Below are 57,671 nucleotides of genomic sequence, written 5' to 3' on the forward strand. Positions count from 1 at the left end.
CCTGCTGGACGATGCCGATCTGGCTCCGGAGCGATGAAAGCGTCATGTCGCGGATGTCGATGCCGTCGATCGAGATCGATCCCGCGGTCGGCTCGTAGAACCGCGGCAACAGCGAGCAGATCGTGGTCTTGCCGGCGCCGGACGGGCCGACGAAAGCGATCGTCTCGCCGGCCTTGATCGACAGCTCGATGTTGTTCAGCACGGTCCGGCCGTCGCCATAGCCGAAGCTGACGCCGGAGAAGCGGATGTCGCCCGTGAGGCCGGAGACGGCGCGGGCATTGGGCCGGTCGGCGATGTCGGGCCTGGTCGCCAACAGGTCGAGATAGGAGCGGAAGCCGGCGACGCCCTTGGGATAGATCTCCAAGACCGCATTGATCTTCTCGATCGGCCGGAAGAACACCGTCACCAGCAACAGGAACGAGATGAAGCCGCCCTGCGTCAGCTCGCCCTGGATGACGAACCAGGTGCCGGCGACCATGACGATGACCTGGACCAGCCGCATGCCGAGATAGCTGAGCGAGGTCGAGGCGGCCATCAGCCGGTAGGCGTTGAGCTTGGTCTCTCGGTAGCGGGCATTGTCCTGCGCGAACAAAGCCCGCTCATGGTCCTCGTTGGCGAAGGCCTGGACGACGCGGATGCCGCCGACATTCTCCTCGATGCGGGCGTTGAAGGCGCCGACGCTCCTGAACAGCGCCCGGAAGTTCTGCGTCATCCGATTGCCGTAGCGGCTGGTCAGCACCGCGGCGATCGGCACGATCAGCCCGGTGATCAGCGCCAGTTCGAGGTTGACGCTCGCCATCAGCACGAAGGCGCCGATGAAGGTCATCACCGCGATGAAGACGTCCTCCGGCCCGTGATGGGCGACCTCGCCGACCTCCTCCAGGTCCTTGGTGACGCGGGCGACCAGATGGCCGGTCTTCTGGTTGTCGAAGAACGAGAACGACAGCTTCTGCAGATGGTCGAAGCTCTTCCTGCGCATCTCGGTCTCGATGTTGATGCCGAGCATGTGACCCCAATAGGTCACCACCACCATCAGCCCGGTATTGATCACATAGATGACCAGAAGGCCGACCGCGGCGATGAGGATCAGCGTCCAGTCGCGGTTCGGCAGCAGCTCGTCGACGAACAGCTTCACCGCCATCGGGAAGCCGAGCTCAAGCAGCCCCGACAGCACCGCGCAGCCGAAATCGAGCACGAACAGGCCCCGGTACGGAGCGTAATACGAAGCGAACTGGCGGATCAGGGTCATGAGAGCTGGGGCTGCGGCGCAAAAAAGGAAGACGCCGTCTCTGCGGCGTCTTCTAAACCCCCGGGGGTCGGTCGGCAACGCGCCGTTAGGCGGCCCTGAGGCGTCCGATGAACGAGCCGACCTGGCTGCGCAGCCCGTCGGCCTGCCTGGCGAGGTCGACCGCCGCATCGACGATCTCCGCCGAGACGCGGCTCGTATCGCCCGCCGCCTGCGTCACACCGACGATGTTCGACGACACTTCCTGGGTGCCGCTCGACGCCTCGGCGATGTTGCGGGCGATCTCGGTGGTGGCGGCGCCCTGCTGCTCGATCGCGGCGGCGATGGCGGTCGAGATGTGGTCGATGTTCTTGATCGTGCCGCTGATCGTCGAGATCGCCGAGACGACCTCGGTGGTCGAGGACTGAACGGCCTGGATCTGTGCGTTGATCTCCTCGGTTGCCTTCGAGGCTTCGGCCGCGAGCTGCTTCACTTCCTGGGCGACGACCGCGAAACCGCGACCCGCCTCGCCGGCGCGGGCGGCCTCGATCGTGGCGTTGAGCGCCAAGAGGTTCGTCTGCTCCGAGACGTCGCGGATCAGGTTCAGCACTTCGCCGATACGCTGAGTGGCGGTGGTCAGCGTCTGGACGATCGCGACCGTCGACGTGGCCTGGTCGGTCGCGCTCGACGTGGCGCGGGCGGCGGAGGTCACCTGCTCGGCGATCTCGCGGATCGAGGTGGTCAGCTCCTCGGCCGCGCTGGCGACGGTCTGCACATTGTTCGTGGCCTGCTCGGCGGCTGCCGCGACGGCGGTCGACTGATGCGTCGTCTCTTCGGCGGCGGAGCTCATCGAGGCCGCGTTCTTCTCAAGGTGCTCGGCGGCGCTGGAGACGGCGTTGACGATGCCCAGCACCTCCGCCTCGAAAGCGTCGGCGATCTGCATCAGCGCGGCGCGCTGTTCGGCGTCGGCGCGTTCCTTCTGCGCCTTCTGTTCCTGTTCGAGCGCACCGACCGCGAGGGCGTTCTGCTTGAACACCTCGACGGCGGCGGCCATGGCGCCGATCTCGTCCTTGCGACCGACGGCCGGCACCTCGACTGAAGTGTCGCCGCCCGCGAGCGCGGACATCGCGTTCGTCATCTTGCCGAGCGGGGCGATGACCGAGCGGCCGGTCAGGAAGTTCATGCCGAGCGAAATGACCACGCCCGCGACGAGCGCCGCGATCATGATGTTGATCGCTTGCGCCGCGAGCGCGGCATCCTTGGCGGTCTGCTCGGCGAGGACCGTTTCCATGGTCTCGGACGCCTTCTCCATCGCGGTTTCGAGCTGACCGAAGATGTTCAGGAATGCGGGGAGCTTGCCTTCGGCTGCGGCCGGGTCGTCCACGCCGAGCTGGGCGACGTAGGTGGCCGTCGAGGCATAGGAATCGAGGGGCGACTTGACCTGGTCGAGTTCAGCCTTGATGGCGGGAGGAAGGTCGAGGGCAAGGTTGGCGGCGACGCTCTCCTTGAAGGTCTGGATATGCTCCGCGACCTCCTTCATGACGTCGGCCTTGTCGGCCTTCGATCCGGATTTGCCGGCACGCAACGCCGAGAGCACGTCGGCGCGAAGCGCGTCGTGCATCATATCGGCGGCCATGTGATTGCGGATCGCCTGCGAGGCGATCTCACCCTTCTTCAAGGCGACCAGGAGCTGGTCGACGGTCCAGATGCCGACGATGGCTACGATAGCGGTCAGTACGGCCGCAGCGACGCCATTGAGAAGGAACTTGCCCTTCAACCCGCGAAATAATGCCAACATGTTAGTTTCCCCGGAAGCTCCATTTTGCGGAGCGTTAGCCCGGCGTTAGGCTTAACGGAGAGTGGTTAAAACATCCGTATTTCCCCCCATATCCTTGAACCATCCTCATCTCTGTGCAGACAAAGCTTTCAAGTCGGATTTTGCTTGCGGGGACTTGGTTTAATGAAATCGGAGAGGGTGCTGATCGTCGCCGGTGCGATTTTTTCTTTTGCCTGCGCCGTAAATTTTTCTTGGGCACAGGAGGCTGAGATTCCGCCGGTCCAGTATCCCGTCCTGCCGGCGCAATCCGCCGACGCGAACGGCTTCGTGCCTGAGGGCTGGCTGATCGACACCAGGTCGGAAGGCGACCTCAACAAGGACGGCCTCGCCGACCTGCTTCTCGTCCTTCGCGACAACGATCCGACGAACGTGCTGAAGAACGACAGCTTCGGGCCGCCTGAGCTGAACACCAATCCGCGCATGATCGCGGTGGCGTTCGCGGGTGGCGAGGGCAAGCCCTACTTGCTTGTCCTGCAGAACCACACGCTCATTCCCCGCCACGAGCAGTCCACGCTCGACGATGCGTTCGACAACACGACGGCGCCGACGATCGCGCGCGGCGCATTCTCGATCTCGCTCGGCCTGTTCGCGAATGCAGGCGGCTGGGACATGAGTAATGCGACGCTCACCTTCCGCTATCAGAACGGCCGGTTCGAGCTGATCGGCTTCGAGGAGAGTACCGTAAGGCGCAACACTGGTGCGATGACCACTACGAGCGCCAATTTCTCGACCGGCAAGGTGCGGCTCGACACCGGCAATATCGAGAACGACAAGACCAGGACCGTCTGGAAAACGCTTCCGAGAAAGGCGCTCCTGTCGATCGACGAAGTCGGCAACGGGCTCGACTATTACCCGCTGCCGCAACGCCCCAAGGGCGTGGACGCCGATCCGGGCTAGTCGATCTGGTCCTGCGTCAGGGTCCTGACCGCGATCGCGGCGGCAGAGGCGCGGTTCTCGACGCCGAGCTTCGAATAGATCTGCTCGAGGTGCTTGTTCACGGTGCGCGGACTGAGGCCGAGGATCTCGGCGACGTCCTTGTTCGACTTGCCGCGGCCGACCCAGACCAGTACTTCAGCCTCGCGGGCGGTGAGGCCCAGCCGCTCCTTCAAAGTCGTCTCCGGCAGAACGAAGCTCTCCTCGGCGACACGCAGCATGAACTGGTCCGGACCGGTCCGGGCGAGGAACGAGATCTGCAGGCGGCGGCCCTCGATATCGGCGCTGATCTGCGCCGGCGCGCTCGCCGAGCGGGTCGCCTGCCCGATCCAGACGCGGACGGCGAGAGGCAGCGCCTGCTGGCTGGACCGCCCCAGCGCGGCTGAGCCGAGCAGACGACGCGCCTGCGGCGTCGCCCACAGCAGCTCGCCGCCCGCGCTGACCGCGAGCAGGAAGCGGCCGGTCACGTCGAGCGCGACGCGGGCGCTCTGCGCGGCGCGGGCATTGGCCAGGTGCACGCGGATGCGGGCGAGAAGCTCGTCCGGAACCACCGGCTTGGTGATGTAGTCGACGCCGCCCGCCTCCAGTCCGCGAACGATGTGCTCGGTTTCGGTCAGGCCGGTCATGAACACGACCGGAACGTGCGACAGCGTCTCGCTCTGCTTCAATAGGCGGGTGGTCTCGAAGCCGTCCTTCCCCGGCATCACCGCGTCCATCAGGATGATGTCGGGCGTCACCTGCTCGACCAGTTTCAGGGCCGAATCGCCGTCGACCGCGACTAGGACGGTCATGCCGGCCTCGTCCAGCACGTTTGTCAGCATGCCGAGATTGTCCGCCGAATCCTCGACGACCAGAACGATGTCGCGGGGATGGCTCGTGTCACTCACCGGGGACGCTTTCGAGGGCTGACATGTAGCGGCGTAGGTCGAAGTTGCGGACGTGGGTGGCGAGATCGTCAACAAACGGCTTGCTCTCCGGATATGTCTCTTCGAGTTCGGCCAGTTTCGCCTCGATGCCGCGAATGTAGCCGATGCTGCCGAGACGCTTGAGTTCGTCGATGTCGCTGCGGCCGAGTGTGACGGTGTGGGCGTCCGCCCGACCCGTCGGCACCATGATCGGCTCGGCGCTCTCATGGATCCATTCGAGCTTCATCAGCGCGGCGATGCGGTCCTGCAGTTTCTGGATATCGACCGGCTTCGGGATGAAATCGTCGTGGTTATCGCCGGGAATCGCCTGGCGCTGCTCGGTGACGTTAGCCGAGACCATGATGATCGGCGCCTGCTTGTGGCCCGCCGCCCGCAGTCTCTCCGCGAGTTGCAGGCCGGTCATTCCGGGCATCGCGATGTCGAGGATGAAGAGGTCCGGATCGCAATCCTCGACCAGTGACAGGCAGGACGGACCGTCCGGTGCGGTCAGCAGCGTGAAGCCGATCGGCACCAGCACTTCGCGCATCAGGTCGCGATGGGCGACATCGTCGTCGGCGACGACGACGGTGCGGCGCGGACCGAGATAGCCGGTGATCTTGCGGCGCGGACGGAGCTGCAGGCTCGGATTGTTCACGGCGGCCAGCAGCAGGCGGACGGTGAAGACCGTGCCCTTGCCGACGATGCTTTTGACCGTGATCTCGCCGCCCATGATCTCCGACAGCAGGCGGGTGATGGTCAGGCCAAGGCCGATGCCGGGCGTGACTTCGGGATCGAGGCCATGGCCGCGTTCGAACGGCGCGAAAACGCGTTCGATATCGGCCTCGGGAATGCCCGGCCCGGTGTCCGAAATCTCGAACTCGGCGACACCGCTGCGCATGCGCAGGGTCAGTGCGATCTCGCCCTGCTGGGTGAACTTGATCGCGTTCGACAGCAGGTTGATCAGGATCTGCCGAAGGCGCTTCTCGTCCGTCGAAATGACCGGCGGAATCTGGTCGGGCCTGGTGAAGCGGAACTCCAGCCGCTTCGTCTGCGCCTGGAGGCGGAACATCTCGACGATCTGGTCGAGGAATTCCGGCAGCCGGACCTCGTCGCGGCTGAGCTGCAGTCGCCCGGATTCGATCCGGGAAATGTCGAGCAGGCCGTCGATCAAGCCAGACAGATGCTCCGCCGAACGCCGGATCACGCGGACCCCACCTCGGCGATGCTGCGGCACCGCCTCGTCACGCTCCATGAGCTGCGCGTAGCCGAGAATCGCGTTCAGCGGCGTCCGGAGTTCGTGGCCGATGCCGATGACGTAGCGGCTCTTCGCCTGGTTCGCGGCTTCGGCGACGTCGCGCGCTTTCTGGAGCTGCGCGTCGGTTTCCTCGTGCGCCTCGATTTCGCGGAAGAGAAGGCGGGTCTGGCTCGCCGATTCCTCTTCGGCGACGCGGCGGCTCTCGTGCGCGAGGACGAACAGCCAGGAGGCAATGCCGCCGATGATCGTCAGCGGGAAGAACACGGCCCAGAGCGTGTTGCCTATGATCAGCTTCTGGTCGGTTGCGTTGATCGTCGCCTGGAAATAGACGAGCGCGAGCACCGAGGCCATCACCCCGGTACTGAAGACGAACAGGCCGATGAAACGGCCGACACCGCTGTCGAGCTTGGCTGCGATCCTCGCCGGCATCAACATGTGGACGAGCGATGATATCTGCTCGTTCAGCCGGCCATGCGGCTTGCAGCCGTCGTGGCACCGCGCGTCGAGCGAACAGCAGAGCGAACAGATCGGTCCGCTATAGACCGGGCATGCGGCCATGTCCTGCTGCTCGAACGAATGTTCGCACACGCAGCACTGGATGGTCCTGCGGCCGCTCCAGTCGGCGCGGGGCTCGCGGGCGAGGTAATAGCGGCCGCGCGTCGCGATCGCGATGACCGGACTCGCGACGAACGCCGTACCGAGCGCGATGAAGGGAGCAAGCGCCTGCGGCACCTCCCCGAACGTGCCGCCGAAAGCCACGAGCGCGACGACGCTCGCGAGCACCATTGAGCCGACGCCGACCGGGTTCACGTCGTAGAGATGCGCCCGCTTGAACTCGATGTGTTTGGGGCTGAGCCCCAGCGGCTTGTTGACGACGAGGTCCGCCACCAGCGCGCCCACCCAAGCGACGGCGACGACCGAATAGAGGCCGAGCGTCTGCTCCAGCGCCCGGTAGATGCCGAGCTCCATCAGGAGCAACGCGATCGCGACGTTGAAGACGAGCCAGACGACGCGGCCGGGATGGCTGTGGGTCAGCCGGGAGAAGAAGTTCGACCACGCGATCGAGCCGGCATAGGCGTTGGTCACGTTGATCTTGAGCTGCGACAGGACGACGAAAACGACCATCAGCAGCAGCGCGAGGTCGGGTGACGACGTCACGTATTTGAACGCGACGAGGTACATCTCCGTCGGCTGCGCGGCCTCCTCGAACTCGAAGCCCTGTGCGACGGCGAGCACCGCGAGGAAGGATCCGATCAGCATCTTGACGATGCCCGGCACCACCCAGCCGGCGCCGCCGGTGAACAGCGCGAGCCACCATTTCACATGCGTGCCTTTGCGGGCGCGCGGCAGGAAGCGCAGCACGTCGACCTGTTCGCCGATCTGCGCGATCAGCGAGAACACGACGCCCGATGCCGCTCCGAAGAGGACGAGATTGAACCCGCCGCCGTCCTCGTCCGGGAACTTCATCCACTCGCGAACGGCCTCCGGGTTTTTCCAGAAGATGAACAGAAACGGCAGGATATGCAGCGCGACCCAGATCGGCTGCGTCCAGACCTGAAACCGCGTGATCCAGGTGATGCCGTGCGTCACGATCGGGATGACCACGAGCGATGAGATGACATAGCCGAGGGGCAGCGGCAGGCCGAAGCACATCTGCAGCGCCGCCGCCATGATCGCGGCCTCGATGGCGAAGAAGATGAATGTGAAGCTCGCGTAGATCAGCGAGGTGATCGTCGAGCCGATATAACCGAAGCCCGCGCCGCGGGTGAGCAGGTCGATGTCGACGCCGTACTTCGCCGCGTAATAGCTGATCGGCGCGCCGGTCAGGAAGATCAGCACGCTGACGACGAGGATCGCGGCCACCGCATTGGTGAAGCCGTAGTTCAGCGTGATCGCGCCGCCGATGGCCTCGAGCGCTAGGAACGATATCGCGGCAAGGGCGGTATGCCCGACGCGCAGCGCAGACCATGTGCGGGCGCGCTCCGCGGTGAAGCGTAGAGCGAAATCCTCAAGCGTCTGGTTGGCGACCCACTGATTGTATTGTCGCCGCACCCTGACGATGCGCTGGCGCCCCGACATCCCGTCCCCGAAGTTCCCTGCCCCCGATCCTTGCGCCGCACTCTGCAAATTCCGTTCCGTACGCAACCCAAGCCCCTCACGGCCACGACAAAATGCGGGGTGGCGCCGCAGGTCCGGCGCCACCCCGCTCCAACGGAGATGCATGTGAACTCTGGGCGTTAACCCCGTGCCGCGACATACGTTAAACGACGTATACCGGTGCTTGCAGAACCCGAACACCATTCCCCGCAATGAGGTCGGAGGCCTCGTTCACAGGGGGTACCTATATGTCAGACGACAACAAGTTCGGTCCGGAGTCGCAACTCCGCCGCAAGCTTCTCATGGGAATGGCCGCCATCCCGGCAGCCGCTCTCATGCCGAAGGTTGCATTCGCCCAGGCGCCGGCCACTTCGGCGATCAACACGACGGGTCTTGCCGTCACGGACACCGAAGTGACCGTCGGCATCCTGCATTCGGTCACCGGCACGATGGCCATCTCCGAAACGGGTTCGGTGCAGGCCGAGAAGCTCGCGATCGAGCAGATCAACGCCGCGGGCGGCGTGCTCGGCCGCAAGATCAAGTTCATCCAGGAAGACGGCGCGTCCGACTGGCCGACCTTCGCCGAGAAGGCCAAGAAGCTCCTCGTCCAGGACAAGGTCGCGGCCATCATGGGCTGCTGGACCTCGGCCTCGCGCAAGGCGGTGCTGCCGGTCATCGAGCAGTACAACGGCATGCTCTACTATCCGACCTTCTATGAAGGCCTCGAGCAGTCGAAGAACGTCATCTACACGGGTCAGGAAGCCACGCAGCAGATCCTCGCCGGCCTCGACTGGGTCAACAAGACCAAGGGCGGCAAGAGCTTCTACCTGATCGGCTCGGACTACATCTGGCCGCGCACGTCGATGAAGATCGCCCGCAAGCACATCGAGGCCCACCTCGGTGGTTCGGTCGCCGGCGAAGAGTACTTCCCGCTCGGCCACACCCAGTTCAACTCGGTCATCAACAAGATCAAGCTGAAGAAGCCCGACGTGATCTACTGCGCGGTCGTCGGCGGCTCCAACGTCGCCTTCTACAAGCAGCTCAAGGCGGCCGGCATCGACCTGTCGAAGCAGACCCTCCTGACCATCTCGGTCACGGAAGACGAGATCGACGGTATCGGCGGCGAGAACATCACGGGCGCCTATGCCTGCATGAAGTACTTCCAGTCGCTCGACAATCCGAACAACAAGGAATTCGTCACCGAATTCAAGAAAATGTGGGGCGAGAAGACGGTCATCGGCGACGTCACGCAGGCGGCCTATCTCGGTCCGTGGCTCTGGAAAATGACCGTCGAGAAGGCGGGCAGCTTCGACGTCGACAAGATCGCCGAGGCCTCGACCGACATCGAGTTCACCAAGGCGCCGGAAGGCTACGTCAAGATCCACAAGAACCACCACCTCTGGTCGAAGGCCCGTGTCGGCCAGGTCCAGCCGGATGGCCAGTTCAAGGTGGTCTACGAGACGGCCGACCTCATCGAGCCGAACCCCTTCCCGGCTGGCTATCAGTGATCTGACGCTCGGGCGGGATGCGATGATCGCACCCCGCCCGGCTTTCTTTTCGGGGGCTGAGGCGTGCTGCGGGGCACGCGGGAGGGCACGATGTTTTCGGATTATTCCTTGGCGGAGCTAGGCTCCATCTTCGTGATGCAGGGCTTTGCGGGCCTCATCCTGTTCTCGGTGTTCGTGCTGATGGCGCTCGGACTGGCGATTATTTTCGGCCAGATGGGCGTGATCAACATGGCGCACGGCGAGTTCATGATTCTCGGCGCCTACGTCACCTACTTCACCTCTCAGTTCTTCCTGAACTACCTGCCCAGCCTCTTCGGGGGCTACTTCTTCGTCGCGATGGGGCTCGCCTTCCTCGCCTCGGGCGCGCTCGGGATGTTCATCGAATGGGCGATGATCCGGCATCTCTACAAAAGGCCGCTCGACACCCTGCTGGCGACCTGGGGCCTCAGCCTCATCCTGCAGCAGCTCTACCGTTCGTTCTTCGGCCCGCGCGAAGTCGGCGTCGAACTGCCTGAATGGATGATGGGTTCGATCGCGCTCACCGATTCCGTCGAGGTGCAGATCAACGGCCTGTTCGTGATGGGCCTCACCACCGTCATCACCATCGTGGTCGCGCTGCTGATGTATCGCTCGCGCTGGGGCAAGCAGGTTCGCGCGGTCGTGCAGAACCGCATCATGGCGGGCGCCGTCGGCATCAACACCGAGAAGGTCGACCGCTACACCTTCGCGCTCGGCTGCGGCATCGCGGGCGTCGCGGGCTCCGCCTTCACCATGATCGGCTCGACCGGTCCGACTTCTGGTCAGCTCTACATCGTCGACACCTTCCTCGTGGTGGTCTTCGGCGGCGCGGCCAGCCTGCTCGGCACGATCGCCTCGGCCTTCACCATCTCGCAGGCCCAGTCGACCATGGAGTTCTTCCTCTCCGGTTCGATGGCCAAGGTTCTCACGCTGCTTGGTGTGGTGGGCATCCTGATGCTGCGGCCTCAGGGTCTGTTCACCCTCAAAGTCCGTCGCTGAGGAGGGCGCCATGAAGTCCACAGCTTTCCTCTCCCGCTCCGAGTGGATCGGAGTCGCGATCGTCGCGGCTCTGATCCTCGTGGTCCTGCCGCTCTCGGTCGATGGCTTCCGCCTCAACCTCGTCGGCAAGTACCTCACCTACGCCTTCGTCGCGCTCGGCCTAGTTATGTGCTGGGGCTATGGCGGCATTCTCAGCCTCGGCCAGGGCATCTTCTTCGGCCTCGGCGGCTACTGCATGGCCATGTTCCTGAAGCTCGAGGCATCGAGCGTCGAGAACACCAAGATCCAGTCCACCCCCGGTATCCCGGACTTCATGGACTGGAACCAGATCACCGCGCTGCCGTGGTTCTGGGAGCCGTTCCGGTCACTGCCGATGACGATCATCCTGGTCATCGCGGTGCCGGTGTTCTTCGCCTTCATCATCGGCTTCGCGATGTTCACCCGTCGTGTCGGTGGCACCTACTTCGCCATCATCACGCAGGCGATCGCCGCGATCCTGACCATCCTGATCGTCGGCCAGCAGGGCTACACCGGCGGCATCAACGGCATCACCGACCTGCGCACGCTCAACGGCTGGGACATCCGCACCGACGACGCGAAGTACATCCTGTACTTTGTCAACGCGGGTCTGCTGCTCGGCTGCGTCCTGATCGCCTACTTCGTCAAGCACTCGAAGCTCGGCCGCATCCTCGTCGCCATGCGCGAGAAGGAAGATCGCGTCCGGTTCTCGGGTTACTCCGTCGCGGGCTTCAAGATCTTCGTGTTCTGTCTGGCGGCCGGTTTCTCCGCCATCGGCGGTGCGATGTTCGCCCTGCAGGTCGGTTTCATGTCGCCGAGCTTCGTCGGCATCGTGCCCTCGATCGAAATGGTCATCTACACCGCCGTCGGCGGCCGCCTCTCGATCCTCGGCGCGATCTACGGAACGCTTCTCGTGAACTGGGCCAAGACCTCGTTCTCCGAGAGCTTCCCGGAACTCTGGCTGCTCGGTCTCGGCGGCCTCTTCATCGCCGTGGTGCTCGCCTTCCCGAACGGCCTCGCCGGTCTCTACCAGAGCTATGTCGAGCCGCGCCTCGGCAAGCTCACCGGCAAGAAGTCTGATGAAACCAATGGTGCACTGCCCCAGGGCAGCCCGGCCGAGTGAGGAGATAACGCCATGAACGCAGCACCCGTGAACGGTGTCATCTCCGACCAGATGGCTCCAGACTTCCTCCTCGCGGTCGAAGGGCTGACCGTCTCCTTCGACGGCTTCAAGGCGGTGAACGACCTGTCGTTCTACGTCGACGAACACGAGATCCGCGTCATCGTCGGCCCCAACGGGGCCGGCAAGACCACGGTGCTCGATCTCATCTGCGGGAAGACCAAGGCGACTTCGGGCTCGATCAAGTTCCGGAACCAGGAACTGACGCGGATGAGCGAGTCGAGCATCGTCAAGGCGGGCGTTGGCCGGAAATTTCAGAACCCGTCGATTTATGACGACCTGACGGTCTTCGAGAACCTCGAAATCTCCTATCCGAAGGGCCGCTCGGTCTTCGGCGCACTGACGTTCCGCCGCGACGCGGCCGTGAAGGAACGCGTGCAGGAGGTCGCCGAGATGATCTTCCTGGAGAACAAGCTGTTCGAGCGCGCCGAATTCCTCAGTCACGGCCAGAAGCAATGGCTAGAGATCGGCATGCTGCTGATCCAGGACCCGGATCTCCTGATGCTCGACGAGCCGGTCGCCGGCATGAGCGTCTCCGAGCGCGTGAAGACTGCCGAACTGCTCAACAAGATCATCGCCAACCGGTCGATCATCGTCATCGAGCACGACATGAAGTTCGTCGAGGACATCGCCCACAAGGTCACCGTGCTCCACCAGGGCAAGGTGCTCTCGGAAGGGACGATGGACCGCGTGAAGAACGACCCGAAGGTCGTCGAAGTCTATCTCGGACACTGAGGGGCGATCGCTATGCTGAATGTATCGGATCTGCACGTCGCCTACGGCCAGAGCGAAGTGCTGCACGGCCTGTCCTTCGACGTGAAGCCCAACGAGATCGTCGCGATCATGGGCCGCAACGGCATGGGCAAGACCACGCTGATGAAGTCGCTGATGGGCGTCGTTCCAACAAAGAGCGGCGCGGTGAAGGTCGGCGAGACCAACGTCACCACGATGAAGAGCTACGAACGCGTCGCCTCGGGCATCGCCTACGTCCCGCAGGGGCGCATGGTGTTCTCGACGATGACCGTGAAGGAGAACGTCGAGACGGGCTTGACCGTCACCGGCGACAAGGAGGTCCCGGGCGACATCTACGAGCTGTTCCCGGTCCTGCTCGAAATGAAAAGCCGGCGCGCCGGCAACCTCTCGGGCGGTCAGCAGCAGCAGCTCGCCATCGCCCGCGCATTGGCGTCCAAGCCCAAGGTCCTGCTCCTCGACGAGCCGACCGAGGGCATCCAGCCGTCGATCATCAAGGAGATCGGCCGCACGCTGAAGAAAATCCGCGACGAGAAAGGGCTGTCGATCGTCGTGTCCGAACAGGTGCTGAGCTTCGCGCTCGACATCGCCGACCGCATCCTCGTCATCGAGAACGGTTCGATCGTCCGCGAGGACGACCGTGCGTCCGTCGATGAGAAGAAGGTCGCGAGCTACCTGTCGGTCTAACGCGCCGGCCGTCCGCACTGGGGAAATGTACAGGGTTCAAGGGGAAGAAGATGGCTGACACTCTGATCAAGGTCGATCTGAACGGTTCCGCATACGACAACGACAAGATCCACAATCGGTGGCATCCCGATATTCCGATCGTGGAATGGGTGAGCCCCGGCGACGATTTCATCATCGAGACGGTCGACTGGACCGGTGGTCAGATCAAGAACGACGACGACGCGTCCGACGTCCGCGACGTCGACCTCTCGCAGGTGCACTTCCTGTCGGGTCCGGTCGGCGTCAAGGGCGCGGAGCCGGGCGACCTGATGGTCGTCGAGTTCCTCGACGTCGGCGCGTTTCAGGACAGCATGTGGGGCTTCAACGGCTTCTTCTCGAAGAAGAACGGCGGCGGCTTCCTCGACAACCATTTCCCGGAAGCCCAGAAGTCGATCTGGGACTTCAAGGGCATGTTCACGCAGTCGCGCCACGTCCCGGGCGTCAGCTGGGCCGGCCTGATCCATCCGGGCCTCATCGGCTGCCTGCCTGACCACAAGATGCTGGCCGAGTGGAACACCCGTGAGAAGGCGCTCTACGACACCGATCCGAACCGCGTTCCCGCGCTCGCCACTCTGCCTTACGCGCCGACCGCGCATATGGGCCGCATGCAGGGCGACGCGAAGGACAAGGCCGCGTCCGAGGGCGCCCGCACGGTTCCGCCGCGCGAGCACGGCGGCAACTGCGACATCAAGGATCTGTCGCGCGGCTCCGTCTGCTACTTCCCGGTCTATGTCCCGGGCGGCGGTCTCTCGATGGGCGACCTGCACTTCAGCCAGGGCGACGGCGAGATCACCTTCTGCGGCGCCATCGAAATGGCGGGCTGGCTCCATCTGCGCGTCAACCTGATCAAGGGCGGCATGGCGAAGTACGGGATCAAGAACCCGATCTTCAAGCCGTCGCCGATCAAGCCGACCTACAACGACTACCTCATCTTCGAGGGCATCTCGGTCGACGAGGGCGGCAAGCAGCACTACCTCGACGTCCACATCGCCTACCGCCAAGCGTGCCTGAACGCGATCGAATACCTGAAGAAGTTCGGTTATTCGGGCGCCCAAGCCTATGCCATCCTCGGTACGGCTCCGGTACAGGGTCACATTTCGGGCGTCGTCGACATCCCGAACGCCTGTGCGACCCTGTGGCTGCCGACGGAAATCTTCGACTTCGACGTCATGCCTGGCGCCGACGGACCGAAGAAGTTCATCGACGGCTCGATCCAGGTTCCGCTGGCTCCGGATCTTTGAGATGCCGGTCTACGAATATGCCTGTCAGGAGTGCGGCCCGTTCGCCGCACTTCGCCCCATGGCCGAGTACGCCGATCCGCACGCCTGTCCGGAATGCGGAACCGACGCTCCTCGCGTCATGCTGACGGCGCCGATGCTCGCGAACATGGATTCGAGCCGCCGCACGGCGTTCGCAACCAACGAGCGGAGCGCCAACGCCCCGAAAAGCTCCAAGTCCCTCGGACACGGAGCGAATTGCGGCTGCTGCACCGGCAAGAAGAGCCGGATGACGCTCTACGGCAAGGACGGCTCGAAGAGCTTCCCGTCCAGCCGCCCGTGGATGATCAGCCACTGACGCTCAAGACGCTGCGCCCGCCTGCTGCGGGCGCAGCCTCGGCCACAGCATGCTGATGGCAAGACCGCTCATCACGAGCGCGCCTGCGGCGAGCTTCCAGGCCGGCAGGCTTTCTCCCAGCCAGATCGTCGACGCGCCCATGCCGAATACCGGCACGAGCAGCGCCATCGGCACGACCGTCGCCGCCGGATGGCGCGACAGGAGCCACGACCAGCAGGCATAGCCGAACAGGGTATTGCCGAAGCTCTGCCAGAGTACGGCGCCCCAGGTCGCCGCATCGGCGGTCACGATGCTGGTCGAGATCAGGTCCCAGCCCTCGAAGACGAAAGCGAGGACGAACAGGATCGGCATCGAGAAGATGCTGGTCCAGACGACATAGGCGATCATGTTAACGCGCCCGCTCGCCTTGCTGGCGATATTGCCGCCGGCCCAGCTCAGCGCCGCGACGAGGACCATCACGAGGCCCGCGATCGTCGTGTCGCCGCCGGTATGCAGTCCGATCACGACCACGCCGATGGTCGCCAGTGCCAGGCCCGCCCATTGATAGGGCTGGACCCGCTCACGGGTGATCAGGATCGCCAGGATGATGGTGAAGAAGACCTGCGTCTGGATGACGAGCGAGGCGAGGCCGGGCGAGATGTAGCCCGAGACCGCGATATAGATCAGGCCGAATTGGCCGACGCCGATCAGCAGGCCATAGGCCGCCATAAGCCGCCACGGCACCTTCGGCCGCTTGAAAACGAAGATCGCCGGGAACAGGACGAACAGGAATCGCAGCGCCGCGATCAGGAGCGGCGGCATCTGCTCCGTCGCGACCTTCATGATCGGAAAGTTCGTGCCCCAGATTGCGACGGTCGCGATCGCAAGCAGAGCGTGGGTCAGCGGCAGGGAGCGGGACGTCATGCTGTTCTCCGGCGCGAATGCGCCTTCGGAGTGGCGCCGGCACCTGGGTCACGGATTCAGTGCGGCTCGTCGTCCGAAACCGGGACGAGCCGCCCTTCTTCCGCCTTGTAGAAGTATTGGCTTGCCACAAGCCAGCCCTTCAGAGGTCGAAGCGGCAGGAGGCAGGTCGCCAGCAGGAAGGGCAGGGTGATCGCCGCGTTCAGCCAATAGGGCGCGCTCCATGACACTTCCAGCCAGCAACCGAGAAAGGCTGCCGGAACGCAGAAGAACATCATCACGAAGAAGGCCGGGCCGTCGGCCGGATCGGCGAAGGAATAATCGAGCCCGCAGATCTCGCAGCGCGGCGCGAGCTTGATGAAGCCGTCGGCAAACAAATGCCCGCGGCCGCATCGCGGGCATCGGCCGGCGATGCCGGTCCGTGCCGGTGGCAGATAGGGCCAGTCGCCCTGCGCCTGGTTCTCTTCTGTGCATGGAAGTGCACTCGAGTGCACAGCTTCGTGCATGGCTCGTTGGTTATTGGCATACATTGTCGTACCCACTGTCGTATGGGTTGTTTGTATGGAGATTGTATGCATCATATAAGCATGCAATGTCAATGATGCATGGATGTGTGGAATGAATGTCTGGGTCCCAGATCTCGAAAGCCTGCCTGGGCCGAAATATCTCGCGATCTCGAGTGCGCTCGCAGGTGACATAAGGACCGGCAAATTGCGGCCGGGCGACCGGCTGCCGCCGCAGCGCGATCTCGCCAAGGCGCTCGGCGTCGACCTGACCACGGTGACGCGCGCTTATGCGGTGGCGCGCCGCGACGGCTTGATCGAGGCGAACTCCCGGCGCGGCAGTTTCGTCAAGGAAGCCGCTCCCATTGCGGCTCCGGGAAAGACGAATTCCCTGCCGGCCCCGGTCATCGATCTCGGCATGAACATGCCGCCCGTTCCACGTGATCTCCCTCTCGGAGAAATGCTCGCGGAGGCGATGGCGCAGGTGCTGCACGGCCCCGACGCGGCGGCGCGTCTTCACTATCAGGCACGTGGCGGAGCAATCGTGGACCGGGCCGCCGGGGCGACCTGGCTATCGGCCCGAATTCCTCATGCGAGCGAGGATCGCGTGCTCGTCGCTGGCGGCGCCCAGCAGGCGCTCTGGAGCGTCTGCCGCCTCCTGCTGAATCCGGGCGACGTGCTCCTGACGGGAGCCGTCATCTATCCCGGCATGAAGTGGATCGCCGAGCAGTTGAAGGTCAAGATCGTTCCGATCGCCGACGAGTTCGGCTATCTCGACCTCGAACGGTTGCGGCAGGTTTGTCTGCAAGACAAACCGAAGGCTCTGTACACAGTCCCGACCATGGACAACCCGACAACCCGGACTTTGTCGGACACTGTACGGAAAAAGCTCGCCGACCTGGCAGTCCGCCACCGATTCTGGATCATCGAGGATGACGCCTACGGGGCTCTCCCCTCGGCTCCGCTCCAGCCGATCGCGGCCCACACTCCCGACCGCACCTGGCATATCGCCAGTCTCTCGAAGGCCGTCTCTCCGGCTCTTCGCGTGGCCTATGTGCTGGCACCAAGCGTCGTCGGTGCTCTGATGCTGGAAGGCGAGCTCCACGGCGGTTCGGTGATGGCGCCACCGATCAACGCGGGCATCGCCTCGACCTGGATTCTCGAAGGAACCCTTGGGAAAATCACAGCCGCGGTGCGCGCTGAAAGCGCCCGCCGTCAGGCGGTTCTGATCGCGGCCCTCGGAGAGAAAAACCTGCAGGCCGACCCCGAAGGACATCACGCCTGGCTCAGTCTGCCGAAGGGCTGGACCGGCCGCGATTTCTCCGACGCCGCCCGCCGCGTCGGCGTGGCCGCGGTTGCAGGCGAGACCTTCGCCGTCGGGTCGGACCCGGTCGAGGCCGTCCGCCTGTCGATCGGCGCATTCGCCAGGGAAGAGGACGTGGCCAAGGGCGCGCGATTGCTCGCGGCGCTGCTGCTTGGCGGTTCGGGCGCGGTCGAGTCGTTCATCTGAGGGGTGCGTCTCGGAAGCGGCAAAGCCGCTGTCCGGGACCCATAACCCCTGTGCTGATGATGGAAGCGAGACGCTGCGGAGTATCGGTTCCGGGGCTCGCCGCTTCGCGTCGCTCCGGAACACGGGCTCATTGCTTCGGCGGCGACAGACCCTGGAATGCCCCGCCGAACGGAGAAGGATTCTGCGCCGGCGGTGGCCCGGGAGGCGCAGCGTCGGGCGATTGCGGCGCGACGTTCCCGAATGCGCCGCCGAACGGCGATGGATTCTTTGTTCCCTGCGGCGCGCCGGGCTGTGCTGGCTGCGGAGCGGGCGCGTTCTGCTTCATCCGCTTCTGCTGCTCTTCCAGGAAGCGCTGCTGGTTGGCGCGCTTCTCGTCGATGACCTCCTGCTTGCAGACCGTCGCGTCGTGCAGGCTGCCGCGCCAGATCGCGACGGCTGCAAGCGCGATCAGGAGAAGGCCGATCGTTGCCGGATGGGCGACGAAGCGGCCGATCGGATTGCCGTAGAGTCGGGAGCGCGAGGCCCGCCCGGTCACGATGGCCTCGCGGCGGCGGGTGTGCGCTTCCTGGATCATCGCCCCGATGAGCGTCACCGCGATGATGATCACCGCCAGCGCCGACAGCGACGGGTCGATGCCGTAGCGGACCTTCGAGGCCAGCGCCGTCGTGAAGGTCGACTGGGCGAGGATCGTGAAGACTGTCGTGTTGTAGTTCTCGAACGAGGCCAGCAGCGTCAGGAACGCGGCGGACAGGATCGCCGGCCGGAGGAACGGCAGCATGATCTTGCGGAAGGCCTGGCCCGGCGTGGCGCCGAGATCGAGCGCGGCTTCGGTCAAAGTCGGGTCGAAGCGCTGCAGCCGTGCGCTGAAGATCAGCATGGCATAGGCGGAGATGAACGTGACCTGACCGGCGATGGTCAGGAACATGCCGTTGAAGAACACCGAGTCGTAGCCGAAGCCGAGCTGGCGGCCGATATGACCCCAGAATACGATGGTCGAGATGCCGAGCACGACGCCTGGAATGAGGATCGGCGTGATCAGCACGGTGTAGAGCGCCGAGCGCAGCTTCGGCCCGATCTCGGCAAGTGCCAGCGCGCCGGCGAGGCCGACCGGAACCGACAGCGCCACGACGCCCGCGCCGATGATGATGCTGTTGACCAGACCGCCCATCAGGCGGCGGTCGTTCACGAGGACGCCGAACCATTCCGTCGTGAAGCATTCCCAGGGCGAGATGCGCGGGAACGACGAGGAGTTGAAGGCCGTGATCGTCATGATGATCAGCGGCCCGAACAGGAAGCCGAAGAACAGCAGCGAATAGCCGACGGAGAAGGTCTGGCCGCGAAGGGTCGAGGCGCTCATCGGCCGATCGCCCCGATATTGACCTTGAACACCTTCATCATCAGCAGGACGAAGCCGAGACAGGTGACGAGGAGGATCGCGGCATAGGCGGAGCCGCGTTGCCAGTTACCGGCGTCGCTGAACCATTGATAGACGAGCTGCGTGAACCAGAGATTGGACGGGCCGCCGAGGATTTGCGGCGCGGCGAGAGCGCCGGCGGTCAGCATGAACACCATGGTCGCGCCCGACGCGATGCCGGGCTTGGCCACCGGAAGCACGATCCGCCAATGGACCCTCCACCAGCTCGCGCCCATGTCCTGCGCGGCCTCGATCTGGTTGCGATCGAGCGCCTCGACCGCGTTGTAGATCGGGAACACCATCAGCAGGATGTAGGTGTAGGTCAGGCCGGAATAGAGCGCGACATTCGCTCGGATGAAATCTATGGGCACGTCCCAGAAACCGAGCGACATGCCGACACCGTTGATCAGGCCGGTCGCGCCGAAGATCACGCGGAAGGCGAAGGCACGCAGGATTTCGTTGACCCAGAACGGCACGATGAGGCCGAGGATCATCAGCCGGGCCGCCACACCGGTCGCGGAATGGGCGAGGATGAAGGCGATCGGGTAGCAGACGATGACGTCAATGATCGTCACGAGGACGGAGGCGAGGATCGTCTTGCCGAGCACGCCCATGTCGAGCGTGTTCGTGCCGCTGCCGTCGCGGAACAGGAAGAAGCCGTAGTTCGATAGCGTGTAGACGTCCTGCGGCCCGCCAATGTCCTGCGGCGATAGATTGTGCCGGAACGAATAATCGAGCATCGCGACCTGCGGCAGCGCGATGAGGACCAGCACCCAGACGAGGACGGTGAGGCTGATAAAGAGCGCGACGCCGATGCCGTGACGGCTGACGAATTCGTCGAAGACCGATTTCAGACGGTCCACGGTCAGGCCTCCGGCGTGGCGGGGAGCGCCCACGCCTTCTCGGGATTGTACGAGGCCTTAACGACTTGGCCGGGAACCAGCGGTGCCCCCTCGCTGCCGCTGTTGACCCGCGACAACCGCAGCGGAATGCCCTTGTCCTCAAGGAAGAGGTTGCGGACGCTGCCCTCGAACTCCTCCTTTACGACGGTGCATGAAATCGACGGAGCATTCGCGGCCTCGCCAACCGCAAGCTGCTCCGGCCGGATGAACAAAGTGACGATATCGCCCGGCGCGTAACTACGCCCACCGCTGGCCCGGCCGGGCAGCATGCCGATCGGGGTGTCGACGACGACATCTCCGCCGCTCTGCGACGCTACCTTGCCCGAGATCGCATTGGTCTCGCCTACAAAAGAGGCAACGAAGGCTGTCCGGGGCCGGTCGTAGATCACTTCGGGCACGTCGATTTGCTGGACCACGCCGGCGCTCATCACCGCGACGCGATCCGACATGGTCAGCGCCTCACCCTGATCGTGGGTGATGTAGATGAAGGTCAGGCCGACGCGCTTCTGGATGGAGCGAAGCTCCGTCCGCATGTGGTGGCGAAGCTTGAGGTCGAGCGCCGACAGCGGCTCATCGAGGAGCAGAATGTCCGGCTCCACCGCAAGAGCGCGGGCGATGGCGACGCGCTGGCGCTGGCCGCCGGAGAGCTCATAGACCTTCTTGTCGCCGACACCCGGCAGCGCGATCAGGTCGAGCAGTTCGTCGGCGCGGCGGCGGCGCTCCTTGCGGCCGACACCACGAACTTCGAGCGGAAAGGCGATGTTCTCGGCGACGGACATCAGCGGAAACAGCGCGAGGTTCTGGAAGATCAGCGCGGTCGGGCGCTTGTTTGGGCCGACGCGGCGCATGTCGTTGCCGCCGATCAGCACGCGGCCCTCGGTCGGTTCAATAAAGCCGGAGATGCAGCGGAGCAGGGTGGTCTTTCCACAGCCGGACGGACCAAGGAAGGAAAAGAATTCGCCGCCCTGAATGGTCAGCAGAGCGTTGTCGACCGCCGTATGCGACCCGAACCGGATCGTGACGTGGTCAAGCGCGACATCCTTGGTCATACCGAACTGAGCCCCTGCACCCGCACCCCTAAAAGGCAAGAAGCGCGCCGCGTGTGTGACACGGCGCGCTTCCTTTCACACGCGAACTGAGCCCCCCAGCTCAGGCGCTCATGAACTTGTTCACGAACTCGGTACGGGCTTCGCTGTACCACTTGGCCTCGGCCGGCCAGGGGTTGAGCTTGGACAGCGCGTCGCCCGGATAGGCGTCGGCGAAGTTCTTCGCGTAGACCTCGCCGCCGAACTTGTCGGCGCCGATGACCGGCGAGTTGTAGCCGTGCGTCTTGATTGCCGTGCCGGCGAGCTCCGGATCGTAGCAGGCCGCGATGAAGGCGTAGACCTGATCGATGTTCTTGGCGCCGACCGGGAGCGACATGCCGTCGACCCAGGCCATCGCGCCTTCGACCGGCGCGCGGTACATGACCGGCTCGCCGGCCGTCTTGAGGGCGATCGGAGGGCCGTCCCAGGTCTGCGCGACGATGACACCCTCGTTCAGGAGGCCGTTCTTCTGCGCGTCGGCATCCTTCCAAATCAGCTTGAGGTTCTTCTTCTTCTTGATCGCGGTCTCGGTGAGTTTGCCCCAGACTTCCTTCATCTTCTCGGGAGTCTCGTAGGCCGACCAGATCGAGCCGGGAGCGAGTTCGCCGCGGCGCTCCATGCCGAGGCCGAGACCGAGCATCGAGGAATGGGCGCGGCCCATGGTCTTGCCGGCGTTCGCCTCATCCCACACGTCGTAATAGGACGGGAACTCGCCGGCCGGGGTGAACTTGTCGGTGCGCCATGCGACACCTTCCGTACCCCAGATGTGCGGGATCCAGGTTGTGCCCTTGCCGAAGTTCCAGAACTTGTCGCCCAGCGCCATGGCCGGGTTCACCTTGTCGATCGCCACCTTCTTCATGTCGAAGGGCTGAAGCAGGCCAAGGTCCTTCCAGAGCGGATTGCGGTTCACGGTCGGGGTGACGATGTCGAAGCCCTGGCCGTTGGTGGCCTTCATCTTGTTCAGGATTTCGTCGTTGTCACCGATGCCGGTGAAATTGATCTTGATACCGGTCTTGTCGGTGAAGCTCTTCTGAAAGCTGTCCGGCAGGTAGTCGGACCACATCAGGATGTTGATCTCGCCCGACGAGGCGAGCGCGCTCGGGCTGACGATCGCGGGCATCGCAACGGCCGCCGCCGCGGCAGCCGATCCCTTGAGGACGGTGCGGCGATCGACCGGCAGGTTGAACTTGGAAGCGGACATGGGAGTCTCCAGCGGAATGCGGCCGATCCCTCGGGCGCGTGTTGAGCGCCCTAAGCCTCTCAGATGAGAGTTTCGTGACAGCCGTCGGAAATGCTATTTCGCAGGACGAAACTCGTTAGAGCCAGAGTTTGAATTCTATGGAGCCAGCGTCGATATGCTGGAGCGTTTCTTTGAAAATCCGCTCGATCACGGGCGGGCATTGCAGCAGCAGATCCAGGAAAGGATCGTCCAGGCGATCCTCGACGGCGCTCTGTCGCCTTATGAGCCGCTGCCGGCAACCCGGAGCTTCGCCAATACTCTGAAAGTCTCCAGGAATACGGTGACCCTGGTCTACGAGCGGCTGGCCGAGGATGGCTACCTGACACCGGTCAACCGGCGCGGATATTTCGTCAACGAACGCTATGTCCGCGAACAGCTGAACGTTCGTGTCGACGATCGGTCCGCGGCGATGTTTCCCCATGCGGCGAAGCCGGTCGATTTCGAAAAGCGCTTCCGCATCAGCCCGTCACGGCAGTCGAACATCGTCAAGCCGGCATGGCGCGACTATCCCTATCCCTTCGTGTACGGGCAGGTCTCGCCCGACCAGACCTCGGTTAGCCGCTGGCGCGATTGCGTTCGCCAGGCCGGCTCGGCCCGCAACGCGCAGGCGTGGATGGGCGATCTCATCGACGCGGATGATCCGATGCTGATCGATCAGATCATCCGCCGCATGCTGCCGAAGCGTGGCTTCCGGGCGCGCGAGGACGAGATCCTGATCACGGTCGGCGCGCAGAACGCGGTCTATCTGATCGCCAACCTGATGTGCGGGCCGGGGACCAGGGTCGGCGTCGAGGAGCCAGGGTATGTCGACGCCCGCAACATCTTCCTCGCGCATGGTGCCGAGATCGTTCCGCAGAGCGTCGACTCCAATGGGCTGAAGATCCAGGAAGGGCTGAACGGTTGCGCGCTGGTCTATGTCACGCCCGGCCACCAGGCGCCGACCAACGTTACCCTCACCATGCAGCGCCGCCTTGCTCTCTTGGAGGCCGCCGAGCGTGAGGACTTCCTGATCGTCGAGGACGATTACGAGCACGAACTGAACTATGTCGGTCCCCAGCATCCGGCGCTGAAGAGCTTCGACCGCGCCGGACGCGTGATGCATATCGGTAGCCTGTCGAAGCCGGTCTTCCCCGGGCTGCGCCTCGGCTTCGTCATCGCGCCGCCGCCGGTGATCCGCGAGCTCCGCGCGCTGCGCCGCCTCGAATACCGCCACCCGTCCGCGCTTGATCAGCGGTCGATGGCGATCTTCCTGGCCGATGGCCATTTCGATGCCCATATCCGCCGCCAGCGTGACACGCTCTCCGCCAAATGGAAGACGATCCTGCGAGAGATCGAACGCCAGCTCCAGGGATGCGGCGTGACGATGACGACCGGCGGTTCCGCGCTCTGGCTGCGGCTCCCGGAAGGTGTCGATGCTGGCGTGCTGCAGAAGGCGGCGATGGCGCGTGGCGTCCTGATCGAGTCGGGCACGGTGCACTTCGTGACGCCCCCGGCGGGACGTGGTTTCATCCGGCTCGGCTTCGCCGCGATCGCCAATGAGAAAATCGCGCCGGGCATCAAGCTGCTGGCGGAAGTGCTCGCCTCAGTTCCGCGTCGCGCAGCCTAGGAGATCCCGTTGTACATTCCGCCACGTTTTGTCATCGAGGACCTCCCGGATATCCACGATCACATCCGCGCCTGCCGTCTGGCCAATCTCGTAACGGCGGCGTCGGACGGACTGATCGCCACCCCGCTGCCCTTGATCCTCGATGCGGCCGAGGGCGAATTCGGCACGCTTTACGGGCACGTCGGCCGGCCCAATCCGCAGTGGCAGAAACCGGTGAAAGGAGACGCGATGGCGATCTTCATGGGGCCGGACGCCTATGTGACGCCGTCCTGGTATGCGACCAAGCAGGAGACGGGGAAGGTCGTTCCGACCTGGAACTACGTCGCGGTCCATGCCTACGGCCCTGTCGAGTTCTTCGACGACCCGGATCGGCTGCTGGATGCGGTCACCCGCCTGACAGACCTTTACGAGCAGCCACGAAGCGAGCGCTGGCGAGTCGACGATGCGCCGGAGAATTTCATCCGCGCGCAGCTTCGCGGCATCGTCGGCCTCCGCCTTCCGATCACGCGGATCGAGGGCAAGGAGAAGATGAGCCAGAACCGCAACGAGGCCGACCGCGAGGGTGTCGCGGCGGGACTTGCCGACAGCGAGAGCCAGATGGACCGGGTCGTCGCGGAGCGCGTGCGAAGCGGCCTCTGATCCTCAGCGCCGTGTCGGCGGCGCGCCGATGCCGCCTTCGGCCTCCGGGCCGTGCGGCTGTTCGGGATTGTGCGAGTGGGTGGCGCGCTCCTCGGTCGGTGGGCCGACATATCCGTCCGGACCGTAGAATACGGCGTGCAGCCCCCAATAGCTCGTGACGAACAGGGCCAGCGCGGCGGCCAACCCTGCCGGGATGTTGCGGGCCGGCGTCTTGAATTTCTCGAGCACATGCTGCTCGCGGCTGTGATCCGCGGCGACGGCGAGCAAGATCGCCATGATCAGGCCGTGGCCGATGATCTCAATGCGCCCGAACGGCCAGACGGCGGCCGAGAAGATGAGGAAGAGCGCTACCGCCGATAGCCGCCGGATCAGCGGCGTCCAGAGCAGGCCGAAGCCCATCGTGAATTCGGCGACGCCGGCCATCGGGATGAAGCCATCGCGCGGCAGGCCGAAGGTAAGGAACGGCTTCTCCTCGACCAGCGGATAGAACCATTCGGGATAGGCGAATTTTTCGAGGCTCGACCACATCAGCGCAATGGCGAGACCCCAGCGCAGCACCTCGAAACGGTGGACGCGCCAGTTCTCGCGCGACGAGCCGGCGAGGATCAGATAGCCGGCGACACCGACGCCGAGCGCCAGATAGTCGAACAGGTGAAACAGGTCGTAGTCGCGCAGCGCCAGCAGCCAGAGCGCGATGATGCCGATGCCGGCGATCCACATCGTCCCCTTCCAGAAGATCAGGGCGGCGATGACGAGCTGCATCCACGACACCCATTCGGCGGGCGTCTTGAGATCGGGCGTCAGGTAGACCCCGCCAACCGAGAAGATCGAGACGAAGAACGCCGCGACGATGGCCCGGACGTAATCGTCGAGACGGTTCCAGAGCGGCTGGGTGATGCGGTCGAGGCCATCGAGCACCGGCTTGCCGTAATAGGAGCGCTCGACCAGCCGGGCAATGATGAAGAAGATCAGGACGAGGCCGATGCCGAGCCAGAACCACCCGTCCTGCAGCGTCCGTATCACGGGTGCAGGCGGCGCGCCGACGATGTACGGCGCGAACCATTTGACGTGGGCCTGCGCAGGCACGGCGGACAGCGCGAGGATCGCCGCGCCGCACGATGCGGCCGCAGCCTTTGAAACGGTCGAACCGCAAGTTCTCGATGTCATCGAAGCCCCCCAGCCTCGATGGAACTGTCGCCTACAACGGACGCGCCGCCAAGTGCGTAGTCGACCTGATCAGATATCCGCGCGACCGAGCACCTTGCGGAGGATCGCGGTCATCTGCTCCAGCTCGTCCTCGGTCGTGACGAAGGCGGGCGCGAAGATGATGGCGTCGCCGGTCGCCTTCACGTGCAGGCCCTCGTTAAAGAGGATTCTCTGGACGATCGAGCCCTTGAGGCCGGGCTTGTCGCTAGGCTTCAGTTGGATGCCGGAGATCATGCCGTAGCCGCGCAGGTCTGAGACCTGGGCGAGGTTGCGAAGGCCGAAGACCTGGTCGAGGAAGGTCGGTGAGAAGGCCTTGGCGCGCTCGAACAGTCCGTGGTCGCGATAGATGTCGAGCGAGGCGATGGCCGCCGCGCAGGCGACCGGATGGGCCGAATAGGTGTAGCCGTGGAAGAGTTCCGGCCGGTCGCCTTCCGCCGCGTCGATGATCGCCTGCTGGATTTCGGTCTTCACCGCGACGGCGCTCATCGGCACCGCGCCGTTGGTCAGCGCCTTGGCCATGGTGATGATGTCGGGCGTGATGCCGAATTCCTGGGCGGCAAAGGCCGAGCCGGTGCGGCCGAAGCCGGTGATGACCTCGTCGAAGATCAGCAGCAGGCCGTATTTGTCGGCGATCTCGCGCAGGCGCTGCAGATAGCCCTGCGGCGGGACGATGGTGCCGACCGAGCCCGCGATCGGCTCGACGAAGACACCGGCGATGGTGTCCGCGCCATAGGTCTTGCAGATGTCTTCGAGATCGTCGGCGAGTTCGGCGCCGGTCTCCGGCTGGCCCTTCGAGAAGCGCTGCTCCTCGGTCCAGGTGTGACGCATATGGACGACGTCGCAGGTGACGCCCGAGAAATCGCGCCGGTTGTTGACCATGCCCGCCAGCGAGGTGCCGCCGAGATTGACGCCGTGATAGGCCCAGGCGCGCGACACGAAGCGGGTACGCTGACCCTGTCCCCTGGCGCGATGATAGGCGAGGCAGATCTTGATCGCGCTGTCGACAGCCTCCGAGCCGGAAGAGCCGAAGAAGATGCGGTCGATGCCCTTCGGCAGGAGTTCGGCCACCCGGGTGGCGAGCTCGAACGAAACCGGCGCGGCACGCTGGAAATGCGTGGTGTAGTCGAGTTCGAGAAGCTGCTTGTGGACCGCGTCGGCGATCTCGCGCCGGCCATGACCGGCGGCGCAGCAGAACAGGCCGGACGAGCCGTCGAGCAGTTCGTCGCCCTCGGGCGTCCAGTACCGCACGCCTTCGGCGCGGGCGAACATCTGCGGCTCTTCGCGGAACAGGCGGTTGTTGGTGAAGGGGAGCCAGTGGTGCTCCATGTTGATCACGCCCATAGCCACGCTCCTTCCGCCAAGACCGAGGCTCAGGGCTAAGACGCGGATATCTCAGGCGTTAGAGCCAGCGCGCTAATTCGGTCGGTCCAATATTGGCCCCACCAAATTGAGGTGGTGGCTCTGTCGCCTGTTTATGCGATACGGCACACAGCGTCGGCAGCGGAGTAGCGTGTGGATCTCGCCATTGCAGCTTTGATCGTGGCGGGGGCCGCATTGGTTCGAGGGGCGACCGGCTTCGGTTTCGCCATCATCGCCGCGCCCGGTCTGGCCTTCCTCTGGCCGACCAATCTGGCGACGTCGATGGTCCTTGTCCTGGACATGATCGCGACCGCGATGATCATCCGCTCGGGCGCGCTCAAGCACCTGCGGATCGACGATGCGCTGCTGATCTGCTGTTCGGCGCTGCTCGGCGTCGTCCTTGGCGTGATGGTGATCAAGGACCTGCCTCCGGAGACGGCGCGGCTCGGCCTCGATCTCACGGTTCTTGTCTCGGCCGTGGCGGCATTGTTGAAATTCCGCGCTCCGGTCCTCGGCCATTGGAGCGTCGCGATTATCGTCGGCATCCTCGTCGGCGCGATGATCGGCGCCTTCGCGATCGGCGGCACTTTGCTGCTCGCCTGGCTTATGGCGACCGACCGCGATCCTAAGGAAATGCGGGCGCTGCTGACGCTCGCCTTCGGCTTCTCCGATACCTTTTCGGTGATCCTGCGCGTCGCGCTCGGTTTGTTCCCCCTTAGCGCGCTCACGCACGCGGCCCTTCTTGCTCCCGTCATGATCCTCGGCATCATGGTCGGCAGTCTTGCCTTTCACCGCCTCCCGGCGGAGCTTTGGCGCAAGGGCGTCGCCGTCCTCCTCATCTTCATCGCAGGCCTCAGCCTGGTCCACACCATCTTCTACGCTTGAGAGACATGAACCGTACGATCCTCATCACAGGCGCAACATCCGGTTTCGGCGAGGCGACTGCCCGCCGCTTCGCCGCGGACGGCTGGAAAGTCATCGGCACCGGCCGTCGCGTCGAACGCCTGTCCGGCCTGAAGGAAGAGCTCGGCGATCTTTTCCACGCCTCCGCCTTCGACATCACCGACGAGGCCGCGACCAAGGCCGCGCTCGATGCGCTGCCGGACGGCTTCAGGGGCGTCGACGTCCTCGTGAACAATGCCGGCCTCGCACTCGGCACCGCGTCGGCGCCGAACACCAGTCTCGATGACTGGAAGACGATGATTTCGACCAATGTCACCGGACTGGTGACGATCACTCATCTGCTCCTGCCCAAACTCATCGAGCGGAAGGGCATGATCGTCAATCTCGCCTCGATCGCGTCGAACTGGCCGTATCCGGGCGGCAATGTCTACGCGGCGACGAAGGCCTTCGTGCAGCAATTGTCGCTCGGTCTGCGCTCGGACCTGCACGGTAAGGGCGTCCGCGTGACCTCGATCGAACCCGGTCTCTGCGAGAGCGAATTCACGCTTGTCCGTACCGGCGGCAACAAGGATGCCTACGATGCCCTCTACAAGGGGGCGCATGCACTGACCTCGGATGACATTGCCAATACGATCCACTGGGTGGCGACGCAGCCGCCGCATGTGAACGTCAACTCGCTCGAGATCATGCCGGTGAGTCAGTCCTGGGGCGGCTGGCAGATCCATCGAGAAAGCTGATTCATGGCCGGCTTCGACCTCGCCATTGTCGGCGGCGGCATTCTGGGCCTCGCGCATGCCTTGGCCGGCGCCAAGCGCGGCAAGAAGGTCGTCGTCATCGACCGCGACGCGCAGGCGAACGGAGCCTCCGTCCGCAATTTCGGCTTTGTCACCGTCACCGGACAGGGCGCGGGCGATTGCTGGAACATGGCCCGGCGCGCCAGAGAGATCTGGGCGGGGTCGGTCGGCGAGGCGAAAATACAGGTGTTGCAGCGCGGCATGGTCCTCGCCGCCCGTCATGCGGAATCGGAGGCAGTGATCGACGCCTTCCTCCGCACCGAAATGGGCGGAGGCTGCTCGAAGCTCACCGCCGCCGAAGCCAAAGAGCACGTGCCAGCGCTCCGTGACAACGCGGCGCTCATCTCCTTGTACAGCCCGCACGAGATCCGCGTTGAATCCCGTACGGCCATCCCCGCTCTCGCGAACTGGCTGAGCCAGCGCTGGGGCGTGGCGTTCATCTGGGGCGCGGCCGTGCGCAACGTGGCGCCGCCGGAGATCGAGACGGCTGCGGGGACGATCCATGCCGAGGCCGCGATCGTCTGTCCCGGCGACGATTTCGTCTCGCTATTTCCAGAGCGAATCTGTGCCTACCACCCGGTTCGCTGCAAATTGCAGATGATGCGGGTGACGCCGGCTGATCCTGTGCGTTTCGGCACGGCGGTGATGTCCGATCTCGGGCTCGGCCGTTATCTCGGCTATGCCGATCTGCCGGAGGCCACGCCGCTGAAGGCCGCGCTGGACGACCGGCAGGGTCATCATCGCAATAACGGCGTCCATCTCATCGTGACTCAATCGGCCGATGGCTCCTTCGTCGTCGGCGACAGCCATCATTATGCCGAGACGCCCCATCCTTTCGCCTCGGAAGAGGTCGATGCTCTGATCCTCGACGAATTCGACCGCGTGCTCGATTTGCCGGGTCGCACGGTGACCGAGCGTTGGATCGGCACCTACGCATCGGCGCATGATCGTTGGCGGCTGACCGACAAACCGTCAGACAATGTACGTATCGTGATCGTCACGGCCGGTTGCGGCGCGTCCACGGCATTCGGCATCGGCGAGGAGACGATCGCCGATCTCTATGGCTCACAGGCGGGAGTGGCGGCATGACGTTCAAGGCGGTGATATTCGACTGGGCCGGCACCGTGATCGACTTCGGCTCGTTCGCGCCGATGGGCGCCTTCGTCGAGACGTTCAAGAAGTTCGACGTCGAGGTGACGATCGCCGACGCCCGTAAGCCGATGGGACTGCCGAAGCGCGCCCACATCGCCTCGATGCTGGCCGAGCCGCATATTGCGGAACGCTGGAAGGCCGTGCATGGCAAAATGCCGGGCGAGGCCGAGATAGACCGTGTCTACGAGGTGTTCGTGCCGCGCAACGTTGAGGTGGTGACGGATTACTGCACGCTTGTCCCGGGGACGGCGGACGTCGTCACCGGTCTCCGGGCTCGCAGGATGAAGATCGGCTCGACCACCGGCTATACCCGCTCGATCATGGAGCGTGTCCTGCCGCTCGCGGCGAAACAGGGCTTCGCGCCGGACAATCTGATCTGCGCCGACGACCTGCCGCTCGGACGGCCGACGCCGATCGGTATGTACAAATGCTTCCTCGACCTGATGGTTTATCCGGCGTCTGCCGTGATCAAGGTCGATGACACGGAGCCAGGTATCGCCGAGGGTGTAGCGGCCGGTTGCGTCACGGTCGGCGTCGCTTTGTCAGGCAACGAAGCGGGGCTGACGATCGACCAGTTCAACGCGCTGAGCCCGGCCGAGAAGGCGGTGGTGCGCGAGCGGGCCGGAGCGAAGCTCAAGGCGGCGGGCGCCCATCATATCATCGATACGGTCGCTGACCTCCCGGCGCTGATCGACAAGCTCTCCGCCTGATGAAGCCGAACGTCCTTCTCGTCACCATCGACCAGATCCGGGCCGATGCGATTTTCGGCGCGCTCGGTCAAAGCGTGCCGCTGCCGAACCTCCGCAAGTTCGCGGCGTCGGGCGTGACGTTCAGGAACCACTTCTCGGTGACGGCCCCATGCGGGCCGGCGCGGGCGAGCCTCTTGACCGGTCTCTATGCGATGAACCATCGCGTCATCCGGAACGGCGCTCCGCTAGCGAGCTATCACACCAATATTGCGTTGGAAGCTCGGAAGGCAGGCTACGAGCCGCTGCTGTTCGGCTACACCGACGTGCAGGCGGACCCGAGCGAGCGCGCTCCCGGCGATCCGGACCTCGCCAGCTATGAGGGGGTGCTGCCCGGCTTCCGCGAACTTGTCGAGCTCCGCTTCGACAGTCCGCGCGCGTGGCCGGCCTACCTCGCCGCGCAGGGCTATGATCTGCCGGAAAACGACGATGATCTCTGGCGGCCCGTGGCGTCGTCCGGTAATGCGCCGAATATCCGCGATCCGGCCTTTTACAAGGCCGAGCATTCAGACAGCGCGTTCCTCACCGACGAAACGCTGAAGGCGCTCTCTGTGCGCATCCGGGCGCCGTGGTTCGCGCATGTCACCTACATCCGGCCGCACCCGCCGCTCGTCGCGCCGTCGCCGTACAACACACTAATCGACCCGGCCTCGCTGCCGTCGGTTGAGACACGCAATCCCGATCACCCGTTCATCCCGGCCTGGTTCTCGGCGCCCTCGCAAGGCGGCCTGCATTGGGGCTTCGACGGCGATTTCACGCGGATGGACGAGGCGACCGCGCGCGATCTCCGCGCGATCTATCTCGGCCTTCTCGCCGAGGTCGATCGTCACATCGGCCGACTGCTCGACTGGCTCGACGAGACCGGTCAGGCGGAGCGGACGATCGTCGTCGTCACCGGCGATCACGGCGAGATGCTGGGCGATCACGGGCTCTGGGGAAAGGATTCCCCGTTTGAGCCGGTGTTCAACGTGCCACTCGTCATACGCGATCCCGCCTATGCGTCGCGCGCCGGCTCCGTGGTCGATGCACTGACGGAATCGATTGACGTCATGCCGACGGTGCTCACCGCCGTGGGCGTGGATATCCCGACCGTCCTCGACGGCAAGCCGCTGCAGCCGCTCCTCGCGGGCGGTGCGCCTGAAGACTGGCGGCAGGCGGTGTTCGCCGAGATCGATTTTGCCAGTCTGGACGTGCCGACCCGTTTCGAGCGCGCGCTCGGCCTGGGGCCGCTCGACGCCAATGCGGCGGTGCTCCGCGAGGCGCGCTGGAAATACGTGCATTTCAACGGCGGCGTGCCGCCTCTGCTGTTCGATCTCGACACTGATCCCGGCGAAACGACCAATGTCGCGCCGGATAACCCCGGCGAGGTGGCGCGGCTACGCGCGGCTATGCTCGACCGGCGGATGAAGCGGGCATTTCGCCATCTCACCGAGTGGCAGCCGGCATCTGTCCCAGGCTGAGCCGGGCATTTCCATCAATGCGCCAGACGCGCATCTGATCCCGATTTTTGTCAGGAACCAATCGATGTCGATTCGATTTCTTACAGGCCAGTGTAAGGGAGTTCGACCCATGGAAGCAGAATCGCTGTTGTCCCATTTCGGAATGGCGAGTGCCGCCGAACTCGAGCAGGTCGCTGCGGAATGCGCGCATCTCGCGGAAGAGGCGAAGACCGCCGAGGAATGCTACCGCTATCGCGATCTCGAACTGTCGTTCCGGAACCGCGCGGCGGAAGAGCGGCAGCGGATCATCGTCGAGGGTTGATTCACGATAGTTCCGGGCCGTTGCCCGGCAGCAGTCGACTCTGAGCTGTGAGACAAGCGCGCCGGCGGTTTATCCCCGCCGGCGCTTCATTTTTTTGGGCGGAGCGGTCAGGCCGAAGCGTCGGCGAAGATCTCTTTCTTGATGACCGCGTGGACGCCCCAGTTGCCGTCGACGACCTGGGTGATGCCGAAGTCGACGCCGATCGACATCAGCGAGATCGCCTCGTCCTCGGTCAGGCCCTTTGTCGTCATCAGGAAGCCGCGCATCTTCTTGAAGGCATCCTTCAGCGCGAGGTCGATCGAGCTCTTGCCGAAGATGTCGTTCTGGGCGTTCGGGCCGAGCTCGGCGAGGAAGTTCGCGTAGCTGAAGCCGTGGATCAGCCATTCGTCCTTGGTCTCGAGCATCGGATATTCCAGCGGCTCGAGCGGCGTACCCGCGATATCGGCCTTCTTGTGCAGGATGATCTGGAACGTGCCGGTGAGCGAGCATTCGATCGCGGTGCCGCACATCTCCGAGTCGCCCTGCGAGGCATGGGGGTCGCCGACAGACATCAGCGCGCCCTCGACGGCGACCGGATAGTACATCGTCGCGCCCTTGCCGATGCGCCAGTTGTCGATATTGCCGCCGGTATAGCTAGGCGGGATCGAGTTGACGTAGTCGGCTTCCTTCGGCGCGAGGCCGATGACGCCGAAATGCGGGCGGATCGGAACCCGGACTCCCTTCAGGACATCCGTGTTCTTCTTGATCTTGGAGTGATCGACCGGGACGCCGGGGTAATCGATCGTCGGGTGGACAACGCCCGACGGGTCGGTCTGCGGTTCCCATTTGAAATTGTAGACGGCCTTGGCCCAGTTCCGCGCGCCGCTTGCATCCATCTCGTAGATGGTGATGACCTCGCGCTGCTTCGGCTCGGTGATCAGGTCCTTGTAGTGGAAGCCCCACCACGCCGCGGCGTTCGAGCCGAACGCCTTGCCCTTGTGCGCGGGATTGGCCGAGGGGCGAAACTTGGTGTCGACGATGCGGACCTCGAGCACGTCGCCTTCCTCGGCACCGCGTACGTATACCGGGCCGGTGCAGATGTGGACGCCGAGACCGCCGCCGCCACCGACCTTGGTGTCGTTGACGTCGCCCGCGCCACGGCGTGCGACCTTCTTCTGCTCCTTGGTCCAGTAGAACACGCTCTCGGCACCCGGATCGCCCTTCACCATCAGCGAGGCGTCGTCATTGGCGTGATGCGTCAGCGTCTCAATGGTGACGATGTCGCCGGAATCGATCTCGACCTGCGGCTTCAGCTTCTTGGAGAAATAGCCCCAGTGCACGGTCTGGTCGGTCGCCGGAAGATAGTGGTAGCTCGGCGTGTCGGGCGCTTTCGAGGCCGAGGCCTGGGCGAGGGCGGGTGTCACCAGCGTGGAGGCACCGGTACCGAGCGCGATCGCGCCACCCGTTGCGGCGAAAGCCGATTTCAGGAAGCCGCGCCGCTCCATTCCGAGCGCTTCCATCATCTTCGCCCGGTGCTTCTCGAATTCCGGACAGGTCTTGTCGTCACCTGCGCACATCTTGCGTCTCCATGGCTCGTCTCGCGCCGCATCGGGCGCCTGGAGCGGACGTTAGGCGCGGTTTCGGCCCCTTTGCCAGCGGTGACCGGAGATCGAAGTCGGGCGCCAAGAGAGAGCGTGCAGGTGGTTTATTCAAGTTAAATCAATGCATTATGCCCTCATCGCGAGGGCGCTCGTGCTCAGATACAACGCTCCAAGCCAAGTTTTTGTGCGCCTTGGTCCAAAGTCGTAGGCTCATTTGCCGGCATGATGATCGCATCGCCCGCTTGGCGTGCGTCTTGCGAGTCGAGCACGGGAGGCCTTGGGCCAATGTACGAACGGCCGCATTCGATCTCGATCGACGCATTCCCGCTGACCGAGCAGCGGGAAACCTGGTGCGAAGCTCTGGCCGCCTTGTCGCTGGGTTGCGACCTGCCCGAGGCATTACAGCTTTCTGGAGAGATCCGAATCCAGCATTCGCCGTCCGGAGCACGCCTGTTCCGGCTTAGTTCGACCCGACAGCGGATCACCTGCGCTGGAGCCGGCCGGGCATGCGCCACGGCGCCAATGCTCGTTGTTTTCCATCAGTATGGACGCGGCGCGATCGGGGCGAGCACGCCGCGACGCGAGTTCGCGGACGGAGATGTCTCGGTCTGCGACCGCTCGTCGGCGTTTACGTTGGATCTCCGTGGCGATTTTGAACTGCTCGTTATGGAGGTGCCGCGAGAACGGCTCCTAGCCCGGCTGGGTCGTGCCAGGATCGAATTTCCATCAGTGCTCGGTTCGACGGTCGCCGCAGCTGCCGCCCGCCCGGTAATGCGGGCACTCGCGACGCATTTCGAGACGATTGCCGAAGCGGACATCGTCGCGGCCGAGATCGCGGTGACGGAACTCATTGCCGGCGCACTGCTTGGCGAGGCCCGACTTGCCGATGACAGCGGAAGTCAGGTCCAGGCGGCGCATTTCCGCCGGGTCACGGCCGCCATTGAGGTTCGCCTCGCCGATCCCGATCTGTCCATGGTCGAGATCGCGCGGCAGGAAGCGCTCTCCCAGCGCTACCTGCAGAAGCTGTTCGAACTGCAGGACACGACTTTCTCGGACTATCTCCGCCAGCGAAGGCTCGATCGGGCCAAGATTGATCTCGCCGATCCGGGTCATTCCTCGGAAAGCATCGCCGAGATCGGCTATCGCTGGGGCTTCCGTGATCAGGCGCATTTCAGCCGGGCGTTCAGTATCGCCTTCGGAGTGTCGCCTCGCGGCTTCCGCAGTTCGGCGCCGCAGGGTCCGAGCGTCTATCCGCTGCGCGGCCGGCCATTGGGCAAGGGACCGGGGCCTGTCGTCGTGCCGCTGCGGCCCGCATCCAGCGAGCCGAGCACAAGGGGATCGGCGCCCGATCACCGCGCCGATGCGGAGCCGGTCGACCGTCATCACATCAAGGTCGGCAAGGACAACGTGCACTGGGGCTATCTCAGCCGGTCGATCCCGCCCGTCCTGCGCGTGCGCTCCGGTGCTCAAGTTACGATCGAGACGCTGACCCAGCACGCGTTTGACGATTATGAGCGGATGATCAGGGGCGATCCGGGCGCGGAGGAAGTGTTCCGCTGGACTGCCGAGGGCAAGAACGTCGACCGGCGTGGAGCGGGGCCGATGAACGCCTCGATCTTCGGTCGCGGCGCGGGCGAGGGCTTCGGCGTCCACATCTTCACCGGCCCGGTATTTGTCCAGGATGCCGAGCCGGGCGACGTTCTGGAAGTTCAGATCCTCGATATCGCGCCGCGCCCCAGCGCAAATCCGCTGTTCGAGGGCCGCGCCTTTGCCTCGAATGCGGCCGCGTGGTGGGGATATCAATATTCCGATCTGCTCGACGCGCCGGCCAAGCATGAGTCCGTGACCATCTACGAGGCAGACGGGGAATGGGCGCGGCCGGTCTATTCCTATCGCTGGACACCGCAGACCGATCCGTTCGGCGTCACCCACGAGACGATGGATTATCCCGGCGTACCGGTCGACCATTCGCGGGTGCGTGAGGAGCACGGCATCATGCCGAATGTGCGGGTGCCGCTCCGCCCGCATTTCGGCTGCATGGCCGTGGCTCCGCGCGAAAGCGACATGATCGATTCGATCCCGCCCGGCTATTTCGGCGGTAATTTCGATAATTGGCGCGCGGCCAAGGGTTCGACGCTTTATTTGCCGGTCGCTGTGCCGGGCGCGCTTTTCTCGGTCGGAGACGGCCATCTGGCGCAGGGCGATGGCGAGATCAACGGCACGGCGCTGGAAGCCTCATTGACCGGGACCTTCCGTTTCATCGTCCACAAGCGGAATGCGCCCGGGAAACCATTCCTCAAGGGCCTCAACGGGCCGTTATTGGAGACCCCGAGCGAATTCGTACTGCACGGGTTCAGCTATCCGAACTACTTACGAGAGCTAGGTCGCAACGCCCAATCCGAGGTCTACAAGAAGTCATCGTTGAGCCGGGCGCTGCGCTCGGCCTTCCGCTCGACACGTCGTTTTCTGATGGATGTCTGGGGCCTGAGCGAGGATCAGGCGATCTCGCTGATCTCGGTCGCGGTAGACTTCGGCGTGACCCAGGTCGCGGACGGCAATTGGGGCGTTCATGCGGTCGTCCGGAAGGACATGTTCGAAGGCGAACCCGCTCCGGCCAAGTCGTAAACAGCCGCAGGTGTCTGGGACATCTTGGGAAATCGTTAACCCCTTCATCTCGGCTGACTTATCCAGATTGACGGACGCCTCGGTCTCATAAAGAGTCTCTGTCGGGGGGCGCGAATCCAACCACGGAATCGTGGGGGAGGCTGGTTCGTGCCTAAGGCAACGACTTCTCTTCATGCCGATGGGCGTGTCGTCCCCGGTGCTTGTTTCTGCTCGTCTCTTCCGCTGCTCTCGATCGAAGGAGCATGCGATGCGTGACGAGACCCATTCCTCCCTCGATGAACGGCAATTGCTCGGAGTGCTACGCGCCTTCCGAAAGGGCGATTTCTCGGCCCGCCTGCCAAACGACTTGACGGGGATCGCCGGTGAGATCGCCGAGGCCTTCAACGACGTCGTCGAGCTGAACGAGCGGACCACGCGAGAGCTCGCACGCCTTGGCGACATGGTCGGCAAGGAAGGCAAGATCAGCCATCGCGCCCGGTTGCCGCACGCGCAGGGCTCTTGGTCGGCCAATATCGACACCGTCAATACTCTGATCGCCGACACGCTGCAGCCGACGGCTGAAGTCGCGCGCGTGATCGGCGCGGTGGCGAAGGGTGACCTGTCGCAGACGATGAATCTGGAGATCGACGGGCGCGAACTGCGCGGCGAATTCCTACGCATCGGCAAGGTCGTGAATACGATGGTGGGCCAGCTCGGCTCGTTCGCCTCGGAAGTGACGCGTGTGGCCCGCGAAGTCGGCACGGAAGGCAAGCTCGGCGGACAGGCGAAAGTGAGCGGCGTCGGCGGCACCTGGAAGGACCTGACCGACAACGTCAATGCCATGGCCGCGAACCTGACGGGCCAGGTGCGTAACATCGCCGAGGTGACGACCGCCGTCGCCAATGGCGACCTGTCGAAGAAGATCACCGTCGACGTGCGCGGCGAAATTCTGGAACTGAAGAACACCATCAACACGATGGTGGACCAGCTGAACTCGTTCGCCTCGGAAGTGACGCGTGTCGCCCGCGAAGTCGGCACCGAAGGCAAGCTCGGCGGCCAGGCGCGCGTGGAAGGCGTGGCCGGTACGTGGAAAGACCTGACCGATAACGTCAACGGCATGGCGGCGAACCTGACGGGTCAGGTGCGTAACATCGCCGACGTCACGACCGCCGTGGCGCGCGGTGACCTGTCGAAGAAGATCACCGTCGACGTGAAGGGCGAAATCCTGGAGCTGAAGAACACCATCAACACGATGGTGGACCAGCTGAATTCGTTCGCCTCGGAAGTGACGCGCGTGGCGCGCGAAGTGGGCACCGAAGGCAAGCTCGGCGGCCAGGCCAAGGTGGAAGGCGTGGCCGGCACGTGGAAAGACCTGACCGATAACGTCAACGGCATGGCGGCGAACCTCACCGGCCAGGTGCGTAACATCGCCGAGGTGACGACGGCCGTCGCGACCGGCGATTTGTCGAAGAAGATCACCGTCGACGTGCGTGGCGAAATCCTCGAACTGAAATCGACCATCAACACGATGGTGGACCAGCTGAACTCGTTCGCTTCGGAAGTGACGCGTGTCGCCCGCGAAGTGGGTACGGAAGGCAAGCTCGGCGGCCAGGCCCAGGTCGAGGGCGTGGCCGGCACGTGGAAGGACCTGACCGACAACGTCAACGGCATGGCGGCGAACCTCACCGGCCAGGTGCGTAACATCGCCGACGTCACGACCGCCGTCGCGAACGGCGATTTGTCGAAGAAGATCACCGTCGACGTGCAGGGCGAGATCCTGCAGCTGAAGAACACCGTCAACACGATGGTGGACCAGCTGAACTCGTTCGCTTCGGAAGTGACGCGCGTCGCCCGCGAAGTGGGTACGGAAGGCAAGCTCGGCGGCCAGGCCCAGGTGAAGGGCGTGGCCGGCACGTGGAAGGACCTGACCGACAACGTCAACGGCATGGCGGCGAACCTGACCGGCCAGGTGCGCGGCATCGCCGACGTCGTCACCGCGGTGGCACAAGGCAATCTGAAGCGCAAGCTGACCGTTGACGCGAAGGGCGAGATCGCCTCTCTCGCCGACACCATCAACGGCATGATCGAGACCTTGGCAACGTTTGCTGATCAGGTGACGAACGTCGCGCGCGAGGTCGGTATCGAGGGCAAGCTCGGCGGCCAGGCGCGCGTGCCGGGCGCCGCTGGCCTGTGGCGCGACCTGACCGACAACGTCAACCAGCTCGCCGCGAACCTGACCACGCAGGTCCGCGCCATCGCCGAAGTGTCGACCGCCGTGACCAAAGGCGACCTGACGCGATCCATCACCGTCGAGGCCTCGGGCGAGGTCGCGGCGCTGAAGGACAACATCAACGAGATGATCCGCAACCTGAAGGATCAGACGTTAAAGAACACCGAGCAGGACTGGCTGAAGACCAACCTCGCGCGGTTCAGCCGCATGCTGCAGGGCGAGCGCGACCTCGCGACCGTGTCGAACATGGTGCTGTCGGAACTCGCGCCGCTGGTGAACGCGCAGCATGCGGTGTTCTACGTCAACCAGACCGACGACATGACCAACGAGCCGTCGCTCAAGCTCGCCGCGAGCTATGCCGCCAGCCAGTCGACGCCGCCCCCCGGCTATTTCAAGTTCGGCCAGGGGCTGATCGGCCAGTGCGCGGCGGAGAAGGAGCGCATCCTTCTGAAGAGCGTGCCGTCCGATTACGTGAAGATCAGTTCCGGCCTTGGCGAGGCGACGCCGCTGAACGTCATCGTCCTACCGGCCCTCTTCGAGGACGACGTCAACGCCGTGCTTGAGCTCGCCTCGTTCGGCGAATTCAGCGAGACGCACCAGGTCTTTCTCGACCAACTGATGGAATCGATCGGCATCGTTCTCAATACGATCGCTGCGAACATGCGGACCGAGAGCCTGCTGGAGCAGTCGCAGCTTCTGACCGCTGAGTTGCAGATGCAGCAGGAGGAGTTGAAAAAGACGAACGACCGTCTCGAACAGCAGGCGACGACGCTTCGCCAGTCGGAAGAACTTCTCCGCTCCAACCAGGATCAGTTGCAGACCACGAACCTCGAGCTCGAGGAGAAGGCGCAGCTTCTCTCAATGCAGAACAAGCAGGTGGAAGCGAAGAACCGCGAGGTGGAACAGGCGAAGCTGGAACTCGAAGACAAGGCCGAACAGCTCGCCCTGACCTCGAAGTACAAATCCGAGTTCCTGGCCAATATGAGCCACGAGCTCCGTACGCCGCTTAACAGCCTTTTGATCCTGTCGAAGCTCCTCGCCGAGAACAGCGCAGGCAATCTGACCGAGAAGCAGGTCGAGTTCGCTCGCACGATCAATCATGCGGGCACCGACCTGCTGGCGCTGATCAACGACATTCTCGACCTGTCAAAGATCGAGTCCGGAACCGTGACGCTCGATGTCAGCGAAATGCCGTTCGACCAGCTGGGAGACGATATGCGCCGGACCTTCGCGCAGATCGCCCAGACCAAGAAGCTCGACTTCTCGATCGACCTCGATCCCAGGCTGCCGGCTTCGATCCACACTGACGAGAAGCGCTTGCAGCAGATCATCAAGAACCTGCTGTCGAACGCCTTCAAGTTCACCGAGAGCGGCCATGTCCATCTGAAGATCGAACAGGCTTCGTCCGGCTGGAGCGCGCAGCATTTCGATCGGCGGGGCAAGGTCGTGGCGTTCACCGTAGAGGACACCGGCATCGGCATTCCCGAAGACAAGCAGCGGCTGATCTTCGAGGCTTTCCAGCAGGCCGACGGCACGACCAGCCGCAAATACGGCGGCACCGGCCTCGGCCTCTCCATCAGCCGCGAGATCACGCGGCTGCTCGGCGGCGAACTGACGGTGACGAGCAATTCCGGCAACGGCTCGGCGTTCACGCTGTATCTGCCGCTCAACATGGCGCCGTCGGCGCAGCCAGTCCGTACGCCGGTCGCTCGCGGCATCTCCAGCATCCAGATACCGGAGCCGCAGACCGAGCGAGTGGCGGACGATCGCGAGACAATCAGCAAGAACGACCACGTCATCCTCATCGTCGAGGACGATCCACGCTTTGCCGGCGTCATCCTCAGCATGGCGCGCGAGGCCGGGTTCAAGGGCGTGGTGACGGCGGAGGGCACCTCGGTCGTGCCGCTCGCCAAACGCTACCATCCGGACGCGATCACGCTCGATATTGGCCTGCCGGACATGGATGGCTTCGCATTGCTCGATCTGCTGAAGCGAAACCCGGAGACACGTCATATCCCGATCCACGTCATTTCGGGCTTCGACGAAAGCGGGCTCAGCCTTGAGATCGGTGCCTATGGCGTGTCGAGCAAGCCGGTCGAGCGTGAAACGATCCTGTCGACCTTCGGCAAGGTGAAGGACCTCAACGCACGACAGCGGCGCCTCCTCGCCTTCGAACCGCCGTCGCGCAAGGGACGCATCGCCGACGTCATCGGCGACCGCGCCGTCGAGACCGAGAGCGTCTCGGAACAGAAGAATCTGGTCCGGGCGCTGTCGCAAGATTCGTTCGATTGCGTAGTGCTCGACCTCGAACACCCGGTCGAGGCGTTGTCCGACGAGGTGATCGACGCGATCCGCGCATCGCAGGCCCCGGTGATCGCCTATGCGCCGGAGTCCGGGACCACGGTTGGGACGCTTCTCGGCCGGATCGAACGGTTGCGCGTGGTCAACACGATCGCCCTGTTGCAGGACGACGCGGCGCTCTGCCTGCATCGGCCGTTCGAGGAATTGTCCGATGCGGTCCAGGCCACTCTGCAGGCGCTCCGCCGCTGCGATCCGCAACTTGCCGGACGGAAGGTGCTCGTCATCGACGATGATATCCGCAACATCTTCTCGCTCACCAGCGCGCTCGAAGAGCACGGCATGGAGCTTCACTATGCCGAAAGCGGGCAGGCCGGGCTTGAGCTCCTCCGGAGAATCTCGGATGCCGATATCGCGCTCGTCGACATCATGATGCCCGGGATGGACGGCTATGAGACGATCAAGGAAATTCGGAGTATTCCGAGCTTCGCGGGGCTGCCGGTGATCGCCGTAACGGCGAAGGCCATGAAGGGCGACCGGCAGAAATGCATCGAGGCCGGCGCGTCCGACTATGTCGCAAAGCCCGTCGACATGGATCAGCTGATCTCCGTGCTGCGTGTCTGGTTGCACCGGGCCGAGCAGATCGACCAGTCGCGGACCAATGTCGCGGCGCTCAATGACTCTCTCCGTCAACAGGCTGACTGATCAAACGATGTCGCTGCAAGCGATGGACATGCCGGATTCGGAAGAGCCCCCGGCGCACAAGCCGGCGAGGGCCAAAATATTGATCGTCGACGACGATGAGCGGAATGCGCTCGCCGTCACCACGGTACTGGAAGAGCTTGACCAGGAACTGGTCGTCGCCCGCTCCGGTGAGGAAGCGCTTCGATGCCTTCTTCACGACGACTTCGCGGTGATCCTGCTCGACCTGCACATGCCCGGCATGGACGGCTATGAGACCGCGGAGCTGATCCGGGCCCGGCGGCGCACCCAGCACATTCCGATCGTCTTCCTCACCGCTGTCTTCCGCGATGAATCGCATCTGATCCAAGCCTATTCGGCCGGCGCGGTCGACATGGTGTTCAAGCCGGTCGATCCGTTCGTGCTACGCTCGAAGGTCTCCGTTTTCGTCCAGCTCTATCTCAAGCAGGCCGAGGCACAGCGGGAAGCGGAACTCCGGCACCGCCTCCAGGAGGAGAACTTCCGCGTCCGTACGGAAAAGCTCCTCGCCGAGCAGGAACTGAAACGGACACAGGCGCGGCAGGACGCGATCCTGCAATCCCTGGCGGTCTGCTTCCATTCGAGCACCGCCGAGCCGCCGTTCGAGACCGGCTTCATCTCGGACACGGTCGAGAAGCTGACCGGCTTCCCCGCCGCGCGCTTCATGGAGGATCCCGGTTTCGGCTTCACCCGGATGCATCCCGACGATGCCGACCGGGTCGTGGCGGAACTGAGGGCGGCCCAGGAGACCGGCTCGTACTCGTCCGAATTCCGCTGGCGCTGCGCCGACGGCAGCTACCGTACATTCCTCGACCAGGGCGTTACCGCTATGGGCGAGGACGGGAGGCAGGAATTGTTCGGCACGATGATCGACGTGACCGAGCTGCGCATGCTGCAGCAGCAGCTTGTGCAGGCGCAGAAGATGGAGACCGTCGGTCAGCTCACGGGCGGCATCGCGCACGATTTCAACAATCTGCTGACCGTCATCATGGGTAATCTCGATCTCGTCTCGCGCAAGATCACCGGCGACGAGAGGATCAACCGGCAATTGGGCGCGATCCGTCATGCCGCGGAGCGCGGGCAGAACCTGACGAGCCAGTTACTCGCCTTCTCCCGCCGACAGCACCTGACACCGGAAGTGCTCGACGTGAATCTCCTGATCACGCGCTTCGAAAGCCTGGTCCGGCACGCCGTTGGCGAGATTGTGCATCTCGAGACGGTGGCGGCCAGCAAAGCGGTGATCTGCGATGTCGACCCGGCGCAGCTTGAGACCGCGCTGCTCAATCTGGCGGTCAATGCACGCGACGCCATGCCGTCAGGCGGCAAGCTCGTTTTTGAAGTCCGGCCTCTGTCGGACGGGGACGAGCTTTTGTCCGACAGGCCGCCCGAGGCGAATGGTCCGTGGATCGCGATCAGCGCCATCGACACCGGTGTCGGAATGCCGCCGGAAGTGATCGCGCGGGCGTTCGAGCCGTTCTTCACCACCAAAGGGCCAGGCAAGGGCAGCGGCCTCGGCCTGAGCCAGGTCTACGGCTTCGCACGGCAGTCCGGCGGCTTCGTCGCGGTGCGCAGCGAAGTCGGCCAGGGCACGCGTATGGCGATCTGCCTCCCGCTTTGCGAAAAGCAGCCCGAGCGGGTGGTTAGCGACGAGATCGGCGACAAGCCGCTCAGCGGCAATGCCGAGCGCATCCTGCTCGTCGAGGACGATGCCGCCGTGCTCGCGCTCGGGATCGAGATGCTGATGGATCTTGGCTACCAGGTGACCACGGCGTCGGATGCAGCGAGCGCGCTCGAAATCATAAAGCGCGGCGAGCCGATCGATCTCATCTTCTCCGATGTCGTGATGCCGGGTGGGAAATCGGGTGTTGATCTCGCGCGCGAGGTCAAGGAACTCAGGCCCGGCCTGCCGGTCCTCCTGACCTCGGGTTACACCGGCGAGGCGCTCAACGTGCATACGCGGGACGTCGAAACCTTGCCGCTGATCGCGAAGCCGTTCCGGCAGGAAGAGCTGGCGGCGAAGCTCCGCGAGACGATGGGCGCATAAGCTCCAGCGGGGACGCCGAAGCTTTGTTCATTCAAGCCAGAAGCGCCTCGATCCTGACCGGGAGGTCTCGGATGCGGATGCCGGTTGCGTGATAAACCGCGTTGGCTACCGCCGCTGCCGTTCCGACATTGGCGAGCTCGCCGAGGCCTTTCACGCCGACCGGATTTACCTCGTTGTCGATCTCCGGCACCAGGATGATATCTATGTCGCGGATGTCGGCGTTCACCGGGATCAGGTATTCGGCGATGTTGTCGTTGACGTAGCGCGCGCGCTTCTCGTCTAGCTCGGTCTTTTCGTGCAGGGCCGAGGCGATGCCCCAGATCATGCCGCCCATCAGCTGCGAGTGCGTGGTGCGGGTGTTGAGGATGCGTCCCGCGGCAAACGCGCCGATGGCGCGCGGGCAACGGACCTCGCGGGTACGCTGGTTGACCCGAACCTCGACGAATTCGGCACCGAGCGAATACATCAGCTTCTCGCCGTTCGAACCACCGACGAAGGTCGGCTTGCCCTGATAGAGTCTCTCCATCGCGTTCGAACTCGCGCCCGCCGGGACGAACTCGGCATATTCCTCGATCTGGTTCTGGCCGAGGCGTTCGAAGAGCTTGGCCAGCTCTTCCGACCGGCCGTCCTGCGCGACGGCCCGGCCCTCCCGCAGCCTGATTTGGCCATCCGGGACCCCGGCGAGCGGAGCGCCGTCGCCTGAGGAAGCGCCGCCGATCAGCCTCGTCCTGATCTGCGCGCACGCCTTCAGCACAGCGGAACCTGCGGCCGCCGTCGTAACGGAGCCGCCGGCCACCGGACCGGCCGGAAGCAGGGTATCGCCGAGCTCCACGCGAACCTTCTCGACCGGTACGCCGAGCTCGCTCGCGACCAACTGACCGATCACGGTATAGGCGCCGGTGCCGATGTCATGCACAGCGATCTGGACGAGCGCCTCGCCGGTGGAGCGGAGACTGACGCGCGCCGCCGACGCGGCATTGTGGGTCGGATAGACCGCCGTGGCACAGCCCCAGCCGACCAGCCATTCGCCGTCCCGCATCGAGCCCGGCTCGGGATTGCGCTTCGACCATCCGAAAGCTTCGGCGGCTTGGTCGTAGCAGGTCATCAGCGACCGGCTCGACCATTCCTTGCCGAAGCTGTCCTTCATGCCGTCGTTCTTCCGGCGAAGCTCGACGGGGTCCATCCTTAGCTTGACCGCAAGCTCGTCGAGCGCGCTTTCGAGTGCGTAGACATAAGGAACGACTGGCGGCGAACGCATGAAGCCGGGCGTGTTGCGGTCAGCATGGACGACGTTGACCTTGGTCGCCACGGCGCCGAATGAGTAGAGGTGCGCGGTCTCTTCCGTTCCTTTCACCGAATAGCTGTCGGGACGTGAGGTGATCTCGAAGCCCTCGTGCGAATAGGCGACGAGCCTGCCGTCCCGATCCGAACCGAGTCGGACATGATGCCTGGTCTCGGCGCGATAGGTCGAGATCGTGTAGCCCTGGTCGCGGGTCGCGACGAGCTTCACTGGACGGCCCACTTTCCGCGCCGCATAGGCGACGAGACCCGTACGTGGCGTCATCTGAGCCTTGGAGCCGAACGCACCTCCCACATAGGGGCTGACAACATGGATGTTGTCGGGAGCGACGTCGATGCGTTCGGCGACCGCATTCTTCAATCCGAAAACGAACTGGCTCGGTTCGTAGATCGTCAGCTTGTCGCCCTGCCACGAGCAGGTCGTGGTGAAGAGTTCGATCGGATTGTGGTGCTGGGTCGGCGTCGAATATTCCGCATCCACGGTGACCGCGGCCTTCGACAGCGCGTCCTCAACGTCGCCGGTCGAGAGCCATTCCTTAGCTTGCGTGGCGACCGACATGATGCCGTTGGCATCCTTCATTTCGGTCCCCGCCGATTCGAAGCTCGCGGAGGGCGTGGCCTCCGAATAACCGATCTTTAGGCGGTAGGCCGCCTCGCGCGCATTCTCGAACGTGTCGGCGACCACCATTGCGACGATCTGGCCGTCGTGCCGGATCTCGGGACCGAGCCCTTGTATCGAGGTCGAGGCGCCTCCGCCCTGCTGGCCGTATTTCGTTTGCGTCAGGTCGTCGGTGTTCCTGTGGGTGAATATATCCAGAACCCCCGGCACCTCGCGAGCACCTCGCTCGTCGATCGAGGTGATGTCGCCCCTGGCGATCGCGCTGGTGACGAGAAAGGCGAATGCAGGCTGGCTGACCTGCTGGTCCGACGCATAGCGCGCGACGCCTGTGACCTTCTCGCGCGCATCGTAGCGCGGAACGGGCTGGCCCATATTGGCCTTCGGTTCGGGAGCGGCTGCGCTCATCTCAAATCTCCATCCGGCCGGCGTCGAGAAGGGCGCGGGCGAGCGTCCGTCTGCCGAGTTCGACCTTGAAGGCGTTGTGGGAATAGACCTTTGCGCCGCGAAAAGCGGCTTCGGCCGCGCCGCGCGCGGTCTCGTCGTTCAGCGTCTGGCCATTAATCGTCTCTTCGGCTTCGCGGGCGCGCCAAGGACGCGTGGCGACACCGCCGAGCGCGATGCGGGACCCTCGAACCGTCTGCCCGTCCATGTCGAGTGCGATCGCAGCGGAGGCCAGCGCGAATTCGTAGGACTCGCGATCGCGGATCTTCAGGTAAAGCGAACGCCTGGTCCATGCGCCGGTCGGCACGACGAAGGCCGAGATCAACTCGCCGGGCTGCAACTGCGTTTCGATGTTCGGTGTGTCGCCCGGCTCCTTGTGGAGGTCGGCAAAGGCCAAGCTCCGGCCACCATTCGGGCCGAGCGTCTCGACTTGCGCGTCGAGGGCGATCAGCGCCTGCGCGAAGTCTCCGGGATAGCTGGCGATGCATTTGTCGCTCGTGCCAAGAATCGCGAGGTTGCGGTTATGGCCGTCGAGCGCCGAGCAGCCGGACCCGGGATTTCGTTTGTTGCAGGCCGAATAGCTGACATCGCGGAAATAAGGGCAGCGCGTGCGCTGGAGTACGTTGCCGCCGAGACTCGCCATGTTGCGGATCTGCTGGCTGGCGGCGAGCTGAAGCGCCTGCGCGATCACCGGGAAGTCGCGTTTTACGATCTCGTTCTCGGCGGCCTCGGCCATCTTCACCGAGGCACCGAGCCGGAGACCCTGATCGCTCATCTCGATCGTGCCCGGCAGTTTGCCGACATTCACCAGCGTTTGCGGTTGCATCACGTCGAGCTTCATCAGGTCGAGGATAGTTGTTCCGCCGGCAATGAATTGCGCGGCTGCCGCGGTCGGCGGCGCCTGCTGCTGCCCCTGGATCCGGGCGGCGATGACGGCGGCCTCGGGCTGATCGGCCCGCTCATAGAGGAACGGACGCATCAGGCTTTCCTCATCTCGTTCTTCGCCTGGTTGATGGCGGCGACGATGTTCGGATAGGCGGCGCAGCGGCAAAGATTGCCGCTCATATATTCGCGGATGTCGTCATTCGTGCCGGCATGGCCTTCGTTGACGCAGGCGACGGCGGACATGATCTGGCCAGGCGTGCAATAGCCGCACTGGAAGGCGTCGTGGTCGATGAATGCCTGCTGCATCGGGTGCAGGGCGCCATCAGACGAAGCGAGCCCTTCGATGGTCGTGATCTCGGAACCCTGCGCCATTACCGCGAGCGTCAGACAAGACAGGACGCGCGTCCCGTCGACCAGGACCGTGCAGGCGCCACACTGCCCCTGATCGCAGCCTTTCTTCGAGCCCGTCAGGCCGACATGCTCCCGCAACGTATCGAGAAGCGTCGTGCGGGCATCGAGGCGCAGCGACTGGTCGCGGCCGTTGATGCGAAGCTTGACGTCGACAGGCGCGCGAGGATCGGCGGGCGCGGATTCCGCCTGCTGCGCCCGGGCTTGCTGGATGACCGGAAGGGTTGCCCCCATCGCGGTCGCGGTCAGGAAACTGCGGCGATTGAGGCCGCCCGGCTTTTCGGATTGCGACATGGAAAACCCCATGCTCCGACCAGCTCCCTCGGCCGGCCTCACAAAGAACGTTTCCAAACTGCCCTCGGTTTCTCGCGTAATCCGGAAATCTCGCGGCCGACGGGAAAACGTGATCCGCTTGGTGACATCGGATTGTCGTCAAACCGGACCTATGACCGAGACCAACGCGCCCGCCTTCCACGGGCGCGACGGGACAGGCATGACCTCGCGGGAAGACGCGCGCGACAGGGCGAAACTGGTCCGCTGGGGACGGCGGGCGATCATGCTCGCCTTCCGGCTGGTCTATCGCCTTAAGATCAATGGGCTCGACAATCTGAAATCGGCCGGTCCGGCGCCGTTGATCGTGCTGAACCATGCAAGCTTTCTCGATGCGCCGCTCGCTTGGGCGCTGTTCGGCCCGGATACGAGCTTCGCCATCGACCGGCTGATCGCGCAGGACCCGAAATTCGCGCCGCTGATCAAGTTCGCGCGCGCATTCCGCGTCGACCCGGTCTACCCGGTGCCGGTGCGCGGATTGCTGAAGGCCCTAAAATCCGGCAAGCGCGCCGCGATCTTCCCGGAGGGACGGCTGACCGTCACCGGCGGGATGATGAAGTTCTACGACGGTGCGGCCTGGCTCGCGGATCAGGCGAACGCGGTGGTGCTGCCGGTGCGGATCGACGGGCTGGACCGGACCGGCCTGACGCGCCTCCCCGAAGAACTGATGCGTCGCCACCGCTTTCCACGCGCGACAGTGACGATCGGCGCGCCGTTCAAGGTCGACCTGCCGGAGCATTTGAGCGCGGTGGAACGCCGTGCGGCGGGTACGCGGCAGATCGGCCATGCACTGCGCGACCTGGCGGTGGAGGCGAGCGAATTCGACACGAGCGTCAACGCCGCGCTCGACAAGGCCGCGGAGTGCCACGATCCGAAGCATGAGATCGTCGAGGAAGATCTGTTCGGCCGGGTGACGTATGCGGAGTTGATCGCGCAGGCAAACCGGGTGTCGGCGGGTCTTTCCTGCAATGGCAATGTCGCGGTGATGCTGCCGAATTCGAGCAGCGGTATCGTCGGCATTCTCGGTGTGATGGGCGCCAGTCGCGCGGCGGTTCCGCTCGATCCGAACGAGGCGCCGCACCGGCTGCGAGCGCTTTGCGCTGCGGCTGAGGCCGGAACGGTGCTGACCTCGCGGCGCATGGCGGAGGATGTCGCGGCACTGCTCGGCCACGAACTGCCGGTGCTGTTCGTCGAGGATCTGATCGCGGCGGAAGCGTCGGCTGCGAAGCAGCATGTGATCGATCCGGACACGCCTGCCATCATCCTCGCCGCCTCCGGCGGTGAGGCCGGGACCGGCGTGGTGCTGACGCATCGCAACCTCGTCGCGGCCTGCCGCCAGCTCTCCCTGGCGCTCGATCTCAACCGGCGGGACAAGATGTTCGCGGCGCTGCCGCTGCACGACCCGTTGGGTCTCGTCGCCAGCATTCTGATGCCGCTGCTGAGCGGCGTGAAGGTCTACCTCCATCACTGGCCGCGCGCGGGACACATCGTGTCCGACTATGTCTACGTGGCCAATGCGACGGCGATGATCGCCGACGAGACGCTGCTGGCCTCGATCGCCGAACGGGGCGCGCCGGGTGACCTCCGCACGCTTCGCTACCTGTTCGCGCCCGAGCCGGTGACGGTATCGACGCGCCGGAAACTCGCGGAGACGTTCGGCGCGCGGGTGCTCGGCCTGTTGAGCCTGCCGGAAGCCGGCGGCGTCGCGGCGATCGGTACGATGGACCGCAATCGCGAAACCAGCCACGGCCAGCGTCTTCCGGGGCTCGATATGGTGGCGACGCCGGACGGGCTCGCGCTACGCGGGCCGAATATGATGGCGGGCTATGTCACGCCTTCGGCGCCGGGCCGGATCGTGCAGCGGCCGGAGCACGGCTGGCACCGGACGGGCCTTCAGGCCCGCCTCGACGAGGAGGATTTCCTCTGGGTTGGCCAGAACGCGCGGACGGCCGAGGCCGTCCACGCTTTGATGCAGCTGGGCTAGGCCGCGTAACGGCCGGCGTCGGCGCCGAAGTGGCCGATATAACGCTCGCTGATGGCAGAGACTGGCAGAATGACCATCACGTCCGTCGTGCCGAACTGGCGGTCGACCACGACGTCATGGCCGAACATCGCGCCGAGGCGCAGATAGCCCTTCATCAGCGGCGGCAGTTCACGCATCGCATGCTTCGGGTCCACCGCCTCTTTGGGCAGCAGGTCGAACGGCGCACGAATGGCGGCGTGGGCCGAGACCTGCCATTCGACCGGAGCCGGCGCGTAATGGTGCAGGAAGGACAGAGCAAGCCTGTGCGCATTGGCGTCAGTGCCGGGGAAGCTCGCGCAGCCGACCATCACGTCGAAGCGGTTCTTGACCACGTAAGCCCAGATGCCGTGCCACAGCAGCTCGACGGTGCGCTTGTTGCGGTATGGCGGCAGCACGCAGGAACGACCGAGTTCGAGGAAGCGCAGCCCCGGATGGCGGGCGATCAGCTTCTCGATCTCGTATTCGCCGGCGGTGTAGAAGCCGCCGTCGGCACGGCCCGCGGTCTGCCCGAGCAGGCGGTAGGTGCCGACGACCTTCGGACCCTTCCACGGCTTCTTGCGCGGGGCATCATGGTCGACGACGAGCAGGTGGTCGCAGACGGAGTCGAAGGCGTCGATGTCGCGCTTGGTGAAGTAGGTGCGGGCGTCGGCGATCGCCGCCATTTCCTTGTAGAACACCTTGTAGCGGAGCTTTTGCGCGCGCTTCACGTCGGCGGCGCTGCGGCAGAGGCGGACTTCGAGCGAACCGATCTGGCCGAGGCTCTCGCCGTGGACCTCGTTGCGGTCCTTGAGCCAGATGATCGGGGCGCGTCCGGCGCTGGTAGCGACGGTCGCGGCATTGCGCGGCGTGAACTTGCTCAGAAAGGCGAACGGTTCGGTGTTGAGCCGGGGCATCGGCTTGCGTCCTGGAGTGTTGATCGTCCGTCACCGCGCGGCGCGATGGGATCGTGACGACCAAAACAACATCTCGCGACGGGCCGGAGACAGTTCGATGAAGGATTTGCGAACACCGCCGCCCAAGCGGGCGTGAGCGGCGTTCAGCCGAGCTTGCGGAAGCGCACGAGGCTGTAGAGTGGGCCGAGATCGCGGCGTTCCGCGAGTTCGATGTCGGAACGGGTCTCGGCCCAGCGGACGAGGCGCGAGAACGGAAATTCGGGCCGCAGGCCGATGGCGCGAGTGCGTTGGGCCACCCAGCGCTCGATCGCAGCTCCGATGCCCTGCTCCGAATAGAGATGGCTCATCAGCACGATCTCGCCGCCGGGTCTCAACACGCGCGCGGCCTCGTCCAGCACGCGTTCCGGGTCCGCCACGAGCGTGATCACGAACTGCGCGACGACGACGTTGAAGCTCGCGTCTTCGAATTCGAGATTGTGCGCATCCATGATGCGGATGTCGCGGATATGGGGATAGCGGCCGGTTTCGAGTTTGCGGCGCGCCCTTGCGAGCATCGGCTCGGTGATGTCGATGCCGGTGACCTCGGTCGTCTCGTCATAATCCGGAAAGGAGAGGCCGGTGCCGACGCCGATCTCGAGCACCTTGCCGCCGACCTGGCGCGCCGCCTTCACCGCGGCCTTGCGGCCGATGAGGAAGACCGGCCCGCACAGCGCGTCATAAATTGGCGCCCACCCGCCGTAGGCTTTCTGGACCGTCGCGCGGTCTAGATCGTGAGAAGGTGCGTCGAGCATTGGCGCTTGAATTTAGCCTTCCATCCTGCGGCCGGATGATGACGCCGGGATGTCATTCTCTTCCACAGGGAGAGCGCGCCGGAAGCTCGCGTCATCCGAGCGTCATGCAGGGCTTCTAAGGACTCCGAAAACCGGGGCCAGCAACGCTATGACGGAAGCACTCGCCATTCGTGGTCTGTCCAAGACCTATGGAACTGTCCGCGCGGTAAGCGGCATTTCGCTCTCCATCAAGGCCGGCGAGCGCGTCGCGCTGATCGGTGCCTCGGGCTCCGGCAAGTCGACCATGATGCGTCTCGCATCCGGACTGCTCGTCGGCGATGCCGATGGCGGCGAGGTCCGTGTGTTCGGCGAGGCGATCCAGTCGAACGGCAAGCTTTCCGGCGACGCACGCCGCATCCGCCGCCGCATCGGCCTGATCTTCCAGAAGTTCAATCTCGTGAATCGGATGTCGGTGCTGTCGAACGTGCTGGTCGGCTCGCTCGGCCGCATCTCAGCTTTGCGCGGCACGCTCGGAATGTTCGAGCACGCCGACCGCGAGGCGGCCTGGCTGGCGATGACTCAGGTCGGCATCGAGCAGCACATCTACAAGCGCGCGGAGGCCCTTTCGGGCGGCCAGCAGCAGCGCGCGGCGATCGCCCGTGCCCTCGTCCAGCGCGCCGAGATCATCGTCGCCGACGAGCCGATCGCCTCGCTCGACCCGAAGTCGGCGAAGCGGGTGATGGAAATCCTGTCCAAGCTGAACCGGACGCAAGGCATCACGCTCCTCGTTTCGCTGCATCAGGTCGATTACGCCCGCGCCTATTTCGACCGCGTGATCGCGATGCGCGCGGGCGAAGTGGTCTTCGACGGCCCCGCCGCGAAGCTTACGCCGGCGTTCCTGACGGAACTCTACGGCGCCTCGGCCGAGGAACTGATCCTGCCCGGCCAGACCGAAGCGACGCCGGTAATGGACCCGGCGATCATTGATGTCACGCGTAACCATGCGGCCGAACTCGCCCGCGTGAACTGACAGATTTTTACACGGAGAGCACTATGAAGAAGTTCGTCATTGGCGCGCTCGCCGCGCTGGCTTTCGCCGGTGCGGCGAACGCTGAGGAGATCAAGCAGCTCAACTTCGGCATCATCTCGACGGAGAGCTCGTCGGCTCTCTCGAAGAGCTTCGAGCCGATGCTGAAGGACCTGGAAAAGGCCGTCGGCATCCCGGTGAAGGCGTTCTTCGCGCAGGATTATGCCGGCGTTATCGAAGGCATGCGCTTCAAGAAGGTCGACGTGGCCTGGTACGGCAACAAGGCCGCCATGGAAGCCGTCGACCGCGCCGGTGGCGAAGTGTTCGCCCAGACGACCAAGCCGGACGGCACCAAGGGCTATTACTCGCTCCTCCTCGCCAACAAGTCGAACACCGCGCTCAACGAGCTGAAGGACGTTCTCGACTGCTCGAAAGGCCTGAACTTCGGCAACGGCGACGCGAATTCGACCTCGGGCAACCTCGTCCCGAGCTACTACGTGTTCGCCCTCAACAAGACCGATCCGAACACCTGCTTCAAGCGCGTCGTGGTTTCGAACCATGAGGGCAACGCCCTCGCCGTCGCCAACGGCCAGGTCGACGTCGCGACCAACAACACTGAGAGCATGGACCGTCTGAAGCTGAACCGCACGGCGGACTTCGAGAAGCTGAAGGAAATCTGGCGCTCACCGCTCATCCCGTCCGACCCGATCGTCTGGCGCTCGGACCTCCCGGCCGACGTCAAGGCGAAGGTCTACGCCTTCTTCCTCGGCTATGGCCGTCTCGGCTCGGCTGAAGAAGTCACCCGCGCCCGCGATATCCTGAAGACCACGTCCGATGGCTGGGGTCCGTTCGTCGCGTCGTCGAACGCGCAGCTCTATCCGATCCGTCAGCTCGAGCTCTTCAAGAACAAGCTGAAGGCGCAGAACGACGACAAGCTCGCCGCCGACGAAAAGGCCAAGAAGGTCGCCGAGATCGACGCGCAGCTCGCCGCGCTCGACAAGCTGATGGCCAGCGTCCCGAACATGTAATCCGGACTGTCCCCGGAGGCTTGGAGGGACCCACGGGTCCCTCCTTTTTTGATACGGAGATCGCGACGATGAGCTCGACCTTGATGACGCCCGCGCCGACCATGCCGGTGCCGCCGCGCTCCGTCCTTTCGATCCTCACACAAACCGTCGGCGCGGGAATCGGGGTCGCGGTCCTGGTCTGGGCCTGGCATTCGGCGGAGATGAACCCGGCGCAGCTCATCAAGGACAGCGGCAACATGGCGGAACTGGGCAAGGACTTTTTCCGGCCCGACTTCCATGAGTGGGAATTCTATATGAAGGGCATGCTCGAAACGTTGGCGATCGCCATCTGGGGCACGCTCCTTGCCGTCATCCTCGGCATTCCGTGCGCGCTGCTCTGCTCGTCGAACATCGCGCCGGTCTGGATCACCTTTCCGATGCGCCGCCTGATGGACGCGCTTCGAGCCATCAACGAACTTGTCTTCGCGCTGATCTTCATCGCCGCCGTCGGCCTCGGCCCGTTTGCCGGCGTGCTCGCGCTGTTCCTGCACACGACCGGCATCATCGCCAAACTGTTCTCGGAAGCGGTCGAGGCCATCGATCACGGCCCGGTCGAGGGTATTCGCGGCACCGGCGCGACCAAGCTGCAGGAGATCGTCTTCGGCGTCATCCCGCAGGTCCTGCCGCTCTGGATCTCATTCACGCTCTACCGCTTCGAATCGAACGTCCGTTCGGCCACCGTACTCGGCATCGTCGGCGGCGGCGGCATCGGCATGACCTTCAACGAGGTCATGCGCTCGTTCGAATATCAGCAGGCCGGCGCGGTGCTGCTCATCGTCATTGTGACGGTGTCGCTGCTGGACGTGCTCAGCCAGAGAATCAGGGCGAAGTTTATCTAGGCGTCTCCCGGTCCGCGTGGACGAAGCCCATCGCGTGATCCGGGACCCAGCGCATACTCGCGAAGCTCTTCAGCTATAGAGCGCCTGCGGCGTACATAGGCGCTGGATCCCGGATCACGTGACACGGCTTTGCCGTGCACGGTCCGGGATACGCTGTCACCACAAGCTCGCCTGAGCCCGCGCGTTCCACGCGGCGTCGTATTCCTCGCCGCCGACACGTCCTTCGCTCATTACCAGCAGCATTTCGCCGGGCGTCGGCAAGCTCTTCGGGTCGATATGGCGGGCCGGGTTCCAGAGTTCCGAGCGGACGATCGCGCGGGCGCACTGAAAGTAGACCTCGTCGACATGCATCACGATCACCGAGCGCGGCGCCTTGCCGTCGACGGAGAAGGAGGCGAGCAAGTCCGGGTCGACGCTGATCTCGGCGCGGCCGTTGACGCGGATCGCGTTGCCGTGGCCGGGGATCATGAACATGAAGGCGGTGCGCGGGTCGCGGACGATGTTCCTGAGCGAGTCGATGCGGTTATTGCCGCGCCGGTCTGGCATCATCAACGTCTTCTCGTCGTGGATGCGGACGAAGCCGCCGAGATCGCCGCGTGGCGAGCAGTCGAGGCCTTCCGGTCCGCAGGTCGCGAGCGCCGCGAACGGCGAGACCTCGATATAGGCGCGGTAGTGCGGCGTGATGCGGTCCGTGACCTTGGCCGTCGACGTCTCTCCGGTCGTGCCGTAGATGGCTTCGAGCTCCTCGACGGAGCGGACAATCGACATCGGTCATGATCTCCTAGCTGAAACGCGGGACAAACCTCTTCTCGACCGGGATATCGGTCCGGCAGGCGGAGGAATGGCTGGTGATGAGCGCGACAAGTTCGCGGCCAGCCTCTTCGATCGTGCGGTCGTTGACGATGGTCGCGTCGACCGGCGTCCAGACCTCCAGCGAGCGGCCGAGGCGAGCGTTGAGGTCGCCGTCCTCGATCCGGGCACGGCCGGCGAGGCGTTCGCGCAGGAGTTCGATCGGCGCAGTGATTTCGACCACCGTGACTTTTGGCAGATGGATACGGCTCCACGGCACCATGCGGCGCGAAATGTTGCAGACGGCGATGTGGCCTTGCCGCACATTCTCCAGCGCCGATTTCGGAAGCGCATAGCCGAGGCCGTGTGCGCGCCAGCACAACGTAAAGGTACCGGCGCTTTCGCCCTCGGCGAACGCCGTTTCGTCGATCGTGTCGTGGTCCTCGTGGGCCGAGCTCGGGCGCGTCACGATGCGGCGCGGGAAGACCATCGAGACGTCGTCCGCGAGCGCGGTCTTCGCATAACCGATCAGGCTGTCCTTCCCCGAACCGCTCGGGCCGACGACGAAGACGAAACCGCCCGACATCTCAGAGCACCCGCTCGCCCTGGCGCCAGACGCGGCGGACGACCGGCACGCCGTTGGCGAGCTTGATCTGGACGAGATCGGCGCGCTGGCCGGAGGCGATCTCGCCACGATCATGTAAGCCGGTCGCCCTGGCAGGCGTCTTCGTCACGGTGCGGATCGCGGCGGAGAGGTCGATTCCGGGAACGCGGTTCGGCAGATCGAAGGCGGCCATCAGCAGGCTGGCCGGAACATAGTCCGACGACAGGATGTCGAGGCATCCGGCCTCCGCCGCCTCGATCGCCGCAAGATTGCCGGAATGCGAGCCGCCGCGAATGAGGTTCGGCGCGCCCATCATCACCGCGATGCCGTGATCGCGAAGCGCGGTGGCGGATTCCAGTGTGGTCGGGAACTCGGCCAGCGAGACACCCTCTTCGACCGTCTGATCGACTTCGGAGAGCGTGGTGTCATCGTGACTCGCGAGCGGGACGCCGTTGGCGCGGGCGAATGCGATGACCTTCGGCCGGTTGATCGCGCTGAAGGCGCCGTTCTGCTCGACGCGGGCATCCATCTGCGCCTTGAACTCTTCGACCGAGCCGCCGCGCTTGCCCATGTAGTAGGTCAGGTATTTGTCGAGGTCGCGGAACTGCCTTTGGCCCGGCGTGTGGTCCATCAGCGACATCAGGCTGACGGGGTAGAGCGCCGAGAAAGCCGTCAATGAGTCGACAACGTCCGGCGACGGCACTTCGCAGCGCAAATGCGTCAGATGCTCGGCCCGGAACAGGCCCTCGTTGCGGGCGATATCGAGCGCCTCGCCAAGCTGCATCAGGTCGGCTCCGAGGCCGCCGCCGTCGAGGTCGGAGCCGCAGCGGAGCGAGTCGAAGACGGTGGTGATGCCCGAGGCGACGATCTGCGCGTCGTAGGCCAGCACCGCGCCCATCGTGTTCCAGTAGACCTTGGGGCGCGGGACGTAATGGCTCTCCAGATGGTCGGTGTGCAGCTCGACCAGGCCTGGGATCAGATAGTCGCCGTGGAGGTCGAAGCCCTTTTCGGGCGGCGCTCCGGTGCCGGTCTCGCTGACCTTGCCGTCGACGACGGCGAGCCAACCGCGCTCGACGCGGTCGGCGAAGACGATCTCGGCATTCTCGATGATTGTGACCTGATCGGGCATGAGTCGGTTCTCCTCAGGCCGCTTTGGCCGCAAAACGTGTCACGTCTACGACGCGACTTGCGACGCGGTCACGCACATCCTCGTCGTGGAAGATGCCGATGATGGCCGTCCCGGCCTTTTTGCGGGCCTCGATCAGTTCGACTACGACGGCGCGGTTAGTGGCGTCGAGGGATGCGGTCGGCTCGTCGAGCAGGAGCACCGGCAGGTCGGCGATGAAGCCTCGCGCGATGTTCACGCGCTGCTGTTCGCCGCCGGAGAAGGTCGCGGGCGGCAGGTCCCAGAGACGCTCCGGCACGTTGAGGCGGCTGAGCAGCTCTCCGGCTCGC

46 protein-coding genes (1 of these 46 running past the window's edge) are annotated in these 57,671 nt (G+C 64.4%); 24 read left to right on the forward strand and 22 right to left on the reverse strand.

The genetic code is table 11. The annotated features are described in order from the left end of the window. Together ACFPFW_RS03175 and ACFPFW_RS03180 are read right to left on the reverse strand one after the other, a co-directional pair. Window positions 1-1,249, reverse strand: a 1,249-nt coding sequence (locus ACFPFW_RS03175) for an ABC transporter ATP-binding protein (RefSeq protein WP_379769394.1), incomplete at its 3' end; no start/stop codon positions are given. A gap of 85 nt (window positions 1,250-1,334) precedes the next feature. Continuing rightward, a complete protein-coding gene (locus ACFPFW_RS03180; RefSeq protein ID WP_114957416.1) occupies window positions 1,335-3,023 on the reverse strand; it encodes a methyl-accepting chemotaxis protein in 1,689 nt (562 codons plus the stop codon). Between the two features lie 162 nt (window positions 3,024-3,185). Here ACFPFW_RS03180 and ACFPFW_RS03185 point away from each other — a divergent pair, with 162 nt between their 5' ends. Further along, on the forward strand, window positions 3,186-3,959 hold the full coding sequence (locus tag ACFPFW_RS03185) for a hypothetical protein (RefSeq protein ID WP_162799709.1): 774 nt from the start codon (window positions 3,186-3,188) through the stop codon (window positions 3,957-3,959). On the opposite strand, the gene ACFPFW_RS03190 is transcribed toward ACFPFW_RS03185, so the two are convergent. Together ACFPFW_RS03190 and ACFPFW_RS03195 are read right to left on the reverse strand one after the other, a co-directional pair. Further along, complete coding sequence (locus ACFPFW_RS03190; protein ID WP_114957418.1) at window positions 3,956-4,882, reverse strand: response regulator; 927 nt, start codon at window positions 4,880-4,882, stop codon at window positions 3,956-3,958. The genes ACFPFW_RS03185 and ACFPFW_RS03190 overlap by 4 nt on opposite strands. Further along, on the reverse strand, window positions 4,875-8,234 hold the full coding sequence (locus tag ACFPFW_RS03195) for a hybrid sensor histidine kinase/response regulator (protein WP_114957419.1): 3,360 nt from the start codon (window positions 8,232-8,234) through the stop codon (window positions 4,875-4,877). The genes ACFPFW_RS03190 and ACFPFW_RS03195 overlap by 8 nt, the downstream gene beginning before the upstream one ends. A gap of 266 nt (window positions 8,235-8,500) precedes the next feature. Here ACFPFW_RS03195 and urtA point away from each other — a divergent pair, with 266 nt between their 5' ends. The 7 genes from urtA to ACFPFW_RS03230 all read left to right on the forward strand — a co-directional run bounded on the left by urtA (window position 8,501) and on the right by ACFPFW_RS03230 (window position 15,026). Further along, on the forward strand, window positions 8,501-9,760 hold the full coding sequence (gene urtA / locus ACFPFW_RS03200; RefSeq protein ID WP_114957420.1) for an urea ABC transporter substrate-binding protein: 1,260 nt from the start codon (window positions 8,501-8,503) through the stop codon (window positions 9,758-9,760). 90 nt (window positions 9,761-9,850) lie between these two features. Next, window positions 9,851-10,777 carry an urea ABC transporter permease subunit UrtB gene (gene urtB / locus ACFPFW_RS03205; RefSeq protein ID WP_114957421.1) on the forward strand — a complete coding sequence of 309 codons (927 nt, stop codon included), beginning with the start codon at window positions 9,851-9,853 and terminating at the stop codon, window positions 10,775-10,777. Between the two features lie 10 nt (window positions 10,778-10,787). Next, window positions 10,788-11,918 (forward strand): urea ABC transporter permease subunit UrtC, encoded by a 1,131-nt coding sequence (urtC, locus tag ACFPFW_RS03210; RefSeq protein ID WP_114957422.1) that lies wholly within the window; start codon window positions 10,788-10,790, stop codon window positions 11,916-11,918. 12 nt (window positions 11,919-11,930) lie between these two features. Beyond that, window positions 11,931-12,710: an urea ABC transporter ATP-binding protein UrtD gene (gene urtD / locus ACFPFW_RS03215; RefSeq protein WP_114957423.1), complete on the forward strand. Its 780-nt coding sequence runs from the start codon at window positions 11,931-11,933 to the stop codon at window positions 12,708-12,710. A gap of 12 nt (window positions 12,711-12,722) precedes the next feature. Continuing rightward, window positions 12,723-13,412 (forward strand): urea ABC transporter ATP-binding subunit UrtE, encoded by a 690-nt coding sequence (gene urtE / locus ACFPFW_RS03220; RefSeq protein ID WP_114957424.1) that lies wholly within the window; start codon window positions 12,723-12,725, stop codon window positions 13,410-13,412. 50 nt (window positions 13,413-13,462) lie between these two features. Then, a complete protein-coding gene (gene fmdA, locus ACFPFW_RS03225) occupies window positions 13,463-14,692 on the forward strand; it encodes a formamidase (protein ID WP_114957425.1) in 1,230 nt (409 codons plus the stop codon). 1 nt (window position 14,693) lies between these two features. Continuing rightward, a complete protein-coding gene (locus tag ACFPFW_RS03230; RefSeq protein WP_114957426.1) occupies window positions 14,694-15,026 on the forward strand; it encodes an FmdB family zinc ribbon protein in 333 nt (110 codons plus the stop codon). Between the two features lie 3 nt (window positions 15,027-15,029). Here ACFPFW_RS03230 and ACFPFW_RS03235 read toward each other — a convergent pair whose 3' ends face one another. Then, window positions 15,030-15,929 (reverse strand): EamA family transporter, encoded by a 900-nt coding sequence (locus ACFPFW_RS03235; protein WP_114957427.1) that lies wholly within the window; start codon window positions 15,927-15,929, stop codon window positions 15,030-15,032. Window positions 15,930-15,985: 56 nt separating this feature from the next. Continuing rightward, window positions 15,986-16,432 carry a DUF983 domain-containing protein gene (locus ACFPFW_RS03240; RefSeq protein ID WP_114957428.1) on the reverse strand — a complete coding sequence of 149 codons (447 nt, stop codon included), beginning with the start codon at window positions 16,430-16,432 and terminating at the stop codon, window positions 15,986-15,988. A 112-nt stretch (window positions 16,433-16,544) separates the two neighbouring features. Here ACFPFW_RS03240 and ACFPFW_RS03245 point away from each other — a divergent pair, with 112 nt between their 5' ends. Next, a complete protein-coding gene (locus ACFPFW_RS03245; protein WP_162799710.1) occupies window positions 16,545-17,939 on the forward strand; it encodes an aminotransferase-like domain-containing protein in 1,395 nt (464 codons plus the stop codon). A gap of 127 nt (window positions 17,940-18,066) precedes the next feature. Here ACFPFW_RS03245 and ACFPFW_RS03250 read toward each other — a convergent pair whose 3' ends face one another. The 4 genes from ACFPFW_RS03250 to ACFPFW_RS03265 form a co-directional block, all read right to left on the reverse strand. After that, entirely contained in the window at window positions 18,067-19,296 is a 1,230-nt protein-coding gene (locus ACFPFW_RS03250) for an ABC transporter permease (RefSeq protein ID WP_114957430.1), read from the reverse strand. Continuing rightward, entirely contained in the window at window positions 19,293-20,216 is a 924-nt protein-coding gene (locus tag ACFPFW_RS03255) for an ABC transporter permease (protein ID WP_379769405.1), read from the reverse strand. Before ACFPFW_RS03255 ends, ACFPFW_RS03250 begins: the two co-directional genes overlap by 4 nt. A gap of 2 nt (window positions 20,217-20,218) precedes the next feature. Further along, complete coding sequence (locus tag ACFPFW_RS03260) at window positions 20,219-21,304, reverse strand: ABC transporter ATP-binding protein (RefSeq protein ID WP_114957431.1); 1,086 nt, start codon at window positions 21,302-21,304, stop codon at window positions 20,219-20,221. Between the two features lie 100 nt (window positions 21,305-21,404). Next, window positions 21,405-22,541: an extracellular solute-binding protein gene (locus tag ACFPFW_RS03265; RefSeq protein ID WP_114957432.1), complete on the reverse strand. Its 1,137-nt coding sequence runs from the start codon at window positions 22,539-22,541 to the stop codon at window positions 21,405-21,407. A gap of 154 nt (window positions 22,542-22,695) precedes the next feature. Here ACFPFW_RS03265 and pdxR point away from each other — a divergent pair, with 154 nt between their 5' ends. Both pdxR and ACFPFW_RS03275 read left to right on the forward strand, forming a co-directional pair. Continuing rightward, window positions 22,696-24,186: a MocR-like pyridoxine biosynthesis transcription factor PdxR gene (gene pdxR, locus ACFPFW_RS03270; RefSeq protein WP_114957433.1), complete on the forward strand. Its 1,491-nt coding sequence runs from the start codon at window positions 22,696-22,698 to the stop codon at window positions 24,184-24,186. A gap of 9 nt (window positions 24,187-24,195) precedes the next feature. Next, window positions 24,196-24,825: an FMN-binding negative transcriptional regulator gene (locus tag ACFPFW_RS03275; protein WP_114957434.1), complete on the forward strand. Its 630-nt coding sequence runs from the start codon at window positions 24,196-24,198 to the stop codon at window positions 24,823-24,825. 3 nt (window positions 24,826-24,828) lie between these two features. Here the strand turns inward: ACFPFW_RS03275 and ACFPFW_RS03280 are convergent, their stop codons facing one another. Together ACFPFW_RS03280 and aptA are read right to left on the reverse strand one after the other, a co-directional pair. Continuing rightward, entirely contained in the window at window positions 24,829-25,992 is a 1,164-nt protein-coding gene (locus ACFPFW_RS03280) for a hypothetical protein (protein WP_379769411.1), read from the reverse strand. 69 nt (window positions 25,993-26,061) lie between these two features. After that, on the reverse strand, window positions 26,062-27,372 hold the full coding sequence (aptA, locus tag ACFPFW_RS03285) for an omega-aminotransferase AptA (protein ID WP_114957435.1): 1,311 nt from the start codon (window positions 27,370-27,372) through the stop codon (window positions 26,062-26,064). A 171-nt stretch (window positions 27,373-27,543) separates the two neighbouring features. Here aptA and ACFPFW_RS03290 point away from each other — a divergent pair, with 171 nt between their 5' ends. From ACFPFW_RS03290 to ACFPFW_RS03315, 6 genes are all read left to right on the forward strand, one after another. After that, on the forward strand, window positions 27,544-28,275 hold the full coding sequence (locus ACFPFW_RS03290; RefSeq protein WP_114957436.1) for a TSUP family transporter: 732 nt from the start codon (window positions 27,544-27,546) through the stop codon (window positions 28,273-28,275). A gap of 5 nt (window positions 28,276-28,280) precedes the next feature. After that, entirely contained in the window at window positions 28,281-29,030 is a 750-nt protein-coding gene (locus tag ACFPFW_RS03295; RefSeq protein WP_114957437.1) for an SDR family oxidoreductase, read from the forward strand. A 3-nt stretch (window positions 29,031-29,033) separates the two neighbouring features. After that, window positions 29,034-30,176 (forward strand): TIGR03364 family FAD-dependent oxidoreductase, encoded by a 1,143-nt coding sequence (locus ACFPFW_RS03300; protein WP_114957438.1) that lies wholly within the window; start codon window positions 29,034-29,036, stop codon window positions 30,174-30,176. Then, complete coding sequence (phnX, locus tag ACFPFW_RS03305; RefSeq protein ID WP_114957439.1) at window positions 30,173-30,949, forward strand: phosphonoacetaldehyde hydrolase; 777 nt, start codon at window positions 30,173-30,175, stop codon at window positions 30,947-30,949. Before ACFPFW_RS03300 ends, phnX begins: the two co-directional genes overlap by 4 nt. Further along, entirely contained in the window at window positions 30,949-32,445 is a 1,497-nt protein-coding gene (locus ACFPFW_RS03310) for a sulfatase-like hydrolase/transferase (RefSeq protein WP_114957440.1), read from the forward strand. Before phnX ends, ACFPFW_RS03310 begins: the two co-directional genes overlap by 1 nt. A 109-nt stretch (window positions 32,446-32,554) precedes the next feature. Next, window positions 32,555-32,746, forward strand: a complete 192-nt coding sequence (locus ACFPFW_RS03315) for a hypothetical protein (protein WP_114957441.1) — start codon at window positions 32,555-32,557, stop codon at window positions 32,744-32,746. 107 nt (window positions 32,747-32,853) lie between these two features. Here ACFPFW_RS03315 and ACFPFW_RS03320 read toward each other — a convergent pair whose 3' ends face one another. After that, window positions 32,854-34,302 (reverse strand): acetamidase/formamidase family protein, encoded by a 1,449-nt coding sequence (locus ACFPFW_RS03320; protein WP_114957442.1) that lies wholly within the window; start codon window positions 34,300-34,302, stop codon window positions 32,854-32,856. A gap of 309 nt (window positions 34,303-34,611) precedes the next feature. Between ACFPFW_RS03320 and ACFPFW_RS03325 the strand changes: the two genes are divergently transcribed. The 3 genes from ACFPFW_RS03325 to ACFPFW_RS03335 all read left to right on the forward strand — a co-directional run bounded on the left by ACFPFW_RS03325 (window position 34,612) and on the right by ACFPFW_RS03335 (window position 44,222). Further along, on the forward strand, window positions 34,612-36,951 hold the full coding sequence (locus tag ACFPFW_RS03325) for an acetamidase/formamidase family protein (RefSeq protein WP_114957443.1): 2,340 nt from the start codon (window positions 34,612-34,614) through the stop codon (window positions 36,949-36,951). A gap of 247 nt (window positions 36,952-37,198) precedes the next feature. Next, window positions 37,199-42,163 carry a HAMP domain-containing protein gene (locus ACFPFW_RS03330; RefSeq protein ID WP_114957444.1) on the forward strand — a complete coding sequence of 1,655 codons (4,965 nt, stop codon included), beginning with the start codon at window positions 37,199-37,201 and terminating at the stop codon, window positions 42,161-42,163. A 7-nt stretch (window positions 42,164-42,170) separates the two neighbouring features. Then, window positions 42,171-44,222 carry a response regulator gene (locus ACFPFW_RS03335; protein ID WP_379769419.1) on the forward strand — a complete coding sequence of 684 codons (2,052 nt, stop codon included), beginning with the start codon at window positions 42,171-42,173 and terminating at the stop codon, window positions 44,220-44,222. 31 nt (window positions 44,223-44,253) lie between these two features. Here ACFPFW_RS03335 and ACFPFW_RS03340 read toward each other — a convergent pair whose 3' ends face one another. The 3 genes from ACFPFW_RS03340 to ACFPFW_RS03350 are packed head-to-tail and all read right to left on the reverse strand — an operon-like array spanning window position 44,254 to window position 48,108. Further along, on the reverse strand, window positions 44,254-46,545 hold the full coding sequence (locus tag ACFPFW_RS03340) for a xanthine dehydrogenase family protein molybdopterin-binding subunit (protein WP_114957445.1): 2,292 nt from the start codon (window positions 46,543-46,545) through the stop codon (window positions 44,254-44,256). A 1-nt stretch (window position 46,546) separates the two neighbouring features. Continuing rightward, window positions 46,547-47,560, reverse strand: coding sequence for an FAD binding domain-containing protein (locus ACFPFW_RS03345; protein ID WP_114957446.1), 1,014 nt, complete (start codon window positions 47,558-47,560; stop codon window positions 46,547-46,549). Then, complete coding sequence (locus ACFPFW_RS03350; RefSeq protein ID WP_379769488.1) at window positions 47,560-48,108, reverse strand: (2Fe-2S)-binding protein; 549 nt, start codon at window positions 48,106-48,108, stop codon at window positions 47,560-47,562. Before ACFPFW_RS03350 ends, ACFPFW_RS03345 begins: the two co-directional genes overlap by 1 nt. A gap of 211 nt (window positions 48,109-48,319) precedes the next feature. Between ACFPFW_RS03350 and ACFPFW_RS03355 the strand changes: the two genes are divergently transcribed. Next, the gene (locus ACFPFW_RS03355) at window positions 48,320-50,188 is read left to right on the forward strand and encodes an AMP-binding protein (RefSeq protein WP_162799711.1); all 1,869 of its coding nucleotides are present in this window, start codon (window positions 48,320-48,322) and stop codon (window positions 50,186-50,188) included. On the opposite strand, the gene olsB is transcribed toward ACFPFW_RS03355, so the two are convergent. Both olsB and ACFPFW_RS03365 read right to left on the reverse strand, forming a co-directional pair. Next, window positions 50,185-51,120, reverse strand: a complete 936-nt coding sequence (olsB, locus tag ACFPFW_RS03360; RefSeq protein WP_114957449.1) for a l-ornithine N(alpha)-acyltransferase — start codon at window positions 51,118-51,120, stop codon at window positions 50,185-50,187. The genes ACFPFW_RS03355 and olsB overlap by 4 nt on opposite strands. A gap of 143 nt (window positions 51,121-51,263) precedes the next feature. Beyond that, complete coding sequence (locus tag ACFPFW_RS03365) at window positions 51,264-51,911, reverse strand: class I SAM-dependent methyltransferase (RefSeq protein WP_114957450.1); 648 nt, start codon at window positions 51,909-51,911, stop codon at window positions 51,264-51,266. Window positions 51,912-52,059: 148 nt separating this feature from the next. On the opposite strand from ACFPFW_RS03365, the gene phnC reads away from it, so the two are divergent. The 3 genes from phnC to phnE all read left to right on the forward strand — a co-directional run bounded on the left by phnC (window position 52,060) and on the right by phnE (window position 54,823). Further along, complete coding sequence (phnC, locus tag ACFPFW_RS03370; RefSeq protein ID WP_114957451.1) at window positions 52,060-52,920, forward strand: phosphonate ABC transporter ATP-binding protein; 861 nt, start codon at window positions 52,060-52,062, stop codon at window positions 52,918-52,920. A 23-nt stretch (window positions 52,921-52,943) separates the two neighbouring features. Next, complete coding sequence (gene phnD, locus ACFPFW_RS03375) at window positions 52,944-53,945, forward strand: phosphonate ABC transporter substrate-binding protein (protein ID WP_114957452.1); 1,002 nt, start codon at window positions 52,944-52,946, stop codon at window positions 53,943-53,945. 68 nt (window positions 53,946-54,013) lie between these two features. Then, window positions 54,014-54,823, forward strand: a complete 810-nt coding sequence (phnE, locus tag ACFPFW_RS03380) for a phosphonate ABC transporter, permease protein PhnE (RefSeq protein WP_379769427.1) — start codon at window positions 54,014-54,016, stop codon at window positions 54,821-54,823. 156 nt (window positions 54,824-54,979) lie between these two features. Here the strand turns inward: phnE and ACFPFW_RS03385 are convergent, their stop codons facing one another. The 4 genes in view from ACFPFW_RS03385 to phnL are tightly spaced (at most 13 nt apart) and all read right to left on the reverse strand, a layout consistent with a single transcriptional unit that may run on beyond the window. Beyond that, window positions 54,980-55,591, reverse strand: a complete 612-nt coding sequence (locus ACFPFW_RS03385) for a pyridoxamine 5'-phosphate oxidase family protein (RefSeq protein WP_114957453.1) — start codon at window positions 55,589-55,591, stop codon at window positions 54,980-54,982. 13 nt (window positions 55,592-55,604) lie between these two features. Further along, window positions 55,605-56,198, reverse strand: coding sequence for a phosphonate metabolism protein/1,5-bisphosphokinase (PRPP-forming) PhnN (gene phnN / locus ACFPFW_RS03390; RefSeq protein WP_114957454.1), 594 nt, complete (start codon window positions 56,196-56,198; stop codon window positions 55,605-55,607). 1 nt (window position 56,199) lies between these two features. Continuing rightward, window positions 56,200-57,345 (reverse strand): alpha-D-ribose 1-methylphosphonate 5-triphosphate diphosphatase, encoded by a 1,146-nt coding sequence (locus ACFPFW_RS03395; protein WP_114957455.1) that lies wholly within the window; start codon window positions 57,343-57,345, stop codon window positions 56,200-56,202. Window positions 57,346-57,358: 13 nt separating this feature from the next. After that, window positions 57,359-57,671, reverse strand: partial view of a phosphonate C-P lyase system protein PhnL gene (gene phnL / locus ACFPFW_RS03400; protein ID WP_114957456.1) — the 3' portion only. It continues 389 nt past the right edge of the window; the window shows 313 of its 702 coding nt (coding positions 390-702); its start codon lies off the right edge, out of view; its stop codon occupies window positions 57,359-57,361.

Source organism: Flaviflagellibacter deserti, assembly GCF_042652085.1.
Lineage (GTDB): Bacteria > Pseudomonadota > Alphaproteobacteria > Rhizobiales > Methylopilaceae > Flaviflagellibacter > Flaviflagellibacter deserti.

What these genes read in the sequence shown, in the direction of transcription:
- ACFPFW_RS03180 (WP_114957416.1), bottom strand. Translation starts at nt 3,023, where the DNA reads ATGTTGGCATTATTTCGCGGGTTGAAGGGCAAGTTCCTTCTCAATGGC.
- ACFPFW_RS03185 (WP_162799709.1), top strand. Translation starts at nt 3,186, where the DNA reads ATGAAATCGGAGAGGGTGCTGATCGTCGCCGGTGCGATTTTTTCTTTT.
- ACFPFW_RS03195 (WP_114957419.1), bottom strand. Translation starts at nt 8,234, where the DNA reads ATGTCGGGGCGCCAGCGCATCGTCAGGGTGCGGCGACAATACAATCAG.
- urtA (WP_114957420.1), top strand. Translation starts at nt 8,501, where the DNA reads ATGTCAGACGACAACAAGTTCGGTCCGGAGTCGCAACTCCGCCGCAAG.
- urtB (WP_114957421.1), top strand. Translation starts at nt 9,851, where the DNA reads ATGTTTTCGGATTATTCCTTGGCGGAGCTAGGCTCCATCTTCGTGATG.
- urtC (WP_114957422.1), top strand. Translation starts at nt 10,788, where the DNA reads ATGAAGTCCACAGCTTTCCTCTCCCGCTCCGAGTGGATCGGAGTCGCG.
- urtD (WP_114957423.1), top strand. Translation starts at nt 11,931, where the DNA reads ATGAACGCAGCACCCGTGAACGGTGTCATCTCCGACCAGATGGCTCCA.
- urtE (WP_114957424.1), top strand. Translation starts at nt 12,723, where the DNA reads ATGCTGAATGTATCGGATCTGCACGTCGCCTACGGCCAGAGCGAAGTG.
- fmdA (WP_114957425.1), top strand. Translation starts at nt 13,463, where the DNA reads ATGGCTGACACTCTGATCAAGGTCGATCTGAACGGTTCCGCATACGAC.
- ACFPFW_RS03230 (WP_114957426.1), top strand. Translation starts at nt 14,694, where the DNA reads ATGCCGGTCTACGAATATGCCTGTCAGGAGTGCGGCCCGTTCGCCGCA.
- ACFPFW_RS03235 (WP_114957427.1), bottom strand. Translation starts at nt 15,929, where the DNA reads ATGACGTCCCGCTCCCTGCCGCTGACCCACGCTCTGCTTGCGATCGCG.
- ACFPFW_RS03240 (WP_114957428.1), bottom strand. Translation starts at nt 16,432, where the DNA reads ATGCACGAAGCTGTGCACTCGAGTGCACTTCCATGCACAGAAGAGAAC.
- ACFPFW_RS03245 (WP_162799710.1), top strand. Translation starts at nt 16,545, where the DNA reads ATGAATGTCTGGGTCCCAGATCTCGAAAGCCTGCCTGGGCCGAAATAT.
- ACFPFW_RS03250 (WP_114957430.1), bottom strand. Translation starts at nt 19,296, where the DNA reads ATGAGCGCCTCGACCCTTCGCGGCCAGACCTTCTCCGTCGGCTATTCG.
- ACFPFW_RS03260 (WP_114957431.1), bottom strand. Translation starts at nt 21,304, where the DNA reads ATGACCAAGGATGTCGCGCTTGACCACGTCACGATCCGGTTCGGGTCG.
- ACFPFW_RS03265 (WP_114957432.1), bottom strand. Translation starts at nt 22,541, where the DNA reads ATGTCCGCTTCCAAGTTCAACCTGCCGGTCGATCGCCGCACCGTCCTC.
- pdxR (WP_114957433.1), top strand. Translation starts at nt 22,696, where the DNA reads ATGCTGGAGCGTTTCTTTGAAAATCCGCTCGATCACGGGCGGGCATTG.
- ACFPFW_RS03280 (WP_379769411.1), bottom strand. Translation starts at nt 25,992, where the DNA reads ATGACATCGAGAACTTGCGGTTCGACCGTTTCAAAGGCTGCGGCCGCA.
- aptA (WP_114957435.1), bottom strand. Translation starts at nt 27,372, where the DNA reads ATGGGCGTGATCAACATGGAGCACCACTGGCTCCCCTTCACCAACAAC.
- ACFPFW_RS03295 (WP_114957437.1), top strand. Translation starts at nt 28,281, where the DNA reads ATGAACCGTACGATCCTCATCACAGGCGCAACATCCGGTTTCGGCGAG.
- ACFPFW_RS03300 (WP_114957438.1), top strand. Translation starts at nt 29,034, where the DNA reads ATGGCCGGCTTCGACCTCGCCATTGTCGGCGGCGGCATTCTGGGCCTC.
- phnX (WP_114957439.1), top strand. Translation starts at nt 30,173, where the DNA reads ATGACGTTCAAGGCGGTGATATTCGACTGGGCCGGCACCGTGATCGAC.
- ACFPFW_RS03310 (WP_114957440.1), top strand. Translation starts at nt 30,949, where the DNA reads ATGAAGCCGAACGTCCTTCTCGTCACCATCGACCAGATCCGGGCCGAT.
- ACFPFW_RS03315 (WP_114957441.1), top strand. Translation starts at nt 32,555, where the DNA reads ATGGAAGCAGAATCGCTGTTGTCCCATTTCGGAATGGCGAGTGCCGCC.
- ACFPFW_RS03320 (WP_114957442.1), bottom strand. Translation starts at nt 34,302, where the DNA reads ATGTGCGCAGGTGACGACAAGACCTGTCCGGAATTCGAGAAGCACCGG.
- ACFPFW_RS03325 (WP_114957443.1), top strand. Translation starts at nt 34,612, where the DNA reads ATGTACGAACGGCCGCATTCGATCTCGATCGACGCATTCCCGCTGACC.
- ACFPFW_RS03330 (WP_114957444.1), top strand. Translation starts at nt 37,199, where the DNA reads ATGCGTGACGAGACCCATTCCTCCCTCGATGAACGGCAATTGCTCGGA.
- ACFPFW_RS03335 (WP_379769419.1), top strand. Translation starts at nt 42,171, where the DNA reads ATGTCGCTGCAAGCGATGGACATGCCGGATTCGGAAGAGCCCCCGGCG.
- ACFPFW_RS03340 (WP_114957445.1), bottom strand. Translation starts at nt 46,545, where the DNA reads ATGAGCGCAGCCGCTCCCGAACCGAAGGCCAATATGGGCCAGCCCGTT.
- ACFPFW_RS03345 (WP_114957446.1), bottom strand. Translation starts at nt 47,560, where the DNA reads ATGCGTCCGTTCCTCTATGAGCGGGCCGATCAGCCCGAGGCCGCCGTC.
- ACFPFW_RS03350 (WP_379769488.1), bottom strand. Translation starts at nt 48,108, where the DNA reads ATGGGGGCAACCCTTCCGGTCATCCAGCAAGCCCGGGCGCAGCAGGCG.
- ACFPFW_RS03355 (WP_162799711.1), top strand. Translation starts at nt 48,320, where the DNA reads ATGACCGAGACCAACGCGCCCGCCTTCCACGGGCGCGACGGGACAGGC.
- olsB (WP_114957449.1), bottom strand. Translation starts at nt 51,120, where the DNA reads ATGCCCCGGCTCAACACCGAACCGTTCGCCTTTCTGAGCAAGTTCACG.
- ACFPFW_RS03365 (WP_114957450.1), bottom strand. Translation starts at nt 51,911, where the DNA reads ATGCTCGACGCACCTTCTCACGATCTAGACCGCGCGACGGTCCAGAAA.
- phnC (WP_114957451.1), top strand. Translation starts at nt 52,060, where the DNA reads ATGACGGAAGCACTCGCCATTCGTGGTCTGTCCAAGACCTATGGAACT.
- phnD (WP_114957452.1), top strand. Translation starts at nt 52,944, where the DNA reads ATGAAGAAGTTCGTCATTGGCGCGCTCGCCGCGCTGGCTTTCGCCGGT.
- phnE (WP_379769427.1), top strand. Translation starts at nt 54,014, where the DNA reads ATGAGCTCGACCTTGATGACGCCCGCGCCGACCATGCCGGTGCCGCCG.
- ACFPFW_RS03385 (WP_114957453.1), bottom strand. Translation starts at nt 55,591, where the DNA reads ATGTCGATTGTCCGCTCCGTCGAGGAGCTCGAAGCCATCTACGGCACG.
- phnN (WP_114957454.1), bottom strand. Translation starts at nt 56,198, where the DNA reads ATGTCGGGCGGTTTCGTCTTCGTCGTCGGCCCGAGCGGTTCGGGGAAG.
- ACFPFW_RS03395 (WP_114957455.1), bottom strand. Translation starts at nt 57,345, where the DNA reads ATGCCCGATCAGGTCACAATCATCGAGAATGCCGAGATCGTCTTCGCC.